Source organism: Haloferula sp. BvORR071 (assembly GCF_000739615.1).
GTDB lineage: Bacteria > Verrucomicrobiota > Verrucomicrobiia > Verrucomicrobiales > Akkermansiaceae > Haloferula.
The window spans coordinates 228408-285461 of record NZ_BATP01000059.1; the positions used below are offsets into that span (position 1 = coordinate 228408).

A 57054-nucleotide genomic window follows, 5' to 3' on the forward strand; every position below is an offset into this window, starting at 1 on the left:
CCTCGTAGTGCAGACCTACCGGAACGATCTGTGGCAAGCGGCCGGTGGCTTCTTCAAACGCCAGGGCCAAACGAGCCGCGCCCGAGTGAAAAGGGAGATGGTGAGGCCCCAAGCTACTGGTGCCTTCCGGGAAGACGCAGAGAGCACCGCCGTGCTGCAGATATTGCAGGCACTGGGCCATCGACCCGGAGTTGTCGGCCTTGCCGTCCTGTGGGCGCTCAACCGGGATACCCGAGAAGAACACGCGCAGCCACCACTGACGGACCAAACGGCCGGCAATCATAAACTCCAGCCGTGGATGAACCGAGTGAAGGAGAAAGCCGTCGACCGCGCCATTGCGGTGGCAGGAGACCAGTAGCAGGGGGCCCTCCTTCGGCAGACTTCCGGTGACGATCACCCGATCGAACCACACGGCGCAGATGCAGCGGTGTAGCAGGCGATGCCATGCGGTGCCGGTAGTGGAGGAAAGCGAGTGCACGAGGAAGATGACTAGCGGGGTAAGTGCCATCCTCCCAATCGATACCTTGTGCTTAATCATCGCTGGAGGCGATGATGTCTCATGCCCGACGGCTGCGGTGCCAGACTCCGGTATCCGGGGCCAGTAGCCATTCCAGCGGCTTGGCGGTGAGGTCAAAGGTGTGAGCGATGTCTTCCAACAGGATCAAAGAAGCCACCGCGTCGTAGAGGGCATCGTGCCAGCGGCGGCCGGGTATCATCGCGGCCACTTTGGCGGAGAGCCCACGCGCCTCGCAGATACCGGAGAGCGAGTGACCATCGAGTTCCGGCCATGCCGCTCGCGCTAGCAAGAGGGTATCGACCCAAGGTCCGAAGCCATGACCGGGGAAAGCGCGGAGGAAACGCTTCTCCGTGCCCTTGCCATGAGCGACCACCACAGCCCCCGCGAGACGGCGCTTCAGTTCCGGCCACAGGCTGAGTAACCCCGGTGCCCCCGCCAGATCCTCATCGCGGATACCGTGGACCTTGCGGGCTGACCAGGTGATGGGGACTTCTGAAGCCAAGTAGGAAACGAAGGTCTCGCCGTGCCCGTTGCCGGGCGTCCAGCCGGCCAAGCCGACCTGCACCGGCACGTCCGTCCGCCCGCGGGCGGCACCCGCCGACTCAAAATCGATGGCCGTGAAGCGGCAGTCCCCGATTAGCACGCGCCCAGCGCAGCATGCCCCGCCCGGAGCCGCCATCTGAAAATCCCCACATCCGGGGATCTTCCCGGGCTTGCCAAGGTGGGATCGGTCGCTGAAGGTCCGGCCCCGCGAATGCCGGAACGCCGCACACCATTTTGGCTCTGGCCGAATCTCCTGAGTCTCGACGCCCCGATCGTCGCGATCGTTTGGCTCTGCATGTTCAAGAAGATCTGGGTCCCCGGGATCCTGACTTGGGAGCACTATGCCGCGCTCGGTCTGGCGGTTTGGGGGATCTACATCTTCGACCGCATCCTCGATGTGAAGATGCTGGCACCGGGCGATCCCCGGCTGGGGCCTCGGCATGAGTTTCACCAGAAGCACACCAAGGTGATGGGCTTTCTGGGGCTGATTGCGCTGGTGGGCTCCGCCTTGATCGCCGGTTACGGCATCCCCTTCGGTCCCTTGATCGAATATGGAAAGCCGATCCTGTTCCTGGTGGTGATCTTCTTCTCGCTGACGGTTTTCTCCAAGCAGGACCGGGAGATTCCGCATCTCAGGAATCTCGCCGCCGGCTTGGCCTTCTCCTTCGGCACGGCCTTCGGTGCGCACATGTGGGCACCCGATAGTTACGAGTTCGGCCTGCAGTCGATCGGCCTTTGCCTTTCGGCCGAGATGCTGACCTTCGCGGTGCTCTGCACGCTGAATATCTCCGCGATCCACTTCTGGGAAAACTCGCGCTCGTCCAACGATGTCGAGCAGGGCGCGGCGAATGACCTCGCGCTGACCGTGCCGCTGACGGTGCTCGCCGCAGCCTGCATCGGACTGGCGGTGATGGACTCGGAGAATCGCAGCCGCTCCTTTTATTACGCGGTGCTGATTTCCACTGCGCTGATCTACGTGCTCAACCGCCTGCGCTCGAATTACTCGATGGACGCATTGCGGGTGATGGCGGATGCGGCGATGATTGTGCCGCTGCCGATCTTCTTTGTTCTGGCCAAATCCTGATCCGATTCAGGTCTTGGAGGGCCGATTCGGAGCAAGATTCCGCACGAAACGGCACAAAATCGATCACCTTTCCGGGGTATTCCTGATCGGGCTTGCGGCAATTCTCCTCCGTCCTAAGCTCACGCCCTCCCACGCATTCCATGTCAAAGGCATTCGAGATCAAACGACCGGCATTCCTCATCCTCGGCGCACCGGGGTCGGGGAAGGGGACTCAAGGCAAAGTCTTGGGCTCCATCCCGCGCTTTTTCCACTGCGCTTGCGGTGACGTCTTCCGCTCGCTGGATACCCGCACCTCTATCGGCCAGCGCTTCGTGGACTATTCCAGCCGCGGTGAGTTGGTGCCGGACGAGCTGACCATCGAGCTCTGGAAGGCCCAAGTGGACAACTGGCGCGAGTCCCACGTCTACAAGCCAGATATCGATTTCCTGGTCCTCGACGGTATCCCGCGCAACGTGCCGCAAGCTGAGATGATCGAGCAGTTCCTCGATATTCACCAAGTTTTCCATCTCTCCTGCCCGGATCGCAGCGAGCTGGCCCGCCGCATGCGCAAGCGGGCGCTGAAGGATAACCGCATCGATGATGCCTCTGAGCGCGTGATTCAGCAACGGATCGCCACCTACGAAGCGGAGACCAAGCCGATCCTTGAATACTTCTCACATGGCCTGGTCACAGACATTGATGCCACGCAGCCGCCCGTGAAGGTGTTGCACGACATCATCGGAAAGATCGTGTCCCTGCCGGTCTTCAAGGACTCCGCTCAACACATCGCCTGACCTTCCTGATGCCGAGTGATACCCGCGTGATCTTCTTCGGTAGCGGAGAGATCGCGATTCCTTCTTTCCGCCGCCTGATCGAATCTGGGCCGCGGCCCTTGGCCTTGGTCACGCAGCCGGACAAACCGGCGGGTCGGCATCGGGAATTGCTCCCGCCTCCCATTAAGCGGATTGCGGTGGAAGCGGGTATCCCGGTGCTTCAGCCGGAGAGTGTGCGGGATGAGGCGAGCTTGGCTGTCTTGCGCGAGCTGGCACCGGATCTGATTGTGGTGATGGCTTACGGGCAGATCTTGCCGAAGGCGCTGATCGCCATTCCACGGATCGCCTGCATCAATCTGCACGGCTCGCTGCTGCCGCGGCATCGTGGCGCTTCCTGCATTCAGGCTGCCATCGATGACGGCGATACCGAGACCGGTATCACCGTGATGCACATGGTGCCGAAGCTTGACGCAGGGGACATCATCCTCGCGCGCTCCACGCCGATCGGAGCGGATGAGACCGGCGGCGTTCTTCACGACCGCATGGCAGAGATCGCCGCGGAAGCGATGGCGGAAGCACTGCCACTGCTGATGAGCTCCACCGCGCCATGCATTGCGCAGGACCCCGCACTCGTCACCTACGCGCCCAAGCTGGAGCGCGACCACGGGCGGATCGACTGGACTTGGGATGCTGCCCGGCTCGTCCGCAGGATCCGCGCCTACGATCCGTGGCCCGGGACCTGGACGGAGATTGTCGACGGCGGAAAGGTGAAGCGGATCAAGATTTTCCCCGCCCGCTCCGGGGCGGAGGCCGAAGGAATGCCGGGCACCGTCGTTCTGCGCGAGGGTGCCGTCCGTGTCGACTGTGGCACAGGGCACTTGGTGCTCGGAGAAGTGCAGGCAGACGGATCGCGCCGGATGCCTGCGGCCGAGTGGGCCCGCGGATTCCACGGCGGGGCGCTGCCGCAATTCCGTTAGATCGGGACCTCCCCGGACGCACGTCATTGCCCCTTGCGTCCCTGCGAATCCGTGCCCATCTTCCCGCTCGGGTTGCTGCCCGCGCGATGAAATCGGATTGGACACGGCGGGGATTCCTCACCACCGCCACGCAGGGGACCTTGCTCGGAGCAGGGGGGCTGGAGTTTTTGTCACGACTGCCGATGGTCTCGGCGCAGGAGGCCAAGGTGGATCCCACGATGGTCCGCTTCCTGCCGGAGATCGAGCCGCTGGTCCGCCTGCTGGAAGACACCTCGCGCGAGCGCTTACTGGAAGAAGTCGGCCAGAAGATCCGCGGCGGCACGACTCACCGCGAGATCTTGGCGGCGCTGCTCCTCGCTGGCATCCGCAATATCCAACCGCGGCCGGTCGGCTTCAAATTTCACGCCGTGCTGGTGGTGAACTCCGCCAATCTCGCCAGCCAGAATTCGCCCTCCGGCGACCGCTGGTTGCCCTTGTTCTGGGCGCTCGACCAATTCAAGTCCTCGCAGGAGAAGGACAAGAAGGAGGGCGACTGGACCATGGAGGCCGTTTACGAGGCCGCCGTCCCACCGGCGGAGCGTGCGGTGGAGAGCTTCCGCAGGGGAATGGATGCCTGGGACATCGCCTGTGCGGACTCCTCTGCCGCTAGCGTGGCCCGTGGCATCGGCACCCAAGCCGCCTTCGATCTCTTCTGCCGCTACGGCGCGCGTGACTACCGCGACATCGGCCACAAGGCCATCTACGTCTCGAACAGTTGGCGGCTCTTGGAAACCATTGGCTGGCAACACGCCGAGCCGGTGCTGCGCTCGCTCTCCTACGCGCTGCTCGCCTACGACGGCACCAATCCGACCGAGCGCGACGCGCTGGCCGACCGTCCAGGCCGCAAGAACAACGAGCGGCTCAAGGAGCTACGCGCGACCTGGAACAGCGGCGAGAACAGGCCGGGTGCGACGGCTGAGATGCTTGCCTCCCTGCGCTCCGGCACTTGGGACGATGCCGCCTCAAAGGTGGTCGAGCTGATCAATGGCGGCTGCAGCCCGCAGCCGGTGTGGGATGCCATGTTCCAGTGCGCAGCCGAGTTGCTGATGCGCTCACCCGGCATCGTCAGCCTGCACGCCTCGACGACCACCAACGCCCTGCACTACGCCTTCATGCACGCGCAGGACGATGAGACGCGGCGATTCCTGCTGCTCCAGAATGCTTCTTTCCTGCCGCTGTTCCGCTCGGACGCCGGGATTGAGGGCGGGGTGGAGATCGATACCTTCGAAGCCTTGCCATCCGAGTCGCAGGGCTTGGCCGCCGTGGATGAGATTTTCGCCGGCCTCGCTGACGACCGCCTCGCGGCCTCTCGTCGCACCTTGGCCTTCCTCGATGGCGGTGGCGATCCCAAGATGTTCACCGATGCGGCGCAGCGCCTGATCTACCTCAAGGGCACCGACTCCCACGACTACAAGTATAGTAGCGCGATCATCGAGGACTACAAACACCTCTCGCCCGCCTACCGCAACCGTTTCCTCGCCGCCAGCACGCACTGGCTGAAGGGCTCATCGGTGGCGGACAGTTCGCTTGTGGCGCGGAGCAGAGCGGCGCTCTGATGGGAGCGCAGCGGCGCAGCCGCTCCACCAACGAAGCCCGCAAGTCTCTTTTGGGGCGATTCCGTCACCCGATTCCAGCAGCCCCCGAAATTGGGTACTTTCCCCTACAGCCCTAGGCTGCTAGCTTTCGCGCGTTCCGGGCTTGGTGTGCCATCCCCCTCCCATGGCGCCGCCTGCTCATGACACAGCTAAACGGCTCTCTGCCGCCAAGCCCGGACGTTTCTCTCGAGTGCACGGGGCCTCTCACGCCCGCACCAGCGCATCCAGTTCCGCCATCGTCTCTACTGGAATCTCCAGATCTGCCGCGGCTAGGTTCTCTTCCAAGTGAGCAACCGAGGAGGTGCCCGGAATCAGCAGAATATTCGGCGAACGCTGCAGCAGCCAAGCGAGAGCCACCTGCATTGGCGTGGCACCGAGCGCCGCCGCGATGCCATCCAGAGCCGAAGATTGGATCGGCCTGAAGCCGCCGAGAGGGAAGTAAGGAACGTAAGCGATCCCTTGTTGGGCGAGGCTATCGATGAAGCCGTCGTCGTGCCGCTGAACCAGGTTGTAGAGGTTCTGGATGCAGACAATTTCGGTCATCTTCTGGGCCTGTTCCAATTGCCACGGCGTCACATGACTCAGGCCGATGTGCTTGATCAGGCCCTGCTGCTTCAGTTCGACTAGGGTCGCGATCTGTTCTTCGAGCGGCTCGTCCTTGGGTGCTTCGAGCCCGCCCATGCGCATGTTCACGATGTCGAGCGCTTCCACCCCGAGATTGCGAAGGTTGCCGTGGACTTGCTCGGTTAGTTCCTGTGGCGACTTCGCCATCTGCCATGAGCCATCGGCTGGGCGCACGCAGCCCACTTTGGTGACGATCACGAGCTCGTCTGGGTAGGGGTGGAGGGCCTCACGAATGATCTGGTTGGTGAAATGCGGGCCGTAGAAGTCCGAGGTGTCGATGTGATTTACGCCGGCCTCGATCGCACGGCGCAGCACTGCCACCGCAGCCACCGGATCGCGTGGCGGACCGTAGACCCCTGGACCCGCCAGTTGCATCGCGCCGTAGCCCATGCGGCGGACGGTTACCTCGGTGCCGGGGAAGGTGAATTCTCCGCCGAGGGCGGTGCCGGGAGTGGATGAAGTGGATTCGCTCATGGTTCGGCGTTCCCTGTAAGGTGGTCTTCGTGATGGGTCAAATGACAAAATATGAAATTTGTCATTTGTGATTTGTGGCTGCGATTGGAGATTTTCTGGGGCAGGCTTCCTTGCCGCTGTCGTGACCACCGAAGAAACACCGCTACCCGAGCGCATCCTCGATGCCGCCGAGGTTCTGCTGCGCCGTCATGGTGCGGAGAAGATGAACGTGGTGGATATCGCCCGCGCGCTGGGTATGAGCCACGGCAACGTCTACCGCCACTTCCCGAGCAAGAAGGCGGTCTTGGATGCCGTGGCCGTGCGCTGGCTGAACAAAGTCTCCTCCCCCTTGGAGCAGATCGCTGCGGACCAGACCCGTCCCGCCTCCGAACGCTTGGCCGAGTGGTTCCACACGCTGCGTGCCGCCAAGCGACGTAAGGTCTTGGATGACCCGGAGCTCTTTCGCGTCTACCACGCCATCGCCATCACCATGCGCACGGTGGCAAGCGAGCATGTCGCCAGCTTGCATGCACAGCTTGAGAGGATCATTGCCGACGGCATTGCCGCTGGAGAGTTTTCCGCGGGCTTGGACGCACAGGTGGCAGCGCGCGCCTTCATGCAATCCACCATGGCCTTCCATCATCCGCTGATGATCATGCAGGAATGCCCGAGCGACGAAGAAGCCCGAGCCGCATTCGGTATCATCCTCAGCGGCCTGAAGGCAAGCCCCTCCGGGCTTCCCCGCTGAGCTGGTCTCCCGGCCCAGTGCGGAAATCTAGCGCGTGGGAAATGTGGCCACACGCTTCAGCTCGGAGTTGAATTCATCCACCCGAATGTTGAAGAATTTGATCTTATCCTGCAGCTTGGCGTTCTGCTGATTGAGTTTGTCGACCATCCGGTTGAAGGCATCGACCGCGCGCTGGTCGGAGTTATTCAAGGAGTTTCTTTCCATCTCAAGCAGGTCGAAGGCGTCAATCATGCGTTTGTTTTCCTGAGCGATCACGGCACCATCTTGATCGAGGCAATCCTTGATGGGTGAGAGTCGGTTGAAGTCGGAAGTGCTGATGTAGTAGACCTGCCCGCTGGCATCCCTGAGAGAGAAGGTCGGGGCGGTGGCTTCCACTTGGTCCAAGCTGGGCGGTGTCTTATCTCCGGAATGATTTCGAATTTGTCTCCGCAGGGCCTCTCTATCCAGGGCCTCTCTCGCCACAGCATCTCCATCAGTCCAAGCGCGTCTGGTTGCGGCCAAGTGCGCCAGCTCTTCGCTGTAGTCCTCGGATTGGGCCTCCGGAGGCGATTTTGGTTTGGTTATCCCAAAGATCGTCGCGAGTAGGATGATGAGGATTACGCCGATCGCGACCCCGACCCCAATCATCCGGACAGGACTGGTCTGGCTATCCTTCTTGCGCGCGCGGGCTTTTGCTTGTGCAGCTCCGGGCTCTGCCGGTGGATCCGGGGCGATTTCCAGGATCTGATAGCAATCAGAGCGATATTCCCGGACTTGAAGCGGCGCGGAGTAAACCCCCTCCGCAATCATGGAAGCGATCATCTCCAGCGTGAAGGGGCCTTGCTCCACACCTTCATGCAGCACGAAATAAGCAGGCGGGGGAGTGAAAGCATTCATGAGAAGTTGCTATGATCAAATGAACACTTATGCCTTTGGTGGCAAGTGAAATCAGGAAATAGGGTAACTTTGCAAGTTGCGGGCCACGGGTCATCCCGTGGCTACAAGCCTCCGCGCCACGGATCCCTCGCGTGGTCGCATCCCGTTGAAGCCCGGGCCATCACAAGATGAGCTCGGGCCGGTAGGCGCAACCCGGCTTTCCCGCCCAATCACATCCCCGCCAGACGGTGATTCATCGCCACGCTCTTCCGCAGGGCGCGCATCACGTCGATCATCGGGATATGCCCCTTCGCCGCGGTCTTGCACTGATCGTTGACGAAAGCATTGCGGCTCACGTGGCGGCCGATCTCGCTGAAGAGCTGGCGCATCTGCGTGTCGATCAAGCCGAGTTGGGCCTTCAAGGACGAGATATCCCGATTTGCCTGGCCGATCTGCTGGAAGGCCACGGAGGCTTCCGCTCGGTGCTTCTGGCGCTCCTCGGCGAGCTCGGCGTCGATCACATCCACCTTGGCATCGCCATCGGCGATGCTGGCGGCCACACGGTCGCGGTCGTGCTTCAGTTCGGTGAAACGGACCTTGAGTTCGACCATGCGGCTCTTGGTTTTCTCGATCGCGTCGCTGGTGCCCTCGCGTTGGAGAACCTCCAGCTTCATCTTGAGACCATCGTAAATCCGGCGGATTTCCCGCGCCTGCTGAATCACTGTGTCGCGTTCGCGGGAGAGCTTCTCCAAGTCGGCGAGCAGCTCGCCGCGGGTGGCTTCCAGATCCGCCTGCGAATCCGACTTCGCACCGAGCAGGGTGGAGCGCTGCTCGTGGGCATCCGCGAGCAGCGATTCGCAATCATCCAGCTTGGCGCGGATCTCGTCGCGCTCCTTGATCAGCTTGCGCAGGTTCCAGTACTCCACGCCCAGTTCCTCTACTTCTTCGACCTGCTCCCAGACCGACTGTCCGAGCACCTGCTCCGCTTCGCGCAGCAGGTGCATCTCGGCAGCGGCCTCGGCCATGCGCCGCTGACGGCGGTTCACGCCGAAGGCTTGAGCAAAACGAGCGAAGATGTAGCGGGTGGTGGTCATGCCTTTTTGGCACCAGAGATCTTTTCTTGGAGCGTGGTGATCACGCTGAAATCCTCAAGAGTCGTGATGTTGCCGCTGACGGTTCCGACCGTGACCAGTTCCTTCAGCAGACGGCGCATGATCTTGCCGGAACGCGTTTTTGGCAAGGCAGGAGCGAAGTGAAGATCATCCGGCTTGGCGATCGCGCCGATCACCTTGCCGACGTGTTCCCGCAGCTCTTTTTGCAATGCGGGGGATTCCTCGATCCCGGCTTTCAATGTCACGAAAGCGACAACTGCCTGACCCTTCAGATCATCCGGGCGGCCGACCACGGCGGACTCGGCCACGGCCGGGTGGCCGACCAGTGCGCTCTCCACCTCCGCGGTGCCGAGGCGGTGACCAGAGACGTTCAGCACGTCGTCCAGGCGGCCCACGATCCAGAAATTGCCCTGCTTGTCGCGGCGGGCGCCGTCGCCGGCGGTGTACATGCCCTTGTAGTCGGACCAGTAGGTCTTCTTATAGCGGGCCTTGTCGCCGTAGATGGCGCGGGTCATGGACGGCCATGGCTTGCGGATCACCAGGCGGCCACCCTCGTTCGGCTTACACTCCTGGCCACCCTCGTCGAGGATCGCGGCATCCACGCCGAAGAAGGGCAGGGTCGCCGTGCCGGGCTTGGTAGGCGTGCAACCCGGAAGGGGAGTGATCATGATCGCGCCGGTCTCGGTCTGCCACCAGGTATCGACGATCGGGCAGCGGCCGCCGCCGATCTTCTCGTGATACCACATCCAGGCTTCCGGATTGATCGGCTCACCCACGGAGCCGAGGAGGCGCAGGGAGGACAGATCGTGCTTCGCCGGGAAGTGGTCGCCGGCCTTGATGAAGGCGCGGATCGCGGTTGGCGCGGTGTAGAAGATGCTCACACCATTCTCCTCGATGATCTGCCAGAAGCGGCCGAAGTCCGGCTGGTTCGGGGCGCCCTCATACATCACCTGAGTCACGCCCATCGCCAGCGGACCGTAGACGATGTAACTGTGGCCGGTGATCCAGCCGACGTCGGCTGTGCACCAGTAGACATCGTCATCGCGCATGTCGAAGACGTACTTGCAGGTGGTGTAGGTGCCCACGAGGTAGCCGCCGCTGGTGTGGAGGATGCCCTTCGGCTTTCCGGTCGAACCGGAGGTGTAGAGAATGAAGAGCGGGTGCTCGGAGTCGAAAGCCTTGGCCTCGTGCTTCGCACTGACCTTGGCGATTTCATCGTGCCACCAGGTATCGCGGCCGTCCTGCATCGCGATCTCCTGGCCGGTGCGCTTGAAGACGACCACCGACTTGATGCCGTTGTAGCGCTTCAGCGCTTCATCGACGTTCTCCTTCAGCGGCACGATCTTGCCGCGGCGCCAGCCACCATCCGCAGTGACCACGTGGGTCGCGCCGGAGTCTTCCAGACGATCCACGATCGACTCGGACGAGAAGCCACCGAAGACCACCGAGTGCACCGCGCCGATACGCGCACAGGCCAGCATCGCGACTGCCGCTTCCGGGATCATGGGCATATAGACCAGCACGCGGTCCTTGGCCTTCACGCCCTTCGCGAGCAGCACATTGGCGAAGCGCATGACTTCGCGCTGGAGCTGGGCATAGGTGATCACCCGCTTGTCGCCGGGCTCGCCTTCGAAAATGATCGCAGCCTTGTTCTTGCGCGAGCCCTCGGCGTGGCGATCAACGCAGTTCTCGCAGACGTTCAGCTTGCCGCCCACGAACCACTTCGCATCCGGTGCCTTCCAATCGAGCACCTTGGTCCAGGGAGTGCGCCAGGAAAGCTCCTTCGCTTCACGCGCCCAGAAGACGTTGGGCTTGTCCACCGACTCCTGCCAGAGCTTCTTGTACTGAGCCTGGCTGGAGATGCGCGCCTTGGCGGAGAATTCCTTGGCGGGCTTGAAGATGCGATCTTCGATGAGATGGCTTTCGATGGACGAGGACTTGGACTTGCTGCTCATGGTGCCTTGGGTTCCCCGGCTTGCTTTGGGTTGCCGGACCTGCGGCAAGCTACAAGGCAGCTTTCGCAGGCGGCGACTCAAAATTTGCGCTTTGGAGCACGCTTGGCCGACTTTTTCGGGGTGTTCCGAACTTCCGGGGGCTGGGCGGTCAATGCTGTCCCTTTCGCCAATTACCCGGCTCTTCCCGGGTTCCCGGCGGAAGAAATTGCTGAACCGGTTTGCTTGGTCAAATCCACGCAACGAGGCGATCCGGGATATCGCCACCGAAGGGTCCTCCAAAGCGGGTGACGGCAGCGAACCGGGCCCTCGATTTCAGCTCGATATCGGTCGTTGCCGTGCCCGAGCCAGCTCCGGTCCCTCAGGACTCGCCGCCGTCGTGGGCGCTGAAAAGACCTCGGCATGAGGCAGCACTGCGGAAAGTCGTGGCATTTCTGTGCGGGGTAAGATAGAGGTGGATACCTAAAGTTAGATCGCACGGCTCTCTGAACCTTTTCCTGGAGAAAATCCCAACCCCCGATCGCCATGCTACACTATGCCATTGTATTCATTATCGTCGCCCTGATCGCCGCGTTCCTCGGCTTCGGGCAACTCGCCGGGACCGCCGCACTGATCGCCAAGATCTGTTTCGTGGTTTTCCTGGTCTTCGCGCTCCTGTCTTTCTTGAAAAAGAAGGCCTGAGTTCCGTGACTCCCGGCCCATCGGGTTCCCACCGGGATCTCCGTGTGCCGGGAGCCGTTGGCGTTCCCGCGCGGGACCAAGCTCGGAGCAAGTAAGCGCGATGAAATCTGGCCATCGGATCGGTGGCCGTAGATATTTGCGACCATGGACTGGAAAGGACAACGGGAGAGCGACAATGTGGACGACGCGCGGGGAAGGGCTTCCTCGGGCGGTGGTGGCGGCATTGGAGGCGGTGCCTTCAGCCTGCTCGCCTTGGTCGGCCGGAAATTCGGTATCAAGGGAATCCTGGGCGCGCTCGTCTTGGGATTCGCGCTGGTGAAGTGCGGCATCGTGGATCTCAATACCCTGCTAGGCGGAGGATCCGTGGGGCCCGGCCAGCAGACGCAGGTGAGCCCGGAGGACGAGGAGCGGTTCCGCTTCGTCAAGGTGGTGCTTGGCAGCACTGAAGACGTGTGGACCAAGGAGTTCGCCCGCATCGGGAGGAAATACGAGCAGCCCGGCCTGCAGGTCTACCGCGGGCGGACGCAAACGGGCTGCGGCACTGGCAGCGCGGAGATGGGACCCTTCTACTGCCCCGCAGACCGCAAGGTATACATCGACCTGAGCTTCTACGACGAACTCGCGCAGACTTTCAATTCACCGGGGGATTTCGCCCAAGCCTATGTGATCGCGCATGAGGTGGGTCACCATGTGCAGAAACTGGTCGGCACCTCGGACAAGGTGGCGGCGATGCAAGGGCGGCCGGACTACAACGAGTACTCGGTGCGCCTTGAACTGCAGGCAGATTTCCTCGCCGGTGTGTGGGCGAATCATTCGCAACAGACACTGAAGCTGGATCGCAGTGATATCGAGGAGGCCATGCGCGCCGCCAATGCCATCGGCGACGACGCGATTCAGAAGAAGATGCAAGGGCGCGTGGTGCCGCATTCCTTCACCCACGGGACCTCCGAGCAGCGGACACGCTGGTTCCAGAAGGGACTACTCAGCGGCAAGATCGAGGACGGCGATACGTTTTCGATGCCTTACAAGGATTTGTGAGACCTGACACAAGCGCGGCATCCGGTCCTAACTCACAGGGGGTGGCAGACTCCATCACCACGGTGTGTGGCTTGTCGCCGACCCGACTTGAGGCGAGCTCAGAACTTCCGCTTTGGAGCACGCTTGGCCGACTTTTTCGCCATCGGGCGTGAGGATGTCGGGCCTTTGGGTCGACCGGGTTCCGGAGTGCGCTTGCGGCCTTCCTTCGGACCGCGTTTCGGGCGCGCCGCGGGCAGTGTGCCCGGGGCGGTTTTGGCGGTCTTTTTAGCGGCCTTCTTTGCGCTTTTCTTGGCCCCCTTCTTGGCTGCGGCCCGGACCTTCGGGTTCTGCTGCAGCGCGTCGATTTCCACCTGCTCCAGAGGACGCCAGGCTCCCATTGGGAAATCGCCGAGGATCAGGCGACCGATGCGGATCCGCACAAGCTTCTCCACCTTGTAGCCGAGCGTCAGGAACATCTGGCGGATCTGCCGCTTCAGGCCGGTCTCCAGCACGATGCGGTAGCGGCGTGAGGACAGGCGCTGCACCTCCTTCGCTTTCATCCGCACATTCTCCACATAGATGCCGGAGATGAAGAGATCGAGGTGCTCATTCAGCACTGGCTGGTTTGCCGTCACGATGTACTCCTTTTCCACCGATTTGGAGGGGTGCATCAGCTTCTGCGAAAGATCACCGTCGTTGGTCAGGATCAGCAGGCCTTCCGAATCGCGGTCGAGCCGGCCGACGTGGTGAAGGTGCTGCAGGATCGGCGGGAGGATCGTATAGATCGTCTCGCGTCCCAGCTCATCCTCGCGCGAGCAGACGTAGCCGCGCGGCTTGTAGAACATGACCGTGTTGGTCTGCTTGGCCTGCACCCGCTTGCCATCGACCTTTACGAAGTCGTTGGGTTCGACCCGCTCAGCCGGATTCAGGCAGGGCTTGCCGTTGATCTCGACATGGCCCTCCTGGACCAGTGTGTCGCAGGCACGGCGTGAGCCCACCCCGCAGGAGGCGAGGAATTTGTTCAATCGGATACCTTCGTCGGGCATGGCTTAAGATGGGTGGGAAGAGAGAACCACGAATGGACACGGATGAACACGAATTTGGAAGAAGGGTGGGGGACAATTGTCCGCCTCCCTCATCCCTTTTATCCGCGAAGATTCATGTTCATTCGCGGTTCAAATCGAAGCGATGGAATGAATCCGAAAAACGCAAAAGGCGCAGGCCCGTGAAGACCTGCGCACTTGCTGAAAATCGGAAAGGGAAGCAGGAGGATCAAGCCTCGCCCTTGGTCTTCGGCAGACCGATGGGGCTACGGCCTTCCTTCCAAACGCCGCGCTCCTTCATGAGCTTCACGCGCTCGAAACGCTTCATCACGGAGCGCTTACCTTCGGCGCCGCCTTTTGCCTTGAGACTGCTGTGCTTGGACATGGGAAAATCGTTGTTTTTACGCGGGGCGCGGACGCTAGGAAGCTCTGGCTCCCTTGGCAATGGGAAAATCCGGCCTTTTCCGCTTTTCTCACGCAGTTCCGAACAATCGGTCGCCTGCATCGCCCAATCCCGGGAGGATATAGCCCCGGTCATTCAGCCCCCGGTCGATCGAGGCAGTGAAGACCGGGATCTCTGGAAAGGCCGCCTCGAAGGTCGCAATCCCCTCTGGAGCTGCCACCAGACAGGCGAAGCGCAGGTGCGTCGCTCCGAGGTCGATCAGTCGCCGGGCTGCCTCCACCGCGGAGCCGCCGGTCGCCAGCATCGGGTCGAGCAGGATCACTTCGCTCTCCGCGAGGATCGGTGGGGTCTTGATGTAGTAGGGCTCCGGCAGGAGGGTCTCCTCATTCCGCGCCAGCCCGATGTGGGCCACAGCAGCGCCCGGAAGCAGGTCGAAGAAGCCATCCAAAAAGCCCAGTCCGGCCCGCAGCACGGGTGCCAGAATGATCCGCCGGGTCACCTCCACCCCGCTGGTCATCTCCAGTGGTGTCTCGCAGCTCACCACCTTGGTTTCGAAATCCGCCGTGACCGCCGGCACCATCAGCGAGCAAATCCGGCGCAGCCGCTGGCGGAATTCCGGACCGGGACAATTCCGGCAACGCAGGCCCGTGAGCTCTGCCTGGACGAGGGGATGATCGACGACGTGAACCACGGCATCCTAGAAAGCGCGATCCATGCCGGGTGGCAAGTCACGAGGAGGTGTTTCCTCGATGCCAGCCACCTCCGATCAAGGTTGCTGAAAATGGATGTCCGGTAGCGCCGGACGAAAGTGTGGAAGCCGCTATTGGAGCCGCTAGGGTTTGATTTTGACTTGGGCTTGGCTGAGGATCTCGGCGTTCTCAATTTGGCTCAAAAAGTCGTCCACTCTTCCGTCACCGCTATTAGACGCGAAGAAAGCCAGCTGTGCGAGAAGGCGGTCCTTGGCAATACTTGAGCCCGAATTTTTAAGGTAATCAGCGATTTTTTCCGAGTTCTTTTCATACCAGCCAGGCCCGACCAAAGTGTCCAGCAGCGTGCCGTTCGAATCGTCGACAAGAGAAAACCGGGGATCCAAATAGCACCGGACCGCCTCGGCGTTGTTGTAAACAAGGGTATTCAAATTCGTGATGACGCTCTTCGCAATTTCCGCCTTCTGTTCGGGATTGCTTATCTTATCCAAGACTCCGTAGTCCTTCTTTATCATGGCGATGAATGGTAACAACTCACGCTCAAATGATGATTGGAGCTCAGGCGGGGTGATTCGATGGATGCTGTAATCCAATTCGTCCAGTTTGTTGCTGGTGGCGTAGGATCTGAAAACCATCTCGTAAAACTCCTGATTCACGGTTTGTCCTTGAGCTGAGTGCACGGAACTCAAGCTTGCACCCAGAATTTCGTGGTTTTCCAGTAACCAGTTGAAGTTCTCTTCGGGGGTTTGAAAATTCAACAGATTGCTCACAAGACTGCTAATGATGATTGCTTTGGTGTCATGGTCTGCATCTTGGATCAAGTTGGAGAATTCTCTAAGGATTCCGGCCGGATCCTCAGAGACTGCTAGCTCTTCCCGGAGATTTTTTATTCTCTCCAACAAGTTGCGGTTTTCTTTTCTCTTAGCATCAGCATCCCGCTTTGCTGCTCGATTCGCTCCTGACCTGGCTTCCGCTTCTGCTCTAGCGCTCGAAGAATCAAACGTGTTTCCTTGAGAATGAGGAAGGGCATTTGAATCTTCTTTCCTGGGTGCGCTCGAAACATCAGAGCGGAGCGTCTTGAATGTGAATGCAGCCGCGGCTAGCAATATAGCCGCCAGGATCGCCGTTCTTCTCATGACTTCAGGCTATGCATGCGAACGTCCGTAGATCAATTGTTGTTTCGGATGCCGTCATGTTGAGTGAATATCTTGATGGGTTAGCGGCGATTTGCTGTGGTTGGCGGGAGTAATTCTTCGAATCGATATACCTCCAGCGTTGGGAAAGGAATCGCGCCCACCTGCAGTGTCACCGCCAATTCCGCCAGCTGAGGGCGCTTGGATGAGTGCATATTCAACGTGACCCGCGGCTTCCGGGGAGGCCGACAAGTCATGCCCCTGAAAAAGAAAACCCGCACCATTTCTGGCGCGGGCGATACAACGGAAGCTCTGGCCCCGATGCTCAGCCGAGGCACTCCTTAATATAAGCGATCCCCTTCGTATAAACCTCCTCAGGAGTCGGGAACAGATCGCGCCACACTCGGGTCGCAGCCGCCAATTCGGGCAGGGCGCGGCCGAAGGCCTCGATGGTCAGCCAGCCGGTGTAGCCTTCTTCCTTGAGCACGGCGATGCTCTCCTTGATCTGCGCGTGGCCGGTGCCCGGGGTGCCGCGGTCGTTCTCGGAGATATGCACGTGGCCCACGCTCTTGATATGCTTGCGGAGGCTCTCGGCGGGGTGCTTCTCCTCGATGTTCGCGTGGAAGGTATCGTACATCGTGGTGAAGTTCGGGTGGTTCACCAGCGCGGAGTATTCAGCACCCTGCTGCATGGTGGTGATGAAGTAGCACTCGAAGCGGTTCAGCCACTCGATCACCAGCTTCACGCCGGCTTCCTGCGCGTAGTCGGCGACCTTGCGGTGGACCTCAGCGGCGCGGTTCCACTCGTCCAAGGTCACGGGGTCTCCGGAGAAGACGCCCAGCGGCTGGTGGTAGGGGCCCATCAGGATCTCGGTGCCGGCGGCGTGGCAGGAGTCGACGATGGTCTTCAGGTAGTCCACTGCGGCGGCGCGATGCGAAGCCTCCGGGCTGCAGGGGCTGTGCTCCGCATCGGGGATCACGGTCACGGCTGTGGAGCGCAGGCCCTGGTCGCGCAGCGCTTGGCCGACGACCTTGTAGTGGGCGGCATCGGCGGCGAAAATCGGCAACTCCACGCCATCGTAGCCGGCAGTCTTGAGGGAGGAGAGCAGGTGGAATTGATCTTCTTGGAGCTGACCGGTCCACAGAAGCAGGTTGAAGCCGAGTTTCATGCTGCCGCATTCCCTAATAGCCCGGCCTCGGGGCGACCATTCCAATTTTCGTCAGAATGTGATTTTGCTTCCGTTTTTGTGAGATTTTTTCTGAATCGCGGCCTTCCCAATGACTGAGCTGATTCACGGTGAGCCAAGTTGGTGTCTATCCCACGAGCGGGTTAGGCTGCAAGTCGCTTGCCGTGGCGGACATTTGGCGCCGGTGGAATTCACGCTGAACGGCCGGACGGTCGCGCCCTATTCGCTGTCGCCGTGGACCCGTGATGAGGTGGATGCGACCCTGCCGGAGCTGCTCAAGGTGCTGCGCGGGGATTTCCTGTGTTTTCCTTTCGGCGGACAGAAAGTCGGGCCGCCGCACGGTGCTTCCGCGAACAATGAGTGGAAGATCGTGGCGGGCGGGGACAACATCCTGCACCTCGGTCTCGATGACCCGGAGTCCGGGGCCTGGGTGGAGAAGATCCTCAGCTTGAGGGAAGGGCAGGCCGCCATCTACTGCGATCATCGTATTACGGGTGCCGAGGGCGACTACAGCTACGGCAATCACCCGGTGCTCGACTTCTCCGGCCTGGCGGACGGCGTGGCGCGGATCAGCGTTTCTCCATTCCGCTGGGGCTCGGTTTATACCGGGATCTTCTCGAATCCGATCAACCGCGAGTATCAGGCGCTGCGGCAGGGGGCGGAGTTTTCCGACTTGCAGGCGGTGCCGCTTGCCACAGGAGGAAGCACGGATCTCACGCGTTATCCGGCGCGCCGGGGCTATGACGACGTGGTGATGATGGCCAGTGAACCGGCCACCGCGGAGCAGCCCTTCGCCTGGTCCGCGGCGGTGCTGGATGGCTATGTTTGGTTTTCTTTGAAGAATCCGGCGGACTTCCCGTGCACGATCTTCTGGATCAGCAATGGCGGGCGTCACGGTGAGCCATGGAATGGGCGACACCTCGGCCGCATGGGCATCGAGGAAGTCTGCTCGCACTTCGCCGATGGCGTGGACGTTTCGCGCACGAATCCGCTCCAAGCTGCGGGCGTGCCGACCACCCGCAAGTTCCGCAAGGACGAGACCGTTTCCCTGCGGACCATCCAGGCGGCGGCAGAAGTCCCGGAAGGCTTCGGTATGGTCAGCTCCATCGTCCCCGCCGGTCCCGGCAAAGTGAAGATCAGCGGCGACTCCGGGCAGTCCTTGGAAGCCGCCATCGATTGGAATTTCGTTCTCTAACCTATCAAGGCATCCGCAAACGGGACTCTGAGTCACCTACCACCCAACATCTACAACCCAAGATCATGAAACTTCACAATGCCATGTGGCCCGGCCTGGTCGGGAAGGAACCCGGCACCGACCATCCGCCGATCTCGCTCGAGCGCATGCTCGAAATGACTGCCGCCGCCTCCGTCAATGGCCGCAAATACGACGGTGTGGACCTGTTCCTGTTTCACCCGCACACCGACCCCGACGCTTCCGACGACGCGATCAAGGCGATGGCCGACCAGATCGCGGCGCACGGCCTGAAGGTCGGCTCGCTGGTGGCCCCGGTCTGGCCGGGCACCGTCGGCGGACCGGCTTTCGGCTCGGCTGATGATCGCAAGAACTTCGTTCTCGCCGTCGAGAAGGCCTGCCGCATCGCCGACATCCTCAAAGCGCATGGCGTGCGTGAGTATGGACTGATCCGCATCGACTCCGCCGGTGGCGTGCACGATTGGGCGGAAGATCCGGCCGGCAATACCAAGAAGATCGCCGAGACTTGGCGTGAAGCCGGCAAGGTCGCTGCCCAACACGGCGAGCGCCTCGCTGCGGAAGGTGAGATCTGCTGGGGTGGCATGCACTCGTGGAAGGCGATGATCGACACGCTGGAAGCGACCGGCATGCCGGAGACCGTCGGCTTCCAGGCTGACCTCGCCCACACCTACCTCTACCTCATGGGCTACAATGCTCCCGAGGCGGCCCTCCTCAAGGAAGGCTACACCGACGAGGAGTTCTGGCCTGCCTACAAGACGCTGACCGATGCGCTGCGCCCGTGGACCATCGACTTCCACGTTGCACAGAACGATGGCTCGGTCCACGGAACCGGCAGCCACGACAAGACCGGCCGCCACTGCCGTGCCGATGACCCGAATGGCAAGCTGGACATCGTCAAGTGCTCCACCTTCTGGCTGCAAGGCGCTGCCGAGCGCGGCATGAAGCATATCTGTTGGGACGGTTGCATGTTCCCCAACGACATCCTCGAGGACGCCCGCACCTGGGAGACCATCCTCGGCAAGATGATCGAAGTCGACGAGGCGCTCTGAAGCGGCGGCCACTCCATTCACCATTCTTCAGGATCCATCTACCATGGCTGCTTCGACTTCAATTCTTGCGGAAAAACTGCACGAGTATCCTCATCACGATGTCATCGCCGGAGGATCGGACTCGATTCTCGATGACTGCCTCAATCAGAACGACGGGGTGCTGCAGCTGCTGCACCGCTACGCCGGCCGGACATTCTGCTCGCCGGGCAAACGCCTTCGCCTGGATGAGAAATCCTACTATCCGGACTACATGGGCGGAACCGGCCTCGATGAAGTCTGGATGTGCTGCACCGTGCCCATTGTAACCGGCGTCATCGATACCCGCACGGGGAAGGCGCCGTTCCGTGAAGGAGAAGCCCACGTTCTCACTCCGGGCGGGCAAGTCATCTCGCTTCAGGATCTGATCGAGACCAATCCTGAAGCCGTCATGGGAGAAAAGCTCGTGGCGGTTTCCCAATCCCTGTTCGGCAGGGTCACCTGGCCGATCGTGTCCAAGAAGTTCGACAACCTGAACCCCATTCCCCATCACCTTCACTGGTCGAAGTGGGAGGTTTACGACATCAATTCCTTCGACAACCCCGGAGTCAGTCCGTCGCACTACCACACCACGGCCATGGGGCTGTATCCGTTCGTCACCAAGGACCAGTTCCTTGCCTGCATGCAGCGTTGGGGTCAGGGCGAATACAACGGGGTGCGGCACTTGTCGCCGCACACGATGATGAAACTGGATGACGGCTTCGTGATGCCGAATGGCGTGCTGCACTCGCCGACGGACCTTTGCACGCACGAGCTTCACGTCACGATGGACGAGCATTTCCTGGCCGAGGACCTGACGCTTGACGGAAGGATCGGAGCGGCCGATGCGTTCTACGCCTGCCGCGAAGAGGACTATCCGAAAGACCGCCACCAAGACTGGAAATACCTGGTGGACAGGTTCGACTTCGAGGCGAACCAGGATCCCGACTTCGTTCAGAAGAATTCGCGTCCGGCGATTACCGCCAAGGAGTTCTCCGGCGACGGAGTGGATGCACAGTGGATTGTTTACGGTGATTTCCTCGGCGACCAGAAGTGCTCCATTCTCCGACTGACCCTTGCACCCGGAGCCAGGACGAGTTTCCGCCCGGAAAGCCCCGCGCTATTCCACACGAACGGCGGACGCGGCCGGGTCGGAAAACTCGAAGTGCGCTATCACCAGGACATGAAACTCGGCGAAATCTATCCCGAGATCGGATTCATCACCCAGGCCGCGCTGGATCGCGATGGTGTGGAAATCGAGAACACGGGAGATGAACCGCTCGTGCTGACCTTCGACTTCCCGCAACACGCGCATTCCCAAACACCCGGCGCCGCATGACGTCGTTTTGAATCAAACATCAATCCAGCAGACACACCCAAGCAACATGTCTCAGAAAAAGGAAATCCGCATCGGCCTCATCGGCTACGGCTTCATGGGCCGTACCCACTCGAATGCCTACTCGCAGCTCAGCCACTTCTTCGACACCACTCACGTTCCGATCCGCCAGGCCGTCTGCGGCCGCGATGAAGCCAAGGTGAAGGCCTTTGCCGAGAAGTGGGGCTATGCTTCCTACGAGACCGACTGGCGCAAGCTGGTCGCCCGTGAGGACATCGATGCCGTGGACATCTGTACCCCGAACGACTCCCATGCGGAGATCGCGCTCGAGTGCATCAAGCACGGCAAGATGATCCTCTGCGAGAAGCCGCTGGCGCTGAACGGCGAGCAGGGTGAGGCCATGGTCAAGGCGGTGGAAGCCTCCGGCCTGCCGAACCTGGTGTGGTACAACTACCGCTTCTTGCCCGCCGTCACGCTGGCGAAGAACATCGTCGATGCCGGCGAGCTCGGCCGGGTCTTCCACTACCGCGCGAACTTCCTGCAGGACTGGACGATCTCCGAAGAGCTGCCGCAAGGCGGTGCCGGACTCTGGCGCCTTGATGCCGCGGCGGCGGGTTCCGGTGTGACCGGTGACCTTCTGGCTCACTGCATTGATACCGCCCGCTGGCTCAACGGCGACATCGTCTCCGTCTCCGCGATGACCGAAACCTTCATCAAGGAACGCGTGCACACCGCCACCGGCGAGAAGCACCCGGTCACCATCGACGACGCCTGTGCCTTCCTTGCGCGCTTCGAAAACGGCTCGCTCGCGATCTTCGAGAGTACCCGCTACGCCCGTGGTCACAAGGCCCTCTACACCTTCGAGATCAACGGTGAGAAGAAGTCCTTGGCCTGGGATCTGCACGATCTCAACTACCTGTCCTACTTCGATCACGGCGTTCCCGGCGATCGCCGCGGCTGGACCAACATCCACACCACCGACGGGGATCATCCTTACTCGGGCAACTGGTGGGTGCCCGGTCTGTGCCTCGGCTACGAGCACTCCTTCACGCACGAGCTCGCGGAGTTCTTCAAGGATCTCGATGCGCCGCAGAAGGAGAAGCGTTACCCTGACTTCCGCCACGCGCTGGGCACGCAGTACGTCTGCGATGCCGTGCTTGAGTCCGCGAAGACCAAGCAGTGGGTGGATGTGAAGAAGGCTTGAGCGCCGCCTTCAATCTACAACTGCCGGATTCTCCTTGGGGGGAATCCGGCAGTTTTGTTTTCAGTAGGCGCCTAGTGCTACTACGATACCGGAGCCTCTTTGTAGTCTTGCGGCTACACGACCACCGGACGAGTCACGGACCGCCACACCTTCCGGATGGTCCACCAGTCGAGCAGTCCAACGATCAGGAGCGTCGGCAGCGCCCACTGCAGGTAGTTCGTGGCAGTCCAGGATGACATCGGGATGGGATCGAATGGACCGCCATCCTTCAGTGAGAGAATGAAGGGCACGAGGTAGCGGAGGAGGACGGCGATCAGGATATCCAGGAGCAGCAGCGGAAACAGGAGTCCGTCGAAGACGGCGAGGCCCAGTCCATAGAGCTTGCCGGCCGAGCGACGGATCTGTGCGACGGAGATCCAGCCAAGCAGGGTGGTGCCCAAGGGCGCTGCGATCCCGAGCGGCAAGAGCGTGAAGGCAAGCAAGGTCTGCCACCATGCCGGGCCCACGGGTTCTGCTCCGGTAGTGGGCACAAAACTCACGGTGAAGGCAGGGATCACGGCGGCGATGAAGAGGCAAGCCCAAGCCGCACCGGCCACGGCAGTCCGGGAGAGGCGGGCATCAGGGGCGGCCGGTGGAACTGGTAAGTCGTGGCGGGGTGGGGTGGCGGCTTCACCGGTGATGGTCTCGACCTGAGTCCTCATCACGCTGGCCGCCTGAAAGCGCAGCTCGGGATCCTTCTCCAGTGCGCGCAAAACGACTTCGTCCAACCTGACGTCGATATGCACCTTGCGCGACGGCGCGACGACTTCCTTCCCGGGTTGTTCGCCGGTCAGCATCTCGTAGAGCACCACGCCGAGGGCGTAGATGTCAGCCCGGCGATCGACGCGGCCTTGTTGCTGCTGCTCCGGTGCCATGTAGGGCGGAGTGCCCGAGCGCTCGCCGACCGCACCCACCAGCGAGGCAATCCCGAAGTCGGCAATTTTCACGCGGCCATCCCGGTCTAACAGCAGATTCTCCGGCTTGATGTCGCGGTGGACGATGCCTTTGGCATGGGCATATTCGAGCGCGTCGCAGACCGGCGGCACGATGGCCAGGGCCTGTTCAGGCTCCATCCGGCCATCGCCTAACAGCTCCCTTAGGTTCACGCCGTCGACATACTCCATCACCAGATAGAAAAGGCCATCGGTCTCGCCGAAGTCGTGGACGGTCACGATATTCGGATGGCTCAGTAGCGCCAGGGTCTTGGCCTCGCGGGCGAAGCGCGTGGCAAAATCGGGGCGGCCCTCCCATTCACCGGCCAGGACCTTGATGGCGACCAGCCGTTCGAGTGTCTTCTGCCGGGCCTTGTAAACGACGCCCATGCCGCCGCGGCCCAGGCACTCGAGGATCTCGAACTGAGGGAAGTGGCGTTGCATTTCCTCCGGTGAAAGCGGTGGGCTGCCGGGACCGCTGGCTTCGCCAGGCATTACGGTTTCAGCGGCCAGGTTCATGGCCATCACGCAGCGCGGGCAAAGTCCGCCGGGAGCGTCCGCGGAGAGTGTGGAGCCACATTGCGGACAGGTATTGGTCGAGTGTTGTTTCATTCCAACTAGGTCTTAACCGCCGCTGCCGTGACTGTTTCCGGTGTCTTCATTCTGCGAGCACATTTCCCAAATATTGGAGCTCGCTCTCCAGATCGCCGTCATTCTCCAGGGTCGCGGCTACCTCCGCACGGAACTGCTCGCGGAAGCGCTTGCGCAAGCGGTGGACCGCTACGCGCACCGCTGTTTCACCGATGTCCAGACGGGTCGCCAGCGACCCATAATGCACGGCCCCCTGCTCAAACATCAAGGCCTCCTTGAGCACCTCGAACTGTGCGCCCCTGCCCGTGTCCGAATACTCCTGACGCAGTGCATCCAGCGTGCGCTCCATCAAGGTGAGCGCCCACTGCCGGTCGAACAAGGTCTCTGCGAGCACGCCCTCCTTGGCGCTGGCGTAACGCTCCTCGCCATCGAGCGAGTGCAGGCTCACCCGCTCGCAATCGCCACCCCGGCGGAGGGCCTGTTCCCGCCGCCATTCATTGGCCATGTAACGGCGGAACGCGGTGAGGAGGAAGGTCCGGAGCCGGCCTTTTTCGCGTTCCGCATCGGCCAGCCAATTCTTCGATAGCAGCATCTCGAAGAAGCCTTGGGTCAGATCTTCTGCATCGGCTTGTTTCTGGCCGCTCCTCCGCGCAAAGGCATACAGGGGATACCAGTAGTTGCGGCACAAGCGGTCCAAAGCCTCTCCGCCATCCGGCGCCGCCGCGAGATCCACCAAGGACCAGCGGGTCAGGGGAAAGCCGGCGAGAGTTCTCGCCGGGTGCTTGAGCGGTTCAGGCATCGCCCGAGTTAGCGCCATGCCCGGAGGAAATGGAAACTTAGATTCGCGGGCAGGGAGCTGAGCCGGGCGGATTGGCTGGGAGACGGGTTGCTCTTTCACGGTGCTGAGGGTCATCCGTGTTTCTTACCCGTCTGTGCGCTGTTGTTTCAGGGCGGTGGCGCGCGACTGCAGTGGATCGCGAGAGAGGAGGCATGGCGTTATTGGGGCGGATTCGCGCAGCCGGAATGGCGCCGCCATTCCGCTACGAGAGGGTTCAGCCATTGCTTCGACCCGGCCCCAAGCTCAAGCGATCGGCACGGCGGAGCCTTGGAATCTGGGCTGCGCCAGGAAGAGCGTGCCGTGATGATTCTCGCAGAGGATCCAGCTCATCTTGCGGTCGATGATGTAGTATTCGAAAGGAGGAGTCTCGCGGAGGATCTCCGGGATGGCCGAGCCGGTGCCTTCGGCGACCCAGTATTTCCCGTCCTCGTCGCTGGCGAGGAACCAGTAGCTTTCCTCGGGATGAAGACGCTTCCGCCATTCAGCAAAGACATCGGCGGGGACGTAGGACTCGGTGATCTGATCGAAGGCCTCCCAGAGCCAGATCCGGCTGAGGTCGTAGCGTCCCCGGCTGAGGAAGCGCTCAGCAATGGAGTCGAGGACCGCTTCGTATTGGCCGACGCGGCAGAAGCGGAACTCGATCGCAGGATGCTCCTTCAATACTTGGGTAATATTATCGCGGAGGTTCTTCACAGTGGGAGGAGATTCGGGCTTCTATCCGCTCCATAGATTTAATCAAGTTATCTTCACTTTCGCTTTTGGAAGATAGGCAGTCCGGGGAGGGGGCGGATTTCCCGTGCAAGCAGGCGGGCGCTGTGCTCAAAAAATATGCGATGAACGTGATCGGCCCCGTACAGTTTTCACCGCGGTGGAAGGAAGAACTAGTTGGTAGCGTGGGCGGCAAATCCTTCGTGATCGAGTTCAGCATGGGATCGGCCAATCACGCCTACCTGCCGGAGCGGGAAAAGTGGGAGGCTGTGGCACCCGATTGGGCCAAGCCGATCTGGGAGCAGGTGCGGGAGGATCTGGCGAGCTGGTGCAAGGGGCAGGGGATTCCGCTTACCGTCGACTCCAATTGCTGGGTCACATTTGACGCGTAAAGGGGGTGAAATGACGGGCAGGAAGGGGCTGACGATTTAAAGCTGTTTTTCTAGCATTTGGTGTGGCGTTCGTGGCGGTCTTGCGCTCAAGTGGTGGCGTCTCCGCGTATGCCGAATCCCCTGCATCGTCGCACCTTGCTCCGCGGCCTTGGCGCGAGCCTCGCCCTGCCGTGGTTAGAAGCGATGGCGCCACGCGCCCGCGCGGCGACCGTCGCGGGCAAGCCGCCGCAGCGCTTCGCATTCATTTACACGCCGAACGGGTATAATCAGCAGAGCTTCGTGCCGAAGGTGACGGGTGCTGGCTGGGAGCTGACTCCGGCGCTGGAGCCGCTCGCGGACTTGCGGAAGGAGTTGACGCTATGCACTGGCCTAGACCGGCAGTTTGTCGGCGGCACGGGAGTGCATGCGCAGTGCGGGGCCTGCTGGCTGACGAGTTCCCCGCCGAGCGAGACACTGGATGGCGGTTTCCCCACAAACATCACGCTGGACCAGATCATCGCCCGGACGATCGGCGGGGATACGGTGCTGCCCTCGCTGGAGCTGAGCTGCAATGATTTCACCGACAATAAGGAGACGCGCTACTACGAGTGCATCTCCTGGGCGGGGCCGGGCTATGCGGCAGGCGTGGAGAAGAATCCGCGGGCGGTCTTCCAGCGGCTCTTCGGTAGCGGTGGGCGGCCGTCGCGCGGGGTGCTGGATACGGTGCTGGAGGATGCGAAGGCGCTGCAGGCAAAGCTCGGTCGCGAGGATCGTGAAAAGCTCGGCGAATATCTCGAGAGCGTGCATGCCACCGAGCATCGCATCGAGCTGGCCGAGAAGGCTGCCAAGCGGCTGAAGCAGCCGCCGATCCCGGAGCCCGCGGGGATTCCCGAGCTGCGTGGAGATTATTTGCGGCTGATGGGCGACCTGATCGTGCTGGCGTTCCAGAATGACCTGGCGAGGGTAGCCTCTCTGGTGGTCGATCCCGAGCGCTGGGATTCGCCGCGGATGTTTCATGGCCTCTTCGACAAGCCGCAGAATCACCATGTGCTGACTCATACCAAGGGCGAGGAGGCAAAGGCGGCGATCACCAAGATCGATCGCTTCCATGTGGAGCTGTATGCTTATGTGGTCGGGCGTTTGCGTGAGATCCGCGAAGGGGAGGGGACCTTGCTCGACTCCTGCTGCGTGGTGATGGGCAGTGGTCTGAGCGATGGCGATACTCACAAGTATTCGGACCTGGAGGTGCTGGTCGCGGGCCGTGCCGGTGGGGTGCTGCAGCCGGGGTCGCATCATCATTTCGCGGGTGAGGTGCCACTTGCGAATCTGTGGCTGACGCTGGCACAGGCCGCCGGGGTGAAGCGTGAGCGCTTCGCGGACAGCACGGGTAAGATCAACAAGATCCTGGCGTGATGCAGCGTCTGACAGCTCTCTTATGTTGCGCTGCCGCGTTGCCGTTGCAGGCCGCGCCGGACTTTGCGCACGAGATCCTGCCACTGCTGGAGGATCACTGCTTCGATTGCCATGGCGATGAGAAGCATCCGAAGGGTGGAGTCAATCTGGAGCGCTTCGGTACGGAGGCCGCGGTGATGGCGGATCGCCCGGCCTGGCAGGCGGTGTTTGACAAGGTGGAAACGCACCAGATGCCGCCGCCGAAGCGCGACTCACAACCGAGCACGGCGGAGCGGGAGAAGCTGATGGGGTGGATCGAGTCCGTGGCCGCGCGGCCCGATCCTGCGCTGGGTGCGCGCGATCCCGGTCGTGCTGTGCTGCGGCGGCTGACGCGCTTGGAATATAACAACACGGTGCGCGATCTCTTCGGGCTGAAGCTCGACGTCTTCGTTTTCCCTGAGCGCTTGCCGGTGGTAAGCGATTACTTCCAGCCGGATGCCGCCCGGATGCCGGAAATGGTGGCGGTGCCGGTGCGTGAGTATGGGATGAAGTATGCGGTGCTGCTGCCGGATGCCGGATTGCCGGGGGAGAATCGCGCAGAGCATGGCTTCTCGAACCGGGGGGAGGGCATGAACTTCTCGCCCCTGCTGTTAGAGAAATATGTCTCGTTGGCGAAGGCGATCGTGTGGAGCGACAAGCTGCCGCAGCAGAGTGCGATCTTCCGCAGCTTGATCTCGGACCCGGCGGCGGTGTTGAAGGCCGAGGCGGTGGCGGAGGAAGAAGATGGCGAAGGCGCTGCGGATGTATTCCACGCGGTGAGAGCCTTCGCACCCAACCTCGACCTGCCACTGCAGGCGAAGGATGGCGGACCCGTCACCGTGACCTATCAGTTCCGTTTCAATGTGGATGCGGCTGCACAAGAGGGCGCGGGTGGCGTCTGGGATGCCACGGCCCGCGATCTCACGATCAAGGGTGGAACGCCAGTACGCGTGAGCTTCGGTCACGATGACCGCAAGGCGCTGGTGCTGACGCCGCGCGATGATCTCTGGGTGGCGGGATTCTCGACCGCGGAGGAGACCTCGGGCGAGTCGCTCTTCACCAATCACGAGAAGGGCGCGAAGAAGTTGCACTTCACTCTCGGCATTGAAGGTGGCCTGCCCGGTGAGGCGGTGAAGGATCTCGCGCTATGTGCGCTCAGTCGCGAGAAGGAACACGGCGCGGTGGCGATGACCGTGAAGTTCAGTGGCGGTGGAGCGCACACGCTGAGCGCGGAGATCCCGGAGGGAGGGGGGATGGGCAATACCTTCTATGCCTTCCGTGCGCCGGAGAACGAGCACATCACGGAGCTGGAGATCGATGGCTCGAAGTTCAGCGGCAACCATGTGCTGTTAGATGACCTCGGGTTCATCTGTGAGATTCCGGCGGGCCAGCCTGCGGCACCCGCGGCACTGAAGATTCCACTCAAGCAGCAGCGTGAGATCGCCCGCGAGCGTTTGGCTGGTTTCCTGCCGCGGGCGTTCCGGCATCCGGTGGAGGCGCGCACCTTGGAGCGCTACTGTGATCTCTTTGCAGATGCGCTCAAAGCGAGTGGCTCATTCCCGGCGGCGATGCGTGAGACCTTGGCCGCGGCGCTGGCGTCGCCGGAGTTTCTGTATCTTGCCGAAGTGGCGGAGGGCAAGGCGGCGGTGCGGCCTTTGGCGGACCATGAGCTGGCGAACCGCTTGGCTTATTTTCTGTGGTCGGCGCCGCCGGACGACGCACTGCTGCGGAATGCGGCTGGGGGAAAGCTGCGCGACCCGGCGGGCTTGAAGCGGGAGGTCGAGCGGATGATGCGCAGCCCGCGTGTGCGTGAGTTGGCGGAGTCCTTCGCGGTGCAGTGGTTGCGGCTGGACCAGCTCTATACCGCCAAGCCGGTTCCCGAACTTTTCCGCGGCTTCTACTATGGCCAGCAGGGCAAGCGCACCCTGCACGGGCCGATGCTGGTGGAGGCCTTGTTGCTCTTCGATACCGTGATGGTGGAAGACCGCAGTGTGCTCGATTTTGTGGATGCGGACTACACTTGGCTGAACCGCCAGCTTGCGAAGCTCTATGGGCTGGAGGCCGTGGGTGCGGCCCAACTTGCGAAATTGCCGCCCTCGAGCAAGGATGAGCTCAAGGATCTACGGACGAATAGCTCCTACATACGGGTGCCGCTGGCTGACCGCAGTCGCGGCGGCTATATCACCATGGCCGGGCCGCTGACGGTGACCTCGCTGCCTTTTCGCACCAGTCCGGTGAAGCGCGGTGCTTGGTTGTTAGAGGCGATCTTCAACCGCCCGCCGCAGGAGCCGAAGATTGCATTCGTCCTCAAGGATGCTGAGCGGGAATCCTCCACGGCGCAGAGTGTGCGGCAGAAGTTCGAGCTGCACCGCAATGAGCCGGCCTGCTTTTCCTGCCACGTGCGCATCGATCCGCCGGGCTTCGCGCTGGAGGCCTTTGACCCGATCGGGACCTATCGCACGCGTGATGGCGAGCAGCCGGTGGATGCCCATGCCGAATGGAATGGGCGGGCCTTCGACGGGCCTGCCGAATTCAAGGCAGCGCTGATGGAGAAGCCGGATGAGTTCGTGCGCGGGTTCATTGAGCACCTGCTCAGCTACTCCCTCGGTCGCAAGCTGGAGATCTACGACATGCCCGCCGTGCAAGAGATCCAAGCCGCCGCGGCGAAGGAGAACTACCGTTTTGGCGCGATCGTCGAGGGCGTGGCGACCAGCTATCCCTTTCGGAATCTGCGGCAGAGGTAGTCTCAGGAGCCGCTCTTGATCTCCTTCTCCAGCAGAGCTTTTACCTGCTGGGCTCCGTATCCAGAGAGGTGGGTGCGGTCGTGGTACAAGAGGTGGCCCTGAGGATCCCAGTAGCGAATCCCTCCATCCGAGTCGTGGAAGAGACTCTCGCAATCGATCACTGCGACATTCCCGCCTGCCTTTGACAGCACCCGGGAATTCGCGGCCAAGCGGGCCGTGTGTTTGGCTTGTTCTTCGGAGAAAGGCGGTCGGGCGCCTTGCCGAATTGCCTCACGGGTTGCGGCGGGAGGAAGCATCGGGGGTTGCGTGATCAGTATGATCTTGCGTGCGAGGGGGCGCAGCGCTTCGAGGGCTTGATCGAGACGCTGTCCTTTTGGGTCCAGCTTGCCCTGCCAACTGCAGGCCAGGATCAGGAAATCCGGAGCGTCTTGCTGGATGGTTTCGAGGCTCTGGGTCCATTGCGATTCACCCGCGGGAGTCGGGCCGGGAAGCAATGGCAGGGCATCACCGGAAGCGACGCTGATCACCGTGAGCCGGTAGCCGAGTTCTTCCGAGAGTTGTTTAACCATCTGGCCATACATCGAACCGTGGCTGTCTCCCATCAGCACGATGCTGCCGGTCTTCTGCTTCTGGTTGAAGCTGAGCTTACCCGTCGAGCCGTTGCTGGCATTGATGTAGTTCGCGTTCTGGATGGCGATTCCGGCCGGGATGCAGATGAGCAAGCTTGCCGCCAGGATTCCGAAGGCGGGCAGGCGGGCCGCGGGCCGGTTGAGTCGCACTCTGAGAGGGCTTTCGATCAAGCGATAGCTCAGGGCCGCTGCCGTGAAGGTGATCGCTACTTTGACGATCATCCGGGTCCATTCACCGAGCATCAGGAACTTGTAGTCGACGAAGGAAAAGACCGGCCAATGCCACAGGTAGAGCGAATAGGAAAGCTTGCCGACCAGCACCAGAACGGGGCTGGCCAGGATTCGCTGGAGCTTGCTGTCTCCGTTGGGGCCGGTGCCTGCGAGTACGCAGAGCGTGGCGATCACCGGTAGCAAAGCTTGGTAGCCCGGGAAACCACGTGCTTCCCGCACCAGCCCGAAAGATGCGAGCAGCAGCAGGATACCAAGCTGCGGTGTCCATTTGAAGCGGGGTTTGTCGCTCTCCCGGCCCGGAAGCAGTGCGAAGAGGCCGCCGGCAAGAAGCTCCCAAGCGCGGGTCGGGAGAAGGTAGAAAGCCCAGGAAGCTTGGAGCTTTGTCATCGCGATGCATGCGGCCAAGCTGGCAAGCATCAGCCCGGCCATGACGCCGATCATCATCCTGCGCGAGCGGCGGCGCAGGAAAATCAACAGAAGCGGGTAGAGGAGATAAAACTGCTCCTCCACGGAGAGCGACCAACAGTGGAGGAAGGGTTCCGCATCCGGGGAGAGTTCGAAGTAGGTCCCCTGAAGCATGAGCTTCACATTGGTCGCGGAGGCTGCGGCGGCGGCCAGATTCCCGCCGGTGGAAGCAAGGTCCTGCGGGGAGTAAATGAAGAACGCGGCCACCGTTGTGGCGGTGGCCATGGTCAAGAAAGCAGGCAGGAGGCGGGCGATCCGCCGCTGGTAAAACTTCCTGAGGCTGAAGCTGCCTTTCTCGTGTTCAGCTGCGATCACCGAAGTGATCAGGTAACCGGAGAGAACGAAGAAGACATCCACCCCCACGAAGCCGCCAGGCAGCCACGAGCCGTGGAGATGGAAGACGAAGACAGCAAGGATCGCAATTGCCCGCAGCCCATCGATGGTGGGCCGGTAAGCAATCGAACTCGCCATGACACGGAAGGATTGGCTGGCCGCATCCTCGGCGGCAGGGAGGCAAGCGGCTTACTTGCTCACGTTGAAGCGGAACTCGATCACGTCCCCGTCCTTCACCACGTATTCCTTGCCCTCAATCCGGAGCTTGCCGACTTCCTTGGCACCGTGCTTGGAGCCGGCGGCGACGAGGTCGTCGAAGTGGACCACTTCCGCGGCGATGAAGCCGCGCTCGAAGTCGGTGTGGATCACGCCAGCCGCAGCAGGAGCCTTGTCACCTTCGTGGATGGTCCAGGCGCGCGTTTCCTGCACGCCGGTGGTCAGGTAGGTGCGGAGGCCGAGCAGGTGATACACCGCGCGGATCAGCGCGGAAACGCCGGAGTCCGAGATGCCCATTTCACCGAGCATTTCAGTGGCTTCCTCTGGAGTGAGGTCGACCAATTCCTCCTCGATCTTGGCGGAGATCACGACGGCTTCAGCACCGTGGGCCTCAGCCGCGAACTTGCGGACCTTTGCGACCCAGGGATGCGAGTCGGGATCTGCCATTGCGCCGGCCAGTTCGTCTTCGGCGACGTTGCAGGCAAAGATGGTCTTCTTGTCGGAAAGCAGGAAGAAGTCCTTCATCAGCTCGCGCTCAGTGTCCGAGAGCGACAGGGTGAGCGCTGGATTGCCGTCGTTGAGGTGCGGCAGAAGCTTGTCGATCAGCTCGACCTCGGCTTTCGATTCCTTGTCGCCGCTCTTCGCCTTCTTTTCGCGGGAGACGCGGCGCTTCTCCATCGCCGCGATGTCGGCGAGGATCAGCTCAGCATTGATGATCTCGATGTCGCGGATCGGATCGACGGTGCCGAGCTCGTGAATGATGTCGTCGTTCTCGAAGCAGCGGACGACCTGCACGATGGCATCGGTCTCGCGGATGTTAGCGAGGAACTGGTTGCCGAGGCCGGCACCTTCGGAGGCACCCTTCACCAGACCGGCGATATCAACGAACTCGATCGCGGTGGGGACCAGCTTCTGGGAGTTCGAGATCTTCGACAGGACGGCCAGCCGTGGATCGGGCACGACCACGATGCCGACGTTCGGATCGATGGTGCAGAAGGGATAGTTGGCCGCCTCCGCCTTGCGGGAACGGGTGACGGCATTGAAGAGGGTGGACTTTCCGACATTCGGGAGCCCGACGATTCCGGCTTTCAGCATGGCGCGGCGAGGGTTAGGGCAAGGCCGCCGGATTGCCAACGCCCAAAATCATTCACTTCCGCCGCCGCAGGAGCAGGATGAGGCCCAACGAGCCCAGAATGGCCATGGCGGGCTCCGGCACGGTGGTGTAGGTCTGGAAGCCGGTCACCGTGGCACCGTTGAAGCCCGGGTTGGTGGCGCCGTAGTCGAAAACGAAGGCCTCGTTTGAGCGGAAGCTTGCGTCGCTGCCCGATCCGCTATTCGGGTTCAGGTAGGCGGTGGTGAAATTGAAGCTGTCTCCGGGATTCAAGCCCAAGCTGCTCAGGGCGATGCTCCAGGAGTAGCTGGAGGCGGCGGCGTTTCCGAAATTGGTGACCGCCGCGGTGGTGATGAAGCCCAGGGTATTGGCATTCGCGCCCGCGGGCGTGGTGAACAGGTGATTGGACTCCGAGCCGCTGGCCTTGAGCGAGAAGGCGAAGTCCGAGGCGAAGCCGCCGCCGAAGGTGATCCCGGAGCCGAATTCGTTCACGATCGCGCGGCGGCCGACGAAGGGGGAACCGACTTCGCCCGAGGAGGGGTAGGCGGTGGTGCCGCCGGGATCGGTGTCGAAGTAGAACACCAGCGTGTCGTTGAAATTGCCGCCGCTGCCTCGGTTGAAGGTGAAGGTCAGGTTCGTGCCGTCGTCGGTGATTTGGAGGGATCCGCCACCGACCGGGCCGCCGAAGCCGGTCTGGCCGTTGCCCAGATAGAGGGCGGCGTGGGCGCTGCCCGCCAGCAGGGCGGCAAACAGCAGGGGAAGGGGACCAAGGGTTTTCATGGGCACCCTCGGAATGTTCCGGAGTTAAGCGGGGTTTAACCCAAAAAAATCCCGCTTCGTGCAGGGACGGAGCGGGATTTGGAAAGTCTTGGGATCGGTCACTCGAGCTTCGGCGGGAGCAACTCGCCGTCCATGGCGGCGGACTCCACCGGCAGCTCCGGCTCCTTGAAGTCAACAGGGCCATTGAAGAGGCTGCTCCAGAAGCCGCGGCGGGTCTTCTCGTAGGCCACTGCCTGTTGCTTGCCGGTCTTGATCTCCTTCAAGTCCTTTTCACGGACTTGGACCACCGGGATCTTCGGCCCCGGCATCAGGTTCGCGAGTGACTCCTTCGAGGCCGTGCCGAACTTCGTCATCCCCGAGACCGTGGCGGTCTTGAGCTGGGTCATTTGGGCACAAGACGCGAGGGAAATCGCGGCAATCGCACAGAGAGCGGGCTTCATGATAAGGAGGGGACTACGGTGGCGGGGGCGCGGGAATTGCTAGCAGGTGTGAGCTTTGCTGTCCAAAGGGTTTCGACACGCCTTCGCGTAGGCACTGATATCTGCGGACTGATGCCAGAGCTTCCGGCCCCCTGATATTTCGCGCAGGTAGATGAATTGTCCAGAGGGTCTTTTTCAAGCGCCCGGCTGGAGGACCAGGAAGTTCCGCACCGGTTTGTTCCACAGAGGCCGTTCTTGGATCGGGCCGCCGCTGACGGCGGAGGAAATCCACAGGTCGGAAGAGCGTCCGCCATCGAGATTCAGGGCGCTGCGGATTTTCACTCCGGCGAGCTCCGCTCCAGAGAGGGCGCGGGCCAGTTCTTCCAGTGAGCAGGCCCCGGTCCGGGCGATGATCCAGCCGCTGCGGCCGTCCGAAGCGATGAAGCTACGTGCCGTGGAACTTTTTGGGTTCAGACCTCCGGTTGACTTGCCGCCTTCGACAAGGAAGGGGCCGGCTTGGAGCAGTTCCGGGCCGCTGGCACCGCGCTCGCGTCGAGAAAGGGCAGGGGAGGCACCGCCGGTGTAAAAGCCCGCACCGAGGGAGGAGCTGTTCGGGCTGCCGCTGCGCTTCCCGCCGGACACCACCAGCCCGAGCGGCTTGCCCTCCGGGGTGAAGAAACCGGCATTGATGGCCGCGATGCCACCGTAGGCTTGGGCCGCGGCTTCTGCGTCCGCCCATTTGGAGCCCGGCCCGGCTTCTTGATCCGCCACAGCGAGACGGTGGGAGCGGCTGTCGAAGCTGACGCCGCTGATGGAGATGCCGCCGAGGTTCTGGCGGAAAGCCTGGGTTGTGTGGCGCGGTCCCTCAGGTTCGGGCGTCGGCGCGGGGGCGGGTCGGGCCTCGGGCGCGGGAGTGGTGGCAGGCTGTGAAATCGCTTCCGCCGGGTGAGGCGTCTTTTCTGCTGGTGGTCGTTCAGCCGCGCAGGAAGCGAGCAGGAGTGTGAAAAGGGCCGTTCTGCGGAACACGTGCCAAGACAACACCAAGCCTAGGTCCACCGCAACGGCGGCCCTTTTGAATTTCCCGTGAGCGCCTGATGAAAATCCAGTCCGATCTCGCGGCGGGCTGGCCAACTCAAGTTGGTTCCCTAACATGTCAGTTATGACTCCCTCGGGAAAGCTAGGCCTCAGGATAGCGGCTCCTGTGATCCTGATCGGACTTGGAGTGTGGCTGTGGTTCGCCAATGGAAGCAGCGATCCCAAGCCCGCGACTTCTTCCGGGTCGGCGGCATCATCATTGCCGGCGTCGCGCAAGGTGGATCCTTCCAGCAAGAATGCACGTAGCGGGGTGGTCTCCGACAAGGCGGCCGCCACGGGAAAGCTCCATGCAGACTGGAAGCGGGTCTCTGATTCGGGCATCACCGGGGCAGCTCTTCTGGACGCGCGGCGGGAGATCGCGGCAAGGGCCATCGAGGAACTGGGACCCGGCCCGGAACTGGAGAAGTTCCTGGCTTTCCTCAAGGAGCAGGGACAGGGGGACCTGGTGGGGTGGATGATCCGTGAGGGCGTCGCGGACTTCTTCAAGGGTGAGATGAAAGAGCAAGGTCTGCAGTGGTTCGCCGGATTGGCCGATGAGAAGATTCAGGAGAAGATGGGTTATCTGGCGGGCCGCAACATGGACGCCAAGGAGATCGAGCCGTGGATCAAGCGCTTCACCGACATTCACGTGCAATCGAGCGTTTTGACCGGCTACTGCAGTGAATACGCCAAGAATGATCCGAGCATGGCGGTGCGCGAGTTCCTGCGGATGAAGCCGGGCAGCGTCGATATGACGGGTCTCGGCATGGTGATGGGGGCGGCCCCGGCGGGCTCGGACTTTGTCGGCCTGTCGGGCATGGTGCCGGATGATGGGAAATCCTTGGCGAAGAACGCCCGCAAGGCGCTGCTGGGTGCCTGGGCGAAGTCGGAGCCGCAGAAGGCCGGGGAATTCGTCCTGGCCAATACGAGCACGGTTCACGCCGACCAGATGGGCGTGGTGATCGGCGGCTGGGCCACCAAGGACGTTAGTTCCGCCTTGGATTGGGTGGAGGCTCTGCCCGAGGGCGATCATCGCGACTATGGCATGGCCGCCTTGGCACAGGCCCGGGTGAAGGATGACCCGGCTTGGTCGCGTGCGGCCATCGATGCGATCCAGAATGCCAAGATCCGCGAGTCCGCGACGAAGGACCTGAATAAGCCGCGCTGAGCAGCGGAGCGGCTGGGAGAATGCCAGCGAGGGTGGGCCGCAACGATCATGGCGGAAGCTGCTCTCTCCGTGCTCGCCAAGTTAGGGCGATCTTCCAGCAAAAAACTTCACTGAAAATCGCCAATGGATCGGACATGGATTCCCAGACAGTCCTTGGGTGGAGTGCCTTTTGGTTGCTCCGAGCGTGATCTTCACAAATTCGGGAGTTTTGTTAGAGTTCCCGAGGTGGAGGATGATTTTGTGGGGTGGAATGCCTACGGGATTGGAGACGATTTCAGGGTGTATTGTGAAGCGGGGGCTGTCGTTGCGATCGCCGTGTATGATTCACTGCTCTACCAGAATAGAGAAATCATTGGCCTCGAATTGGAAGAGGTTGCGAAGGTGCTCGGTGACTTCAATTACAGTATCGATGAACCGCTTGAAGTCGTGGACGAGATGCAAACGCCGGTCCATTTTGACGCATTGGGCCTTCAGCTTTGGCTAAGGGACGGCGTCGCGGTGAGTGCGACCTGTGATGACCCCCAAGAGACATGACGAGTGCTCTTGGTCGGTTTCGGGGGTGCTACGCCTTACTTGCCTTAGGGCTGCCAGTGGCAGAGGTGGTCTGCATCGCCCTCTGTGCGGAGAAGCAGGTCAGACGGCAGATTTCACCCCCACCTCACAAATAGGTGTAGAAACACAGGATAGGGCAGCTTGGCCCAAGGCACCTCGTCTCCGGCGGCCAAGATAGCTGCCTCGTCCGCACAGAGGCCTGTGCGGACTACTTCTGGGGCTTCCGCGCCACTGCCAGCAGGGTCTGGAAATTCGGCGGCTCGGGCTCGCGGTCGACGACTGCGGTCTCGATCTCGGTGAAACCAGCCTTGTCCAGCATGGCGGCCAACTCGCCTTCGCCGAAGCCGAGCCAGACATCCGCATACAGCTCACGGGCTTCTTCAAATCCGTGCTGCAAGAGATCCAGCACCACCAACTTGCCCCCCGGCTTCAGGATGCGGAAGGCCTGCTGCAAGGCATGCTCCGGGCTACCCGCGTGATGCAGCGCTTGGCTGAGGAAGGCGAGGTCCACGCTGGAGTCTTCCAAGGGCGGCTCCTCGATGTCGCCGAGGCGGTATTCGAGATTCGTCAGTTCGTGTTTGGCGGCCAGTCCACGACCGAACTCGACCATCTTCGGCGAGAGGTCCACGGCGATGACCCTCTCCGCTTGGCGGGCGAGCATTTGGGCCAAGGTGCCTTCGCCCGCGCCGAGGTCCGCCACCACGCCCTGGTTGTTCACCTTGAGCAGGGCCTCCGCGAGGCCCTTCCAGGAGCGGCCGGGGACGTAGTCCTTGCCGAAGCGGCCGGCCAGCGAATCGAAGTAGGCGCGGGTCTTGTCGCGGCGCTTGTCCTGGAGGTGGCGCAGGGCGGCGGCGTCCTTTTCGACTTCAGGCACCTCCTTGGCGGCCTCCTTGGCCAAGGTACAGAGCTCCCGGCTCATCTCGGAGCGGTAGAAATTGTGCTTTCCGCTGCGCTCGTCGGTCACCAGCCCGCCCGCCTTGAGCTGGGAAAGCTGGGTGGAAATCCGGCTCTGGCCCATCCCGAGCAGCTCCTGCAAGTCGGCCACGCTCAGCGCCTCCGCGTCCAAAAGGAGCAGCAGCCGCAGCCGGGTAGGATCGGTGAGGAGCTTCAGGGATTTCAGCATTGACGCCATGGACGAAGCGATACATCAACCCATCGCGATTTGACGATACGAAATTCGATCTAGCTCATGAGCACCTACATTTTCTCATCCGAGTCCGTCGGCGAAGGCCATCCGGACAAAGTGGCGGACACCATCTCCGATGCGATCCTCGATGCCCTCTTGGCCCAGGATCCCAAGAGCCGCGTCGCCTGCGAAACCTTCGTGAAGTCGAACATCGTTGTCGTCGGCGGCGAGATCACGACCAAGGCCAAGGTCAACTACGAGCAGATCATCCGCGATGCCGTGCGCGGGATCGGCTACACCAACAGCGACGACATCTTCCACGCCGACACGTTGTTCATTAACAACTACCTGACCGGCCAGTCCCCGGACATCGCCCAAGGCGTCGACGCCAAGAAGGCGAAGGGCAAGAAGACCGCCGAGCAAGGCGCGGGCGACCAGGGCATCATGTTCGGCTACGCTTGCAACGAGACAACCGAGCTCATGCCGGCCCCGGTGATGTATGCCCACCGTCTGGGCCGCGAGCTGACCCGCATCCGCAAGGCTGGCAAGCTGGCCAAGTGGCTGCGCCCGGACGCGAAGTCGCAGGTCTCCGTCGAGTATGTCGATGGCAAGCCGACGCGCATCGTGAACGTGGTGATCTCCACCCAGCACGCCGCCGGTGTCGAACATGCAGTGATCGAAAAATTCTGCATCGAGCAGGTGATCAAGAAGGTCCTGCCGAAGAACATGCTCACCAAGGACACCGAGTATCTGATCAACCCGACCGGTAACTTTGTGATCGGTGGTCCTCAGGGCGACTCCGGCCTGACCGGCCGCAAGATCATCGTGGACACCTACGGTGGTATGGGCCGCCACGGTGGCGGTGCCTTCTCCGGCAAGGACCCCTCGAAGGTCGACCGTTCCGCCGCCTACATGGGCCGCTGGGTTGCCAAGAACATCGTCGCCGCTGGCCTTGCCGAGAAGTGCGAGATCCAGTTCGCCTATGCGATCGGCCATCCGCTTCCCGTGAGCGTGCATGTCGATACCTTCGGCACCGGCACGGTCTCCGACGACAAGATTCTGGCCGCCGTGCTCAAGGTCTTCTCTTTCAAGCCCGCCGATATCGTGAAGCAGCTCAACCTGCTCCGCCCGATCTACGGAAAGTCCACCAACTACGGCCACTTCGGCAAGGATGACGCCGACCTGACCTGGGAGCGCACTGACAAGGTCGCCGCCCTGAAGAAAGCCATCAAGTAATTCATCACCATCATGTCCACCACCTTCACTGACTACAAAGTCGCAGACATCTCCCTCGCTGACTTCGGTCGCAAGGAGATCGAGATCGCCGAGCACGAGATGCCCGGTCTCATGGCTACCCGCGCCAAGTACGGCCCGGAGAAGCCGCTCCAGGGCGTGCGGATCATGGGCTCCTTGCACATGACCATCCAGACGGCCGTTCTCATTGAGACGCTGGTCGAGCTGGGTGCCGAAGTGCGCTGGGTTTCCTGCAACATCTTCTCGACCCAGGATCACGCTGCTGCGGCGATCGCTGCTGCCGGTATTCCGGTCTTCGCCTGGAAGGGTGAAACCTTGGAAGAATACTGGTGGTGTACTTGGCAGGCGATCGTGAACCCGGCCGGTCTCGGCCCGGAACTGATCGTGGATGACGGTGGCGATGCCACCCTGCTTATTCACAAGGGCTACGAGATGGAGAACGGATCCAACTGGATCGACACTCCCTCGGGCAATCACGAGGTAAAGGTCATCAAGGACCTGCTCCGGAAGATCAAGGCCGAGCAGCCGGGGATCTTCGCGACGATCGTGAAGAGCTGGAAGGGTGTCTCCGAGGAGACCACCACCGGTGTCCATCGCCTCTATCAGATGGCGAAGGAAGGCACGCTGCTGGTGCCCGCGATCAACGTGAACGACTCCGTGACCAAGTCGAAGTTCGACAACCTCTACGGCTGCCGTGAGTCGCTGGTCGATGGCATCAAGCGTGCCACCGACGTGATGATCTCCGGCAAGGTCGGCGTGGTCTGCGGCTACGGCGATGTGGGCAAGGGCTGCGCCCAGGCTCTCCGCGGCCAAGGTGCCCAGGTCGTCGTGACCGAAGTCGATCCGATCTGCGCCCTGCAGGCCGCGATGGAAGGCTTCCGCGTGCTGACGGTGGAAGACACCCTCGGCTGGGGCGACATCTACGTCACCACCACCGGCAACTTCGACATCATCCGCCTGGAGCACATGGAGAAGATGAAGGACCAGGCGATCGTCTGTAACATCGGTCACTTCGACAACGAGATCCAGATCGACAAGCTCAACGATGCGAAGGGCGTGACCCGCACCAACATCAAGCCGCAGGTCGACAAGTACACCTTCCCGACCGGCAACAGCATCTACATGCTGGCTGAAGGCCGCCTGGTGAACCTCGGCTGCGCCACGGGCCACCCGAGCTTCGTGATGTCCAACAGCTTCACCAACCAGACGCTCGCCCAGATCGACCTCTGGAAGAACAAGGACACCTACAAGGCCGGCGAAGTGAAGGTCCTGCCGAAGCACCTCGACGAGGAAGTCGCCCGTCTCCACCTTGCGAAGGTGGGTGCCAAGCTGACGACCCTCAGCAAGGAGCAGGCCGACTACATCAGCGTGCCGGTGGAAGGTCCCTACAAGGCGGACCACTACCGCTACTGAGATCTTAGCAGATCTGATTCAACCAAGCCTCGCCGGGAAACCGGCGGGGCTTTTTCGTTTTTCACCAGTAGTTCAGTTCGACCGTGACGCTGCCGCCTTCTTTTACTTCGACCACGGCCTTCTGATACACCGGCTTGCCGCGCTGGGCGCTGTTGCTGGTGCCCGCACCTTCGGTGGGGATGCCGATGAAGTTCCGGTCCAGCTTCGCGTTCGAGTTCGAGTCGTGGATCACGCTCACCGCGTAGCGGCCGGGCTTCACGTCGTGGAGCAGTATCTCGGTGGTTCCTTTTTTCGCCACCACGCGTCCTTGATACGCCGCCTTTCCCGTTTGGTCGGGGAAGCCGTCCTCCGCAGCAAAGAGCAGCGCGGAAACCTGACCGGAGTTGTCTTTGACCTTCGAAACCGTCAGGCGCACATCGCCGGCGAAGGCGGGTGCGGCGGCAAGGAGGGGGACGAGGAGCCAGCGGAGCATCCCCGATGCCTTGTCAGAAAAAATCCCCCGGCAAGCTCCGGAGAGGACCTTGCGGGAAACTACTAGCCGCTGCGGGTCCTGCCCGGTGTCGCGGCGGGGCGCGCCGGGAGCTTGACCCTTCCGTGCTGGCGGAGTTATTCTCCGATCATGGAAAACCCTCTTTCCGATGTGTTGCGGCACAAGGGAAGCCACGTTAGCCATGTGGCCCCTGATTCCACCGTGCAGGACGCGGTGCGGCAAATGAACCGCGAGCGGGTCGGAGCCCTGCTCGTGATGGTCGGCGATACGATCGTCGGGATCTTCACCGAGCGCGACTTGCTGAGCCGCGTGGTGGCGGAGGATCGCAGCCCGGGCAAGACCCTGGTGGGAGACGTGATGACCACCGAGATCGTGGCGGTGAAGCCCACCCGGACGGTGGGTGAGGCGATGCAGATCGTCAGCGAGAAGCGGATACGGCACTTGCCGGTGGTGGAGGATGGGTGCCTGCTCGGCATCATTTCCGCCGGGGATCTCACGCGTTGGACCGTAGCGGAGAAGGAGGGGCTGATCCATTCGCTGATGGATTATATTCAGGGGACTTATCCGGCGTGAGATTGAGGGAGCCTCCGTTTCGAGTGTGAAGAGCTGTCCCCTTTGTAGTCGCCGCTACGAGGGGCCGCTTCTAACATCGCGGCAAAGGAGGACCTTGATATGGACACCTCAACTCTGTTCTCGGTAGCGCCCACTTTCCCGATTGATGATGCCCGGATCCGGAGCAGGAGCCGGGAAACGATCCTGCGATCGGCGGTGACATGGGGGGCTCTCGGTGCTGCGGGGATTCTTGGTCTAGTGATGGATGCCGGGGTCTTCGGCTTCGGGCTCCTGCTCATCGTCGCTGTGTTCGCGCTGGGCAAATACTGGAGGAAGCAAGCCGCGAAGGTGGATGCCGCGAGTCTCCGCGATTTGATCAACGAGAGCAACGCGGTGCAGGATGCCGAGTTGCGGCGTATCATCGGTCATCTGGAAGCGAAGGGCTTGCCGCAGTATGCCTTGTGCCTCGGCCGCTTCCTCTTGCTCAAACAGCGGATCGAAAAGGACATCTATCGCGCCCAGCACCTCTCGCTTTTCGCGCAGGAGGTGGAGAAGGGTGTCGATGGTATTTGTAGTGAAGTCTGCCGCGAGATCACCCGCATCCGCGACCGTGAGGAGCAGCTCGGTGAGATCCTGACTTCACGCGATCCCGCGAAGCTGGAACGCTTGGAGAGCGCCCGCCGCGAATCCCACGCCGCGATGCTGCATGCCTATACCTCGATCTATCAGGTCCACGCCGAGATCCTCGGCCTTGGTCCCGACGCCAGCTTCCAGGCCCAGGCCGCGACGGCGGAAGACCAGCCCGGCAAGCGCTTGCAGGAGATCTTGAGCGGACTCAGCGATGAAGCCGACTTGATCGCGCGGACGCATGCGCGGATCCAGAAGACGATTACGGATTATCCGGTGAACGAGGGCGCGCGCCCGGTGGAGGTAGCCCAAGCCAACTAAGGTTCCACCTTGCCGCCAGCTTTTGAGGAGATTGGATTCTTCCGAGCCATGGCTCCTTCGAAGCTGACCTTCGTGTCTCCTTGCAAGAGATCCGTGCTCACCCACTGCGCCCCGCTCTTGAAAGCGGCCTCGCGCATCTTCTCATCCGGGCCCTTGGTATCCGAGCGGGTCCGTACCAGATACCCGGCCCTCACCAGCTTCTGGATTTTCTCCTGCTCCTTCTCCGGGTCGTTGCACTTGAACCAGGCCGCGGCGGGATCGCTCTCCTCCGGCGCGCTCACGAAGATCACCCGGCCCTCCAGGGACGGGTTGCCCTCCAGGTAACGGGCGCGGATCTCATCGGTGTTATCGAGGCAGAAGAGGAACTTTCCGCGCAGGTCATCCACCGTCGGCCAGCCCTTCTTGAGCACGGCTTCGCGCAGGGTAGAGGCATCGCTGCGGATATCATCCGGCTTCAGAATCTTTTTGGCAGGGATCGCCGCGAGCAGCTCCTGCTCCAGCTCTAGTAGGCGCTCGCGGGTGAGCGTCTCCGGTTTCACCGGCAGAGGTGTTTGCGGCTGGTCCTTGCACTCCAGCAGCACCATCACTGGCAGGTGCCGGGGGTGCTGATCCGACCAAGCATTCATCTGTTCCAGCGCCAGCTTGAGGCTCGGCACCGTGCTCCAGCAATCGATGTCCGGGACGTGCTGGACCTTGAAGCCCGGCTTGGCCAGCTCGCCGTTCGGATCGTAGGCCGGCGGGGTTTCGCCAGCGAGCTTGGCCAGCTTCAGGACAAAGGGATTTGCGAAGAGGCCGCCCTTGGTATCGGCGAAGATATCCAGTTCAAACTGCCGCACGCCCATGTCCAACTGGGTGGCCAGTGGCGGGTGGGTGTAGTTCCAGGCTTCCGCCTCCTTGTTGAACTTCACGATCGCCTTCATCAGAGCAGGCGGCGGTGCCATGTGGTAGGAGTTGTGGCTGCCGATCGCCTGGATCTGGTTCAGCTTGAGCTCATCGGCTGCGGCAGGAAGCGCCAGGGCGAGGAAGAGCAGGGCAGGGGTAAGACGCATGGCCCCACCCTAGGGAAGCGCCCGGGCTTGTAAACCTAGGTCCGACCGGAGCCGTGTGACCGATTCGTTACGGCGCTCGTGAGAAGCTCCCGCGCATGTCGTATATTTACATGCAAATTCTTGCGCTCCGAAAACCCACTGCTCACTCTGCCACCCATGGGCCTCGTCTCCCGCCTTCTGGTCCTTGCCGCCGCGTCGGCAATTCTTCCGGCTTCTGCTGCTGCTCCCTTCTTCGATCCCACCATGCCGGTGTACGGCTGTCCGGTGGACGCCGGCCCCGCGGGGGTGATGGCGCAGGGCCTTCTGCTCCAAGCGGGGGATGATGAGTGGGTGGTCTTTGACCAGGACCTGCTGCGGCCGGCGCTGTGGATCCATACTGCGAACGGCAAGCCGCCGGTTTCCCTGATCCTGATGTCCCAAGCATCTTGGGAGAAGCCGACCCAGAAGGGTGGCGTGAAGGTGCCGGTTGCGGAACCAGGAGTGGCGCTCGCTCCCGCTCTGCCGGGTATCGGTAGCAGCCCGGAGGATCTGCTCAAGGACCCGCGGCCCCAACATGGCAGTGATGCGGGGCGCGGCGGGTTGGAGGAGAGTGGGAGGCGCTTCGGCGGCTATCTGGTGGCGGGCAAGTCCGGCGTGCTCCAGTACGAGTGCAAGGGCACCCAGGTCCGCGAGTGGTATGAGGCGGATCGCAAGGGCCTGCGCCGACACTTCGCGGTGGCTCCCGGTGAGGAACTGCTTTTCCTGATCGCTGCCGGTGACTTCCAAGTCAGTGCCTCCGGTGCGACATCGCCGAAGCTCTCCGTCGCTTCCAATCATCCCGGGCTGAAACTGGAGATGCGGGATGGCAAGCTCTTCGCCCGCCTGGCTGCGGCCAAGCAGGAGCGCCGGGTGAGCCTCAGCTACGTCGAGGACAAGGTCTCCGCGGCGGGGAAGACGCCAGCTACCCCGGTTGCGACCGCCGCGCGTTGGCCGCAGGGCAGTGATGCGAAGATCCAGGAGGCCGCCAAGTCCGGCCCGGGCTGGCTGATGGACCGCATCGGCCTGCCGGACAACAATCCCTTCAAACGCCGCGTGCGTCCGGCGGATATCGTCTTCCTCACTCCGGACAAGGCGGCGGTGGTCACCTTCGAGGGCGACGTATGGCGCTTGAACATCGCCGCTGGCCGAGTGCGATGGACACGCATTGCCGCCGGTCTCTGCGAACCGCTTTCGATCGAGCAGGTGGGCGGAGTGCTGCAGGTCTTCACCCGCAATGGCATCATTCGCCTGCGCGATACCAACAACGATGGTGAGACCGATTTCTACGAGAACTATAGTAGTCTCGTCCACCAGAGCTCCGGCATGCGCGCCTACCCGCTGGACATGGAGGTGGATGAGACTGGCCGCACATGGTGCTCCACCGGCGGCATCGTCACCGATGACAAATCCCTGACCGGCAAGGCCAACCCGAATCCCCACGGCGGTGCGATCATGAGCATCTCGCCGGATGGCAAGAAGATCGAGGTCGTGGCGGCGCATGCCCGCGAGCCTTTCTTCGCCCGCGATCCGGAGAGCGGGCACATCACCATGTCGGAGCAGCAGGGGCATTGGGTGCCATCCTCCGGCAGCTTCCCGGTGATACCTGGTGCCGACTTCGGCTACGGCTCGCCCGATGTGAAGAACCTGCCCGCCGTCTGGGTGCCGCACGATCAGGATAGCTCTTCATCCTCGCCGATGTGGGTCCGGGGCAGCGCTTTCAAGGGCTGGGAGGGTGGCATCCTCGATCTCTCCTACGGCAGCGGGAAGCTCTTCCTGGTGCGTCCGGAGGCGAAATGGCCCGCCACTCAAGGCGCTGTGATTCCGCTGGAGATTGATACCGGTCTGCCGGTGCTCCACGGCCGCACCCAGCCGGGCGATGGCTCGCTCTGGCTTGCGGGCTTCCGTATCTACGATTCTCGCGCGCCGGAGTTGGAAGGCCTGGCACGGCTGCGGCCCGCGAAGGATGGGCTCGATACGCCGATCGATGCCAAGGTGGTCGGCTCCGGAGTCGTCCTTCAATTTGATGCTCCGCTTGATCCCGCCACCGTGAAGCCGGAAGCGGTGGAAGCGAAGGAATGGCAGTACAAGCGCAGCAGCAGCTATGGCTCGCCACGGCTGAAGCGCGATGGCTCGACCGGTGCCGATCCGGTGGCCACCGGTAGCACGATCTTGTCGAAGGACCGCAAGAGCGTCTTCATCCACATCCCGGGCTTGAAGCCGACCATGCAGTTGGAGATCTCCCACAAGTTTGCGACCGCAGGGGCGAAGGCCACACCACATTCGGTCTATTTCACCGTCAGCTCGCCGCCTGCTCCGGACTGGGCGGCGATGGGCTTTGATGCGCCGCAGCTTGATGGCTCCACCGCAGCGGTCCACAGCTCGGCCCCGGCGGATTCCAAGCCGAGTCCGGATTGGGGCAAGGATCTGGTGACCCGCTACGGCTGTATCGCCTGCCACTCGATCGATGGGACCAAGGAGGGGCACAGCGGTCCGACTTGGAAGGGGCTCTACGGTTCCGAGCGGCGCTTCTCGCAGGGCGGCAAGCCGCGCGTGGCGGATGATGCCTACTTGTTAGAGTCGATGCTCGAACCGGGGAAGGCGATCGTCGAAGGCTACAGCCTCGGCATGGGCAGCTACTCGGGCATTCTCAGCGAGCCGGAGTTACAGAGCATTGTCCTCTACATCCGCTCGCTGAAGTGAGCTCTGCTCAGGGGGCCTTGGTCGCAGGGCCCCAGCGGACCTTGATGAAGTCGGTGATGATGAAATAGGGCGTCCCGGCTTGGTTCGCCTTTTTCTCCACGGCCACCACCATCGGCACGCCGTCGCCGGCGAAGGCGGCATCCACTTCCTTTTTGTCCAAGCCACCACCGCCTTCGATCCAAGCGCGGTACTTTGCCAAGACCGGAGAATCCTTCGGCAGGAAGGCGAGCTGCTCGCGGTTCGGCATTGGTGGTGCCAGCAGGAAGCGCAGGAAGAGGGCTGCCTTGTCCTTGTCTGGCGGCGGGGAAGGCTTCACGTGCAGCATGAAGATGCCGCTCGCGCCCACCGGGCCATCGCGGAACTTCAGGAAATCATCCTCGTAAAAGCCGATGAAGGTTTCCCAATCCACCTTCGGGCCGTCTTCGGTCGGTAGCACGCCCACGGGCATGCCTTGCGGAAATGCCTCGGTCCGCACGATGTAGAGGTGGGCGCCTTGGGCGATGGTCGCCAGGCTGATGCCGGTATAGGCAATGGGGCTGTCTCCCGAGGTTGTCGCGCGCTTCTCCATCAGCTCGAGCACACCATCGGCCAGCAGCGTGTATTTCGAGCGGGCCTTCCAATCCGGGGCATCGAGGAAGGCGCGCAAGGTTTCGTCGAAGTTGAGCTTGGCCGGAAGAGGGCTGGGCTTCATCTCCGGGGCTTCGGCATGGGACGGAGACTCCGCCGGTGGATTGGCAGCCGGGGCTGGATTTGGGTTCCCGGCAGGTGGCGCTTTCGGCGTGGATGTTGGATTGGCGGGAGGGATCCGGAATCCCGGGCCTGTGGGCTGCTGATCGAGTCCTTGGTGGGTACCCCAGTAGAAGCCTGCCGCGCCAAAGGCCGCAGCGGTGACCAGCCAAGCGAGGGCCGGGACGCGGCGGGAGCGCGGCGGCCGGGCGGGGAGCGAAGGTTCTGGTTCAGGCTGGGGTGCCGGTGCGGGAAGCGGAGCCTCTGCGACAGGTTCCGGAGCAGGAGGTGCAGGGGGCTCCACTGCGGGAGCGGGCGGTGAAGGTGCTGCTTCTACAGCCGCTGGCGGCGGGGGCGCGGGGGCTTGAGGTGGCTCTGGAGCCGGTGGTTCGGGCGCGGGTGGGGCAGGAGGCGTCGGAGATACGAGTGTTGCCTCTACTCCGGGAAGCCGGGCCGGAAGCCCCTGACTCGGATCCGGGCTGATGATCTCCTGCCAGCAGCGCGGGCAGGGGCCTTGCAGGCCTGCGGCAGCCGCCGGGACCGAGAGGGTCACCCCACACGCAGGACAATCAAAGCGGAGCGGGGGAACGGGCGCTGCGGAACTCACCGCGGCAGGCTAAGCACACGGAGCGCCGGGTCAAGGCAGGGTCCGCTCGCGCTTTTGTGGCTCTTCCCGTTTACCGGGTGAGGCGGGATTCCGCGGCGAGTGCCTTGACGCAATCGCGTAGGTCGATGTCGCAGGACTCGAAAATCAAAAAGACAATTCGTTGATCTATCGAAGGGATTCGGGGTATATATTAATAAACCCAAAATATCAGCTAAAGCTGTGTCTATAATCTTTTCTTGTCGCTTATCGGTGACTTCGGCATCTTGCGATCCGACCCTCGCCACGTATCCCCACGTTGGCGTTCAGTTCACCCCCGCCCCCCGATGAATACCCCCTCCGCGTATTACTTGCGCTTTCTTGCCGTCGCCTTGGCTGGCACCGGTCTCGCCCGTGCGGGTGACGAGCCGAATTATCCCGACAATTGCTATCCGGACAATCGCGGCGTGACTTCCGCTTCGGTCGGCAGCGCTGTGCTCGGCTCGGCTTGGGCTGGAACTCACGATGTTGGCGGTCACTTGGCTGCGAATCGCGCTGGAATCCGCCCTGGCTCACGGCTGGTGGAGGAAAGCACCGTGGTCCCCGCCGGGGATTCCAAAGGTGGTATGGGTTCTGCAAAGGGTGCCAAGGTCGCGGCTATCGGGGTGCCGAAGCCGAACAAATGGGAAATCTACGGTTCGCTTTTCTATTACAACGAGGACCACGACGGCGACAGCTACAGCCGCCACTCGAAAAAGAAGAAATACGAGAAGAACGAGAAGTATGGGGAATACCAGGCCGGTGCCCTGATCTCGAATTTCGCCCGCGCTTCAGCAACTGCCACGGATACTTCGGAGGAAACCTTCGGTGGTAACGTCGGTCTCGAATATCATATCAACAGCGAGTGGAGCGTGGGTGCTGCCCTGGGTGCCTCCAATACCGATGTGGATATGGGCGGGAATGGCAGTTCGGATGTCGATAGCGTCGCGATCACTCCCTACATCACCTACTACCGCGCGGATGCCTTTGGCTACGCCGACCTTTGGGCAGACTTGCTGTATTCCTACGGGATGCATTCGATTGATACCCGCCGCTACACCGGCGGTGGCGTCGCCAGTGGCTCTCCGGATGCGGATACCCACACCATTGAGTTCAATGTGGGCCTGAACTTCGGCGAAGAAGACTTCGTCCACGGCCCCTATGCCGGTTTGCGCTACATCACCGGTTCGGTGGACGCTTATACGGAGGTCGGCCCGGGTGCGACTTACTTCGGTGAACAGGATCTGGACTCGTTGGTCTCGATTCTCGGCTATCAGGTGTCTTGGAAGCTGCGTGGCAAGAGCGGCTATTGGGTGCCGCAACTGCGTGCCGCTTGGGAACATGAATTTGAAGACGGCAACGTCAGCGCCTTTGGCATCCCGGGACAAACCGTCGACGAGGACATCGCCGTCATCGGTGCCAACCTGAGCTACTACTTCGAGAACGGCTGGAACCTTGGTATCGAATACGAAGGCCGCTTCGGCAGCAACACGGAAGGCCACTACGGTGGCGTCCGCGCCGGCAAGGAGTTCTAAATCCTGCCAGATCCCGATTCTTCAAAACGCCGTCCGGACCAGAGTCGGGCGGCGTTTTTCTTTGTCTCGCGAGGCGGGCTTCAGTTCGAGTTCTGCACCGCTTCCTTGAGCGGGCGCTTCACGACCAAGCCTTGCTCCACCGTCTGGCCGCCTTTGGTGACTGTCCGCTGAGTGATGCAGCCGGGGAGCGACAGGACAAGCGCGAGAAGGGAGAGCCGTTTCGCGAAACGTGGGAGCTTGATCATAGGCTTTGGGAGCTTGCCGGAAGACAAGGATAGCATCCGGGAAAGGACAAGGAGAAACCTTTGTGCCAATTGGGGGCCAAGCCGATAAGCGCCCGGTTATTCTCCCTTCACCGCGTCGCGCGGGATGCCGCGCATCTCGAAGATCCGGAAGATCGTGTCCTCGATCAGGTTGTTCGGGCAGGAGGCCCCGGCGGTGATGCCGATAACCACCGGCTTGTCGCCTAACAGCACGCCCGGATAGCTGCTCGCTATTTCCGACTTTTCGTGCAGGTCGAAGTGGACGATCTGCTCCAGCGACTCCAGGCAGGCGGCGTTGCGGATGAAGAAGGTCGGCAGCGATTGCTCGCCGATCTCGACGAGGTGGGTGGTGTTCGAGCTGTTATAGCCGCCGACCACGAAGAGCATGTCCATCGGCCGGCGCAACATCTCAAAGAGCGCGTCCTGCCGCTCCTGGGTAGCACCGCAGATGGTGTCGAAGAAGATGAAGCTGTCCGCGTTGCCATCGCGGGTTTCCACGGCGGCGCGGACCCGGCGCTGGATCTCCTCGGTCTCGCTCTTGAGCATTGTGGTCTGGTTCGCGACACCCACCTTGGCGAGGTGGAGATCCGGGTCGAAGCCTTGTGAGGCGGCGTGCGAGAAGCGCTTGAGGAAGGCCTCCTTGTCGCCGCCCTCGCGGATGTAGCGGCAGACCGCATCGGTCTCGTCGAGCGTCAGCACGATCAGGTAGTGGCCCTTGCCGTCATCGCCCATCGCGCGGGAGGCGGTGGCCTGGGTCTCCTCGTGGCCGGCCTTGCCATGGATGATCGAGGTGATGCCGTCCTTGGCGTAGCCGCGGACGCGGCGCCAGACCTTCATCACGTCGCCGCAAGTGGTGTCCACCACGTAGCAGCCGCGCTCCTCGATCTTCTCCATGAAGTTCGTTGGCGCGCCGAAGGCTGGCACGATCACCACATCGTCCTCGCTGAGCTTGTCGTAGTCGTCGGAGAGCTCCTTCCAAGGGAGCGAGACGATGCCCATGTCCACCAACTGGCGGTTGACCTCGGGATTGTGGATGATTTCGCCGATCAGGAAAATGCGCTGATCCGGGAAGACCCGCCGCGCCGCATAGGCGAGGTCGATCGCGCGCTCCACGCCGTAGCAAAAGCCGAACTGCTGGGCGAGGCGCACCGTGGTATTGCCGATCGTGATCTCACCGCCGTTTTCGCGGATTCTCTCCACGATCGACGAGCGGTAGTGGCGCTCCACCTCGGCGTTGACCTGGGTCATCACGTCCGGGCGGCGGACGTTCACGCGGGGGCGCTTCTGCTTGTCGGCGGCGGCTTCGCTCATGTTCTGTGCGGGCGATATAACGCCGCTTGGCCCCGGGACCAAATCATTTCCCACGACCGGGGAAAGAGCAGGACCACGATGGATGGGATGGATAGGATGGGACTGATTTCCAATTGATCAGGCCGGGTGGGAGCAGGCTTTCGATTCCGGGTCAGGTGTCGACTCAGCACCCTCCATTCACCAGATCGGCAATTGCAGCCAAAACACGGCTCTTCGCGTCCGACGCTTCGTCGAGTCGGTATTCCTCCGCCGACCGGGGCTTGAGGAACTTGAAGAAGTTGATCAGGTCGATCCCGCAGTGCGGATCTTCTCTCCTCCGGCGTTCAAAGTAGCGCATCTCGGTCTCAGCCTCCTGCCAGAGGTCAATTTCGGCCAAACAACAAATCCGGGCCTCCATGAGCCGGTCGGCAAGAATCGGGTGCGGAGATTGTCCGATGGCTTCCGCGTTCAGACTGAGGGCCAAGACTGCGGCTTTTGAGATCTGACCTTGATCCATCCAGAGATGGAGAATGCAGAGGATTGCGGGCAGATAGCCCTTCCGGCAGGCCAAGGACCGGGTGGCAGCTGCGAGGCAAGACGCTTCCCATTCGTGACGGGCCTCCGGGCAGTCGACGAAATCCCTGCACCTGAGCAGGTAGGCCGCCCGGCTCGCTGCATACCAGCATTCCCATGGGCGCTCGTGTCGGTGGGCAAGACCCACGGCGGCTTGATACGCGTCCTTCAGTAGCCCGGCTTGCTTGTTCTCAAGCGAATCGCCACTCCCGATGAGATCCCATATCTCTTCCAATTGCATTTTCCATCCAAGTTGCTGCCTCCTCGAATGCCAAGACGGGCCTACGACTCTTTTTGCGTGGAACTCTTCTTTGTCAAAATCGGGAGGCTCAGCAGGCAAAACAACACCACGCACAGCACCTGCATCCAGATCAGGTAAATCGGCCACGGGCCCATTTGGTCCAGCAGGCTGGGATTGACCGGCTTGTGCTCGGTGAAGCCGAAGTTCGTGTGCATCGACTTGTTCACGATCATCACCCCCACAAAGTACACGTTCGCCCAGAGCCAGGCCCGCAGCGGATCCTTCCACCACGGGCGCTCGGCCCGCCAGCCATTCACGATCGGCAGGTAGAAGGCGGCACCGACTACCGCGAAGTGGTGGACGAAGAAGGCGACGAAGGCAGGGTGGGGGAAGCCGATCGTGATCGCAGGCGTGGCCAGCGCCTGCACCGTGGCCGCCAGCCCCCAGAAGTAAGTCAGCACCGCCAGGAGACGCTTCTGGGTTAGCAACGCGAAGCCACCGACGAAGGCGGCGATATCGCAGAGCTGGAGAGGCAGGGCGCTGTCCAAGTCCTCGTCCCCTTCATACATCGACCACGCGAACTGGGTGTAGGCGAAGGCTGCGAGGCAGAGGAAGGCCAGGATACAGCGGGCGATTCTCTCATTCCGCGGACTCGACTTTCCCAAGACGACCAGCACCACGACACCTACCGCGCCGGCCACCAAGGCCCAGCCGTGCATCGCGGTGAAGGGTTTGAAGACCGGCGGCATGGCTCCAGCCAATCCGGGTACGCGTTTCGCCGCAAGCCTGCTTCCTGATAGGCGGACCTCAGGGGTCAATGGCTGGTATCCTCTTTCACCGGCTCAGGCGGCCACGACTTTCCATCGGGTAACGAGAATCGGACGGCGGGGTCGCTGGCATTGATATCCGAGCCGGTCAGGGAGGCGGACACGGAGGCATCCTTGAGCGGCAGCCGTTCGCCTCGGGCGAGGCGCTCATGGTTTTTCCGGAGGAACTCGCGCCAAGCATCGCGGATGGCAAAGCGCTGCTCGTGGGTGAAGTTGCTGTTTCCCCCGCCGGAGCCCGAGGTGAGATCGAGGGTACCGGTCGCCAACTCCCTCAGAGCCTCGTACATGTGTTCCTGGTCGGTGATCACCTCGCACCAGGCTTCCCACAGCTCCACCCGCGCGCCGAGGGCTTGGGCTGCGGAGCTCGCAGCGGACTGCACGAAAGTCTCATGCGTGGATTCCACGATCTGGCAGAGCGGCCGAATGAACGCCTTCCGTCCTGATTTCCCGGCCACCTCGCAGGCGGAGCGTAGGACGCCCCAGTCCTTGTCTTCCAAGGCTTTCATCAATGCCGGCTCAAACTCGTCGGGAACCGGCGTCGGTATTGCGAGGATGGCGTTCTGCCGGAAGGTGGGAGGATTCGCATCGCTGAAGGCAATGACCGTTTGTTTCCAGCGGTCGGTCGCGGGGCGTGGGATGTTAGGGTCGGCCAGTTCGCGGAACTGGGCGAGAATCACGGCGGATCCGCCGCTGGGATCGGGCCCGAGCCTCCAGCCGCGGCCTCGCAAGGCGTCGATGGCTTGGATCAGGCAGCGCAGGGGTGCTGGCGCGTCGAGTGTGTTGGCTCCCTTGCCGGAACGGATTTCCCAAGGGCCGTCGAGCGCGGCCTGGGTGGCCTCTAACAGCGGCTTTGCTTGGGATGCATCGCCTTGGGCTTGGATGAACGAGGCACCGAGCTCCACGGTGGCGGCGTCTCTGCTGCGAAGCATGGTGAGCGCGGCTCTGAGCAGCCGCTCGCGGAATTTCGGATCCCAATCCTGCCGGGGAGTTTCGTCGCCAAGACTCGGTAAGCGCATTCTCAACGCAGCCCCGGAAGCCTTGACGACATCGGCTGACGGGCTCTCCAACAAGTCCAGCAGCGCCTGGAAGGCTGCAAGCCCGCGAATGCCGGCGATGCCTGTGACGGCATTCGCATGACCCGCCTTGGCCTCCTGAATGAGGGCGGGGAGGAAGATCTCGTGCCGCAGTTTGTCGAGTTGGAAGCGCCGGTCCCAGTCATCACCTCCGGAGGAGAGATCACGCACACGGTCAAGGATCTCCTCGGCGGTGGGCATGATGACCTCGATGTTGGCCTTGGCCACCGGGTGCGGGTGTTTCTCCTCCACCAGCCAACCCAAGTCATGACAGGCTTCCACGGTGTAGGTGCCTGCGCCAGGCAACGCCACATATCCCGGCAGTGGAAACTTGATGTCGGCTGATTCTCCCGGACCGATTTTTTGGCTACCTCCAAGGCCGCCGAAATTCGGCGATTTCACGCTTTCGTCGGGCAGCACCTTGCCCTCGGAATCCGTGACCCGGATCTTCAATCTCAAGGGGAAACCTGTTCCCCGGTAGTCTCCGCCGGTTGAGATCTCAAAGGGCTCGCTGCCGGCATTGGTCACGGTGAAAACCCCGGGGACCGCATCGCCGAGCCTTACCTTCTCCGGCAGTTTCAGGCTGACCTTTGCCCCGGCTGGGACGGGTAATTTTGCGCCGAATTCGGTCGCGATCGGCAAGGTGTTTCCCCCTTGCGCTGTTGGAAGGACGAGAAGAAGGCAGGCAAGAAAGCAGGGAATTTTCATCAACGGAGCAGGGTTTCCTCTTCTGAAGACCCGTCCAATCGACTTCTGTTGGTAGATTTCTGACTTTTTTAGCCGAGCGCCCAAGCGCGGGACTGCTTGGCTATTTCTTGTCCTCCACCTTGATCTCCACGTCGCCGGTCTTCTTGTCGCGGTCCACTTTCAGGCTGCCGCCGGGAGTCTGGACGTCCATCACCCGTTCCTTTTGGCGGCAGCCGGCGCCAATGGTGCAGGCGAGGGCTGCGAGGAGAAGGAGGCTGTTTCGGAATTTGGCGTTCATGGATCGTATTGGGTATCGTGACATCCTAGCCCATCTCGCCGCTTCCGCCAATGACTTGCTAGATTCCCGGTTTCCGTGCCGCAGGAAGGACTTAGCGGTGCTCCTCCTGCGCCCAAATGATGGCATTCGTGAAGCCGAGCCCTAGCCGCTGGCCGACCAGATCGTAGTCGTAGCCGTAGCCATCGATCGAGCCGGTAGCCAGTTCCCGAAGCTGCGAGGAAGCCTGGCTGAACTGACCGATGCTGCTGCGCGGAATCTGATGCGGCTCCTTCGCGGTCTCCAGCTCATGGTTCGCGGCATCGATCGCATCCGCGCACTTGAGGAAGGTGTCTTTGGCCTTCTCCGGGATCGCGAAAGTCCCTCGCTCGACTGCGCTGGCATTCCGGGCTTCCAGATAGGCGGGCAGCACTCCGTAGAAGTCCGTGGTGGCCTTGGAAAGGGCGTTGATGGCGCCTTGGTAGCGGCCGTCCAACCCTGCCTCGCGGAGGGCTGTGGGAAGCGCGGGCGTCTTCAGGATCGCGCCTGCTGCCACGTCTTCCGGCTTGGCGAGCCCGTTGACCCGGGCCACGAAGCCGGAAAACTTCTCATGCCCATATGCCCTCCTGGCGACAGCCCCCAGATTGGATCCCGCCTCGACCTTGACCGCCACGATCGGCGGCGCGGGAATCTCCGCCTCGGTGACGACCGGCAGCACCGGGGGCGGGGGAGAGGCAGGCTTGGGAACCGGAGTTGCAACCACTTTGACCGGTTTTTGGCAGCTGCAGAGGGCGATCGCGGCGAGAAGTGGCAAAAGCAACGGTTTCATGGGCGGATCTACTGAGGCTCAAGGGGCGAGCCTCGGGGCGCAACTGTACTCCTCATCTCTCCCGGCACAAGAACTCGGCGTTTCCCGCCGTTGACGCCGGGCCGTTTCCCCCCTGAAATGCGCGCCCCCGGCGAGGTCCGGGTGTGTATATGGACTATTCGCAGAAAATCGCCCGTCAGATCGCCGGCATTCCCCGCTCGGGAATCCGCGATTTCTTCGAGCTCGTCCAAGGCCGGGAGGGCGTGATCTCCCTCGGCGTTGGTGAGCCCGACTTTACGACTCCTTGGCATATTCGCGAAGCCGCCATCTACGCCTTGGAGAAGGGCCACACTTCTTACACCTCCAATCTGGGCCTGCCAGCACTGCGCAAGGCCATCGCCCGCTACGTTTCTGATTTCTTCCACGTCGAGTACGAGGGCCTCACCGAGGTGCTCGTGACCGTGGGTGTGTCCGAGGCCATCGACATCGCCCTGCGCGCCCTGATCAATCCGGGCGACGAGGTGATCTACCACGAGCCCTGCTACGTTTCCTACTCGCCGAGCATCGTGATGGCCTATGGCACCGCGGTGGGCGTGCACACGCGCAAGCGCGACGGCTTCTCGCTGAAGCCGGAAGAACTGGCGAAGGCGATCACGCCGAAGAGCCGGGTGCTGATGCTCAACTTCCCGACCAATCCGACCGGCGCGACCGCGAACCGCGAGGACTTGGAAGGCATCGCAAAGCTCTGCATCGAGCACGACCTCTTCGTTCTAACGGATGAGATCTACAGCGAGCTGCGCTACGACGCGAATGAAGAGCATGTCTCGATCGCCTCGCTGCCAGGGATGAAGGAGCGCACGATCCTGCTGCACGGCTTCTCGAAGGCCTTCGCGATGACCGGTTTCCGCCTAGGCTATGCCTGTGCGCCGCAGCCGATCACGGAGGCGATGATGAAAATCCACCAATACTCCATGCTCTGCGCGCCGATCATGAGCCAGATGGCCGCGATCGAGGCGCTGGAGAACGGAGCGCCGGAAGTGGCGAAGATGCGCGATGCCTACCATCAGCGCCGTGACTTCCTGGTGAAGCGCCTGAACCAGATGGGCCTCAGCTGCCACTCGCCGGGCGGTGCTTTCTACGTCTTCCCGGACATCCGCGAGACCGGCCTGTCCTCGAAGGATTTCGCCATGCGCCTGCTCGAAGAGGAAGGCGTGGCCGCAGTCCCGGGGAGTGCCTTCGGCACCTCGGGCGAGGGTTTCCTGCGCTGCTGCTATGCCACCGGCTTCGATGACCTGAAGCTGGCCATGGACAAGATGGAGCGTTTCGTCGGCAGACTAGGCTGAAGTTCTGGCAGGAGCGGCGCATGCAGGACGAATCTCCCCATCGGCCTTCATCCGCGTCGCTCCATTTGCAGGGCACGGATCAGTGGATCCGTGCCCAAGTCCTGCCCTTCGCTGTCTTCCTTGGCTTCAATCTGCTACTGCAGATCTTCGCCACCTTCTGCGGTTCCAGCAATCCTGCTGCGCCGTGGTGGCGCCAGACGCCCGAGCAATGGCTGTATCCCATCCAGACCCTGGTCTGCCTCGGAATCCTGGTGCAGCGTTGGAAGTACTATGAGTTTCGTTGGTCGGCCAAGTGGTGTCTGGTTGGCGTGGTCTTCGGTGCGGTCGGCATTGGCTTTTGGCTGCTGCCGACCATCGCGTATGAGCGGCTGG

General features: G+C 62.0%; 54 protein-coding genes (2 of these 54 running past the window's edge). 24 read left to right on the forward strand and 30 right to left on the reverse strand.

All coding sequences use genetic code 11. From position 1 onward, the window contains the following. Positions 1-508, reverse strand: partial view of a 1-acyl-sn-glycerol-3-phosphate acyltransferase gene (locus BV071_RS30105; protein ID WP_035615467.1) — the start only. Its footprint begins 662 nt before the window's first position; the window shows 508 of its 1170 coding nt (coding positions 1-508); it begins with the start codon at positions 506-508; the stop codon falls past the left edge of the window. Positions 509-557: 49 nt separating this feature from the next. Continuing rightward, a complete protein-coding gene (locus BV071_RS30110) occupies positions 558-1160 on the reverse strand; it encodes a 3'-5' exonuclease (RefSeq protein ID WP_035615469.1) in 603 nt (200 codons plus the stop codon). A gap of 111 nt (positions 1161-1271) precedes the next feature. On the opposite strand from BV071_RS30110, the gene BV071_RS30115 reads away from it, so the two are divergent. The 4 genes from BV071_RS30115 to BV071_RS30130 all read left to right on the forward strand — a co-directional run bounded on the left by BV071_RS30115 (position 1272) and on the right by BV071_RS30130 (position 5468). Beyond that, positions 1272-2144: a hypothetical protein gene (locus BV071_RS30115; protein ID WP_035615471.1), complete on the forward strand. Its 873-nt coding sequence runs from the start codon at positions 1272-1274 to the stop codon at positions 2142-2144. A gap of 140 nt (positions 2145-2284) precedes the next feature. Further along, positions 2285-2917 carry a nucleoside monophosphate kinase gene (locus tag BV071_RS30120; RefSeq protein ID WP_035615473.1) on the forward strand — a complete coding sequence of 211 codons (633 nt, stop codon included), beginning with the start codon at positions 2285-2287 and terminating at the stop codon, positions 2915-2917. An 8-nt stretch (positions 2918-2925) separates the two neighbouring features. After that, positions 2926-3873 carry a methionyl-tRNA formyltransferase gene (gene fmt / locus BV071_RS30125; protein WP_035615476.1) on the forward strand — a complete coding sequence of 316 codons (948 nt, stop codon included), beginning with the start codon at positions 2926-2928 and terminating at the stop codon, positions 3871-3873. Between the two features lie 86 nt (positions 3874-3959). Continuing rightward, entirely contained in the window at positions 3960-5468 is a 1509-nt protein-coding gene (locus BV071_RS30130; RefSeq protein ID WP_035615478.1) for a hypothetical protein, read from the forward strand. Positions 5469-5711: 243 nt separating this feature from the next. On the opposite strand, the gene BV071_RS30135 is transcribed toward BV071_RS30130, so the two are convergent. Beyond that, a complete protein-coding gene (locus BV071_RS30135; RefSeq protein ID WP_035615480.1) occupies positions 5712-6605 on the reverse strand; it encodes an aldo/keto reductase family oxidoreductase in 894 nt (297 codons plus the stop codon). Positions 6606-6726: 121 nt separating this feature from the next. Between BV071_RS30135 and BV071_RS30140 the strand changes: the two genes are divergently transcribed. Further along, positions 6727-7332: a TetR family transcriptional regulator gene (locus tag BV071_RS30140; protein WP_035615482.1), complete on the forward strand. Its 606-nt coding sequence runs from the start codon at positions 6727-6729 to the stop codon at positions 7330-7332. Between the two features lie 27 nt (positions 7333-7359). Here BV071_RS30140 and BV071_RS30145 read toward each other — a convergent pair whose 3' ends face one another. The 3 genes from BV071_RS30145 to acs all read right to left on the reverse strand — a co-directional run bounded on the left by BV071_RS30145 (position 7360) and on the right by acs (position 11254). Beyond that, positions 7360-8208: a DUF4339 domain-containing protein gene (locus BV071_RS30145; protein WP_035615484.1), complete on the reverse strand. Its 849-nt coding sequence runs from the start codon at positions 8206-8208 to the stop codon at positions 7360-7362. Positions 8209-8417: 209 nt separating this feature from the next. Beyond that, positions 8418-9281: a hypothetical protein gene (locus BV071_RS30150; protein WP_035615485.1), complete on the reverse strand. Its 864-nt coding sequence runs from the start codon at positions 9279-9281 to the stop codon at positions 8418-8420. Next, the gene (acs, locus tag BV071_RS30155) at positions 9278-11254 is read right to left on the reverse strand and encodes an acetate--CoA ligase (RefSeq protein WP_035615487.1); all 1977 of its coding nucleotides are present in this window, start codon (positions 11252-11254) and stop codon (positions 9278-9280) included. The genes BV071_RS30150 and acs overlap by 4 nt, the downstream gene beginning before the upstream one ends. 522 nt (positions 11255-11776) lie before the next feature. On the opposite strand from acs, the gene BV071_RS34565 reads away from it, so the two are divergent. Continuing rightward, on the forward strand, positions 11777-11932 hold the full coding sequence (locus BV071_RS34565) for a DUF1328 domain-containing protein (RefSeq protein WP_035615489.1): 156 nt from the start codon (positions 11777-11779) through the stop codon (positions 11930-11932). 144 nt (positions 11933-12076) lie between these two features. Continuing rightward, complete coding sequence (locus BV071_RS30165) at positions 12077-12970, forward strand: neutral zinc metallopeptidase (RefSeq protein WP_035615491.1); 894 nt, start codon at positions 12077-12079, stop codon at positions 12968-12970. A 98-nt stretch (positions 12971-13068) separates the two neighbouring features. Here BV071_RS30165 and BV071_RS30170 read toward each other — a convergent pair whose 3' ends face one another. The 5 genes from BV071_RS30170 to BV071_RS30185 all read right to left on the reverse strand — a co-directional run bounded on the left by BV071_RS30170 (position 13069) and on the right by BV071_RS30185 (position 17403). Further along, positions 13069-13995, reverse strand: a complete 927-nt coding sequence (locus BV071_RS30170; RefSeq protein ID WP_075091044.1) for a pseudouridine synthase — start codon at positions 13993-13995, stop codon at positions 13069-13071. A gap of 226 nt (positions 13996-14221) precedes the next feature. Next, positions 14222-14377 (reverse strand): small basic protein, encoded by a 156-nt coding sequence (locus BV071_RS34570; RefSeq protein WP_075091045.1) that lies wholly within the window; start codon positions 14375-14377, stop codon positions 14222-14224. 88 nt (positions 14378-14465) lie between these two features. Next, entirely contained in the window at positions 14466-15086 is a 621-nt protein-coding gene (upp, locus tag BV071_RS30175; RefSeq protein WP_035615493.1) for a uracil phosphoribosyltransferase, read from the reverse strand. Positions 15087-15227: 141 nt separating this feature from the next. After that, positions 15228-16238 (reverse strand): hypothetical protein, encoded by a 1011-nt coding sequence (locus BV071_RS30180; protein ID WP_265595083.1) that lies wholly within the window; start codon positions 16236-16238, stop codon positions 15228-15230. 322 nt (positions 16239-16560) lie between these two features. Continuing rightward, entirely contained in the window at positions 16561-17403 is an 843-nt protein-coding gene (locus BV071_RS30185) for a sugar phosphate isomerase/epimerase family protein (protein WP_035615497.1), read from the reverse strand. Positions 17404-17512: 109 nt separating this feature from the next. On the opposite strand from BV071_RS30185, the gene BV071_RS30190 reads away from it, so the two are divergent. The 4 genes from BV071_RS30190 to BV071_RS30205 all read left to right on the forward strand — a co-directional run bounded on the left by BV071_RS30190 (position 17513) and on the right by BV071_RS30205 (position 22238). Beyond that, positions 17513-18616 carry a hypothetical protein gene (locus tag BV071_RS30190; protein ID WP_265595084.1) on the forward strand — a complete coding sequence of 368 codons (1104 nt, stop codon included), beginning with the start codon at positions 17513-17515 and terminating at the stop codon, positions 18614-18616. A 65-nt stretch (positions 18617-18681) separates the two neighbouring features. Continuing rightward, a complete protein-coding gene (locus BV071_RS30195) occupies positions 18682-19683 on the forward strand; it encodes a TIM barrel protein (protein ID WP_035615501.1) in 1002 nt (333 codons plus the stop codon). A gap of 43 nt (positions 19684-19726) precedes the next feature. Then, positions 19727-21037 (forward strand): hypothetical protein, encoded by a 1311-nt coding sequence (locus BV071_RS30200; RefSeq protein ID WP_035615504.1) that lies wholly within the window; start codon positions 19727-19729, stop codon positions 21035-21037. Between the two features lie 46 nt (positions 21038-21083). Continuing rightward, complete coding sequence (locus tag BV071_RS30205; protein ID WP_035615506.1) at positions 21084-22238, forward strand: Gfo/Idh/MocA family oxidoreductase; 1155 nt, start codon at positions 21084-21086, stop codon at positions 22236-22238. Between the two features lie 113 nt (positions 22239-22351). Here the strand turns inward: BV071_RS30205 and BV071_RS33975 are convergent, their stop codons facing one another. The 3 genes from BV071_RS33975 to BV071_RS30220 all read right to left on the reverse strand — a co-directional run bounded on the left by BV071_RS33975 (position 22352) and on the right by BV071_RS30220 (position 25331). Continuing rightward, entirely contained in the window at positions 22352-23821 is a 1470-nt protein-coding gene (locus BV071_RS33975; protein ID WP_081886331.1) for a serine/threonine-protein kinase, read from the reverse strand. A gap of 46 nt (positions 23822-23867) precedes the next feature. Beyond that, the gene (locus BV071_RS30215; RefSeq protein ID WP_075091046.1) at positions 23868-24599 is read right to left on the reverse strand and encodes a sigma factor; all 732 of its coding nucleotides are present in this window, start codon (positions 24597-24599) and stop codon (positions 23868-23870) included. Positions 24600-24881: 282 nt separating this feature from the next. Then, positions 24882-25331, reverse strand: coding sequence for a DUF6756 family protein (locus tag BV071_RS30220; RefSeq protein ID WP_035615508.1), 450 nt, complete (start codon positions 25329-25331; stop codon positions 24882-24884). Between the two features lie 146 nt (positions 25332-25477). On the opposite strand from BV071_RS30220, the gene BV071_RS30225 reads away from it, so the two are divergent. The 3 genes from BV071_RS30225 to BV071_RS33980 all read left to right on the forward strand — a co-directional run bounded on the left by BV071_RS30225 (position 25478) and on the right by BV071_RS33980 (position 29892). After that, on the forward strand, positions 25478-25738 hold the full coding sequence (locus tag BV071_RS30225) for a hypothetical protein (RefSeq protein ID WP_265595085.1): 261 nt from the start codon (positions 25478-25480) through the stop codon (positions 25736-25738). Between the two features lie 108 nt (positions 25739-25846). Beyond that, the gene (locus BV071_RS30230) at positions 25847-27130 is read left to right on the forward strand and encodes a DUF1552 domain-containing protein (RefSeq protein ID WP_035615512.1); all 1284 of its coding nucleotides are present in this window, start codon (positions 25847-25849) and stop codon (positions 27128-27130) included. Then, on the forward strand, positions 27130-29892 hold the full coding sequence (locus BV071_RS33980) for a DUF1592 domain-containing protein (RefSeq protein ID WP_081886332.1): 2763 nt from the start codon (positions 27130-27132) through the stop codon (positions 29890-29892). Before BV071_RS30230 ends, BV071_RS33980 begins: the two co-directional genes overlap by 1 nt. 2 nt (positions 29893-29894) lie before the next feature. Here BV071_RS33980 and BV071_RS30240 read toward each other — a convergent pair whose 3' ends face one another. The 5 genes from BV071_RS30240 to BV071_RS33985 all read right to left on the reverse strand — a co-directional run bounded on the left by BV071_RS30240 (position 29895) and on the right by BV071_RS33985 (position 35102). Then, positions 29895-31688: an acyltransferase family protein gene (locus tag BV071_RS30240; RefSeq protein WP_035615514.1), complete on the reverse strand. Its 1794-nt coding sequence runs from the start codon at positions 31686-31688 to the stop codon at positions 29895-29897. A gap of 51 nt (positions 31689-31739) precedes the next feature. Beyond that, positions 31740-32861 carry a redox-regulated ATPase YchF gene (gene ychF / locus BV071_RS30245; protein WP_035615517.1) on the reverse strand — a complete coding sequence of 374 codons (1122 nt, stop codon included), beginning with the start codon at positions 32859-32861 and terminating at the stop codon, positions 31740-31742. 52 nt (positions 32862-32913) lie between these two features. Further along, positions 32914-33657 carry a hypothetical protein gene (locus BV071_RS30250; RefSeq protein WP_035615519.1) on the reverse strand — a complete coding sequence of 248 codons (744 nt, stop codon included), beginning with the start codon at positions 33655-33657 and terminating at the stop codon, positions 32914-32916. A 98-nt stretch (positions 33658-33755) separates the two neighbouring features. Beyond that, positions 33756-34097 (reverse strand): hypothetical protein, encoded by a 342-nt coding sequence (locus BV071_RS30255; protein WP_265595086.1) that lies wholly within the window; start codon positions 34095-34097, stop codon positions 33756-33758. A 174-nt stretch (positions 34098-34271) separates the two neighbouring features. Further along, positions 34272-35102, reverse strand: coding sequence for a phosphodiester glycosidase family protein (locus BV071_RS33985; RefSeq protein ID WP_265595087.1), 831 nt, complete (start codon positions 35100-35102; stop codon positions 34272-34274). 133 nt (positions 35103-35235) lie between these two features. Here BV071_RS33985 and BV071_RS35995 point away from each other — a divergent pair, with 133 nt between their 5' ends. Then, a complete protein-coding gene (locus BV071_RS35995) occupies positions 35236-36318 on the forward strand; it encodes a hypothetical protein (RefSeq protein ID WP_265595088.1) in 1083 nt (360 codons plus the stop codon). Positions 36319-36471: 153 nt separating this feature from the next. After that, a complete protein-coding gene (locus tag BV071_RS30270) occupies positions 36472-36852 on the forward strand; it encodes a hypothetical protein (protein WP_265595089.1) in 381 nt (126 codons plus the stop codon). A gap of 226 nt (positions 36853-37078) precedes the next feature. Here BV071_RS30270 and BV071_RS30275 read toward each other — a convergent pair whose 3' ends face one another. Then, positions 37079-38002, reverse strand: coding sequence for an ArsR family transcriptional regulator (locus BV071_RS30275; protein ID WP_035615527.1), 924 nt, complete (start codon positions 38000-38002; stop codon positions 37079-37081). A 57-nt stretch (positions 38003-38059) separates the two neighbouring features. Between BV071_RS30275 and metK the strand changes: the two genes are divergently transcribed. Both metK and ahcY read left to right on the forward strand, forming a co-directional pair. Continuing rightward, positions 38060-39232 carry a methionine adenosyltransferase gene (metK, locus tag BV071_RS30280; protein ID WP_035615529.1) on the forward strand — a complete coding sequence of 391 codons (1173 nt, stop codon included), beginning with the start codon at positions 38060-38062 and terminating at the stop codon, positions 39230-39232. A 12-nt stretch (positions 39233-39244) separates the two neighbouring features. Further along, positions 39245-40663, forward strand: a complete 1419-nt coding sequence (ahcY, locus tag BV071_RS30285; protein ID WP_035615531.1) for an adenosylhomocysteinase — start codon at positions 39245-39247, stop codon at positions 40661-40663. Positions 40664-40724: 61 nt separating this feature from the next. Here ahcY and BV071_RS36000 read toward each other — a convergent pair whose 3' ends face one another. After that, positions 40725-41135, reverse strand: a complete 411-nt coding sequence (locus BV071_RS36000) for a DUF2141 domain-containing protein (protein WP_052574068.1) — start codon at positions 41133-41135, stop codon at positions 40725-40727. 147 nt (positions 41136-41282) lie between these two features. Here BV071_RS36000 and BV071_RS36005 point away from each other — a divergent pair, with 147 nt between their 5' ends. Further along, a complete protein-coding gene (locus BV071_RS36005) occupies positions 41283-41726 on the forward strand; it encodes a CBS domain-containing protein (protein WP_035615533.1) in 444 nt (147 codons plus the stop codon). Positions 41727-41966: 240 nt separating this feature from the next. Further along, positions 41967-42653 (forward strand): hypothetical protein, encoded by a 687-nt coding sequence (locus BV071_RS30300; protein ID WP_035615534.1) that lies wholly within the window; start codon positions 41967-41969, stop codon positions 42651-42653. On the opposite strand, the gene BV071_RS30305 is transcribed toward BV071_RS30300, so the two are convergent. Then, entirely contained in the window at positions 42650-43702 is a 1053-nt protein-coding gene (locus BV071_RS30305; protein ID WP_035615536.1) for a Ca2+-dependent phosphoinositide-specific phospholipase C, read from the reverse strand. The two genes, BV071_RS30300 and BV071_RS30305, sit on opposite strands and share 4 nt — an antisense overlap. A 120-nt stretch (positions 43703-43822) precedes the next feature. Here BV071_RS30305 and BV071_RS30310 point away from each other — a divergent pair, with 120 nt between their 5' ends. Continuing rightward, positions 43823-46420 carry a cytochrome c gene (locus BV071_RS30310; protein ID WP_265595091.1) on the forward strand — a complete coding sequence of 866 codons (2598 nt, stop codon included), beginning with the start codon at positions 43823-43825 and terminating at the stop codon, positions 46418-46420. 7 nt (positions 46421-46427) lie between these two features. Here the strand turns inward: BV071_RS30310 and BV071_RS30315 are convergent, their stop codons facing one another. Beyond that, positions 46428-47111 (reverse strand): hypothetical protein, encoded by a 684-nt coding sequence (locus BV071_RS30315; RefSeq protein WP_035615539.1) that lies wholly within the window; start codon positions 47109-47111, stop codon positions 46428-46430. A 965-nt stretch (positions 47112-48076) separates the two neighbouring features. Here BV071_RS30315 and BV071_RS30325 point away from each other — a divergent pair. Beyond that, positions 48077-49303, forward strand: coding sequence for an autotransporter domain-containing protein (locus BV071_RS30325; RefSeq protein ID WP_081886336.1), 1227 nt, complete (start codon positions 48077-48079; stop codon positions 49301-49303). A gap of 80 nt (positions 49304-49383) precedes the next feature. Here BV071_RS30325 and BV071_RS36010 read toward each other — a convergent pair whose 3' ends face one another. From BV071_RS36010 to BV071_RS30350, 7 genes are all read right to left on the reverse strand, one after another. Continuing rightward, positions 49384-49548 carry a hypothetical protein gene (locus BV071_RS36010; protein ID WP_265595092.1) on the reverse strand — a complete coding sequence of 55 codons (165 nt, stop codon included), beginning with the start codon at positions 49546-49548 and terminating at the stop codon, positions 49384-49386. 96 nt (positions 49549-49644) lie between these two features. Next, a complete protein-coding gene (locus BV071_RS30330) occupies positions 49645-50877 on the reverse strand; it encodes a 4-hydroxy-3-methylbut-2-enyl diphosphate reductase (RefSeq protein ID WP_035615546.1) in 1233 nt (410 codons plus the stop codon). Positions 50878-51040: 163 nt separating this feature from the next. After that, positions 51041-51817, reverse strand: coding sequence for a hypothetical protein (locus BV071_RS30335; protein WP_265595093.1), 777 nt, complete (start codon positions 51815-51817; stop codon positions 51041-51043). Then, positions 51712-52419 carry a TIGR02206 family membrane protein gene (locus BV071_RS30340; RefSeq protein WP_035615549.1) on the reverse strand — a complete coding sequence of 236 codons (708 nt, stop codon included), beginning with the start codon at positions 52417-52419 and terminating at the stop codon, positions 51712-51714. The genes BV071_RS30335 and BV071_RS30340 overlap by 106 nt, the downstream gene beginning before the upstream one ends. Positions 52420-52484: 65 nt before the next feature. Beyond that, complete coding sequence (locus BV071_RS30345) at positions 52485-54278, reverse strand: HEAT repeat domain-containing protein (protein WP_035615551.1); 1794 nt, start codon at positions 54276-54278, stop codon at positions 52485-52487. Positions 54279-54378: 100 nt separating this feature from the next. Next, positions 54379-54555, reverse strand: coding sequence for a hypothetical protein (locus tag BV071_RS36015; RefSeq protein WP_265595094.1), 177 nt, complete (start codon positions 54553-54555; stop codon positions 54379-54381). 91 nt (positions 54556-54646) lie between these two features. Continuing rightward, a complete protein-coding gene (locus BV071_RS30350; protein ID WP_265595095.1) occupies positions 54647-55360 on the reverse strand; it encodes a hypothetical protein in 714 nt (237 codons plus the stop codon). 149 nt (positions 55361-55509) lie between these two features. On the opposite strand from BV071_RS30350, the gene BV071_RS30355 reads away from it, so the two are divergent. Both BV071_RS30355 and BV071_RS30360 read left to right on the forward strand, forming a co-directional pair. Beyond that, positions 55510-56682 carry an aminotransferase class I/II-fold pyridoxal phosphate-dependent enzyme gene (locus tag BV071_RS30355; protein WP_035615555.1) on the forward strand — a complete coding sequence of 391 codons (1173 nt, stop codon included), beginning with the start codon at positions 55510-55512 and terminating at the stop codon, positions 56680-56682. A gap of 20 nt (positions 56683-56702) precedes the next feature. Next, positions 56703-57054 carry the 5' end (the start) of a CAAX prenyl protease-related protein gene (locus BV071_RS30360; protein WP_081886337.1) on the forward strand. The gene runs 449 nt beyond the window's last position, so 352 of the gene's 801 nt are visible here — the first part of the coding sequence; its start codon is at positions 56703-56705; its stop codon lies beyond the right edge, outside the window.

Coding starts and splice junctions, on each gene's coding strand:
- BV071_RS33975 (WP_081886331.1), bottom strand. CDS start 23,821: ATGAAACAACACTCGACCAATACCTGTCCGCAATGTGGCTCCACACTC.
- BV071_RS30355 (WP_035615555.1), top strand. CDS start 55,510: ATGGACTATTCGCAGAAAATCGCCCGTCAGATCGCCGGCATTCCCCGC.
- BV071_RS34570 (WP_075091045.1), bottom strand. CDS start 14,377: ATGTCCAAGCACAGCAGTCTCAAGGCAAAAGGCGGCGCCGAAGGTAAG.
- BV071_RS30230 (WP_035615512.1), top strand. CDS start 25,847: ATGCCGAATCCCCTGCATCGTCGCACCTTGCTCCGCGGCCTTGGCGCG.
- BV071_RS30120 (WP_035615473.1), top strand. CDS start 2,285: ATGTCAAAGGCATTCGAGATCAAACGACCGGCATTCCTCATCCTCGGC.
- BV071_RS33980 (WP_081886332.1), top strand. CDS start 27,130: ATGCAGCGTCTGACAGCTCTCTTATGTTGCGCTGCCGCGTTGCCGTTG.
- BV071_RS30145 (WP_035615484.1), bottom strand. CDS start 8,208: ATGAATGCTTTCACTCCCCCGCCTGCTTATTTCGTGCTGCATGAAGGT.
- BV071_RS30115 (WP_035615471.1), top strand. CDS start 1,272: ATGCCGGAACGCCGCACACCATTTTGGCTCTGGCCGAATCTCCTGAGT.
- BV071_RS30135 (WP_035615480.1), bottom strand. CDS start 6,605: ATGAGCGAATCCACTTCATCCACTCCCGGCACCGCCCTCGGCGGAGAA.
- BV071_RS30305 (WP_035615536.1), bottom strand. CDS start 43,702: ATGCGTCTTACCCCTGCCCTGCTCTTCCTCGCCCTGGCGCTTCCTGCC.
- BV071_RS30205 (WP_035615506.1), top strand. CDS start 21,084: ATGTCTCAGAAAAAGGAAATCCGCATCGGCCTCATCGGCTACGGCTTC.
- BV071_RS30275 (WP_035615527.1), bottom strand. CDS start 38,002: ATGGCGTCAATGCTGAAATCCCTGAAGCTCCTCACCGATCCTACCCGG.
- BV071_RS30340 (WP_035615549.1), bottom strand. CDS start 52,419: ATGCCGCCGGTCTTCAAACCCTTCACCGCGATGCACGGCTGGGCCTTG.
- BV071_RS36005 (WP_035615533.1), top strand. CDS start 41,283: ATGGAAAACCCTCTTTCCGATGTGTTGCGGCACAAGGGAAGCCACGTT.
- BV071_RS30345 (WP_035615551.1), bottom strand. CDS start 54,278: ATGAAAATTCCCTGCTTTCTTGCCTGCCTTCTTCTCGTCCTTCCAACA.
- BV071_RS30195 (WP_035615501.1), top strand. CDS start 18,682: ATGAAACTTCACAATGCCATGTGGCCCGGCCTGGTCGGGAAGGAACCC.
- BV071_RS30190 (WP_265595084.1), top strand. CDS start 17,513: ATGACTGAGCTGATTCACGGTGAGCCAAGTTGGTGTCTATCCCACGAG.
- BV071_RS30240 (WP_035615514.1), bottom strand. CDS start 31,688: ATGGCGAGTTCGATTGCTTACCGGCCCACCATCGATGGGCTGCGGGCA.
- BV071_RS30150 (WP_035615485.1), bottom strand. CDS start 9,281: ATGACCACCACCCGCTACATCTTCGCTCGTTTTGCTCAAGCCTTCGGC.
- BV071_RS30325 (WP_081886336.1), top strand. CDS start 48,077: ATGAATACCCCCTCCGCGTATTACTTGCGCTTTCTTGCCGTCGCCTTG.
- BV071_RS30165 (WP_035615491.1), top strand. CDS start 12,077: ATGGACTGGAAAGGACAACGGGAGAGCGACAATGTGGACGACGCGCGG.
- BV071_RS36000 (WP_052574068.1), bottom strand. CDS start 41,135: ATGCTCCGCTGGCTCCTCGTCCCCCTCCTTGCCGCCGCACCCGCCTTC.
- acs (WP_035615487.1), bottom strand. CDS start 11,254: ATGAGCAGCAAGTCCAAGTCCTCGTCCATCGAAAGCCATCTCATCGAA.
- metK (WP_035615529.1), top strand. CDS start 38,060: ATGAGCACCTACATTTTCTCATCCGAGTCCGTCGGCGAAGGCCATCCG.
- BV071_RS30180 (WP_265595083.1), bottom strand. CDS start 16,238: ATGAGAAGAACGGCGATCCTGGCGGCTATATTGCTAGCCGCGGCTGCA.
- BV071_RS30170 (WP_075091044.1), bottom strand. CDS start 13,995: ATGCCCGACGAAGGTATCCGATTGAACAAATTCCTCGCCTCCTGCGGG.
- BV071_RS30250 (WP_035615519.1), bottom strand. CDS start 33,657: ATGAAAACCCTTGGTCCCCTTCCCCTGCTGTTTGCCGCCCTGCTGGCG.
- BV071_RS34565 (WP_035615489.1), top strand. CDS start 11,777: ATGCTACACTATGCCATTGTATTCATTATCGTCGCCCTGATCGCCGCG.
- BV071_RS30315 (WP_035615539.1), bottom strand. CDS start 47,111: ATGAAGCCCAGCCCTCTTCCGGCCAAGCTCAACTTCGACGAAACCTTG.
- BV071_RS30300 (WP_035615534.1), top strand. CDS start 41,967: ATGGATGCCGGGGTCTTCGGCTTCGGGCTCCTGCTCATCGTCGCTGTG.
- BV071_RS30330 (WP_035615546.1), bottom strand. CDS start 50,877: ATGAGCGAAGCCGCCGCCGACAAGCAGAAGCGCCCCCGCGTGAACGTC.
- ahcY (WP_035615531.1), top strand. CDS start 39,245: ATGTCCACCACCTTCACTGACTACAAAGTCGCAGACATCTCCCTCGCT.
- BV071_RS30350 (WP_265595095.1), bottom strand. CDS start 55,360: ATGAAACCGTTGCTTTTGCCACTTCTCGCCGCGATCGCCCTCTGCAGC.
- BV071_RS35995 (WP_265595088.1), top strand. CDS start 35,236: ATGACTCCCTCGGGAAAGCTAGGCCTCAGGATAGCGGCTCCTGTGATC.
- ychF (WP_035615517.1), bottom strand. CDS start 32,861: ATGCTGAAAGCCGGAATCGTCGGGCTCCCGAATGTCGGAAAGTCCACC.
- BV071_RS30185 (WP_035615497.1), bottom strand. CDS start 17,403: ATGAAACTCGGCTTCAACCTGCTTCTGTGGACCGGTCAGCTCCAAGAA.
- fmt (WP_035615476.1), top strand. CDS start 2,926: ATGCCGAGTGATACCCGCGTGATCTTCTTCGGTAGCGGAGAGATCGCG.
- BV071_RS36010 (WP_265595092.1), bottom strand. CDS start 49,548: ATGATCAAGCTCCCACGTTTCGCGAAACGGCTCTCCCTTCTCGCGCTT.
- BV071_RS36015 (WP_265595094.1), bottom strand. CDS start 54,555: ATGAACGCCAAATTCCGAAACAGCCTCCTTCTCCTCGCAGCCCTCGCC.
- BV071_RS30200 (WP_035615504.1), top strand. CDS start 19,727: ATGGCTGCTTCGACTTCAATTCTTGCGGAAAAACTGCACGAGTATCCT.
- BV071_RS30130 (WP_035615478.1), top strand. CDS start 3,960: ATGAAATCGGATTGGACACGGCGGGGATTCCTCACCACCGCCACGCAG.
- BV071_RS30215 (WP_075091046.1), bottom strand. CDS start 24,599: ATGCCTGAACCGCTCAAGCACCCGGCGAGAACTCTCGCCGGCTTTCCC.
- BV071_RS30255 (WP_265595086.1), bottom strand. CDS start 34,097: ATGAAGCCCGCTCTCTGTGCGATTGCCGCGATTTCCCTCGCGTCTTGT.